Here is a 57,671-nt window from a genome sequence, read left to right on the forward strand (position 1 = left end):
GCCGGCATGTTCTTGTTTCTATGCGTCCATGGCCTGCGTCCACTTCTTCGAAGTAATTTTGTGACCAGATTTCTCGATGGTCTCTTTCCATGATATGAAAATAATCCTTAATTTCATTCAATAGTTTTTTATGGTTGTTTTTAACACAAAGCACATAGTCTCCGCCTTTATCATGTATTTTTTTAGCTATCTTCTTTTCTGTATTCATAGCATCGGCAGTAACAATTGCTCCCTTAAGCTCCAAGAGGTCTAGCATTTCTAACACACTGGCTTTTTCGTTTGCTTTTCCATTAGAGCGCATTTGAGCTAATATCAACCCATTTCGTTTACTCCATGCAGTAATGCTATGTAAGGCTGTGGTGCGGTCACCTGTATATGAGCGGCGTAGAGTTTTTCCATCTATTGCTATTTGTTCTCGACCATCTTTCGAACGAAGTTCATTCACCCAATTTACAAAACACAACGTGAACTGCTCTGAATCAAGAGCACTAATTACACGAGCTATGGTATCATCGGCTGGTATCCCATGCTTAAAATCCCGATATTGTCTTAGCCAATCAAGCTTTTCTTCTCCAAAATCCTTTATGTCTTTCCATCCCTCAGCTCCAGACATCACCGCAGTACCTGCTAAAAATAAGATATCTAGCAGATTATGGCGCTGATTTATTTCGCTACGAGGATCTTTAAGTATGGAAAAATTTTCTACAAAACTCATTTCTTGTCATCCAAAAAATGAGTATTTGATCACAAATCACTGAAAAATCATACTAAATGATAATTACTGGTCAAAAAGGTATGATCTTGCCCTGAAGGAATTGCTTGCTTGCAGCATAAAAATCCCCATCAATGTTAATGTAAGTGCTTATCAACTGCAACATCCCAATTTTGTCAAAAAACTGTTTGACACATTGGCACTATACCCAAGCGTTCCTAATCACCTGCTCGTGCTTGAAATCCTTGAAACGGAAGCCATTGAAGACTTGACGCTAGTATCCCAGATAATAGCCGAATGCAAGGCTAAAGGAGTCAATTTTTCTTTGGATGACTTTGGAACAGGTTACGCCTCTTTAACCTTTCTTAAAGAATTGAATACCTTTGAAGTCAAAATTGATCAAAGTTTCATCATTAATATTTTTGATAATCCTAAAGATTTAGCCATCCTGAAAATAATGATAGAGTTTTGCCGAGTCATTGGTCGTACCCTGGTTGCAGAAGGGGTTGAAACAGTAGCCCATGGGAAATTATTAAGCTTGCTTGGTTGCAATCTAATTCAGGGATACGCTATTGCCAAACCCATGCCAGCCAAAAAATTAATTCCATGGATAAAAAATTGGAAGCTTGCTCCAGAATGGGGAGAAAACCGATTTTCGCATGCCGCTTTAAATAAACTAGCCAAAATCTCCATAAAACACTATCTTACCTTTCAATCAATCAGGCTTTATTTGGAGAATAATCAAACCCAAAAACCTGAATTATCACTTCAAGTATGCCCAATAGAACGGTGGCTTCTTGAGAACCAACAAACAATTAAAGAAGGCAAGACAATTAAAAAAGTGTGTGATTTACATCGCAAGGAACATAAATTGGGCAATATAATAATTCAGTTAATTCAAACAGGGCAAAAAGAACAAGCGGCCAAACAACTGGCATACCTTGATGGTTTAAGAGATAACTTCCTGAAAGAGTTAATCAATTTCATTTTTAATTCAAATACCATTTGAATTTTTACATAATGGACTTCGATCAAAAAGCCTGATTACATCCTAAAGAAAGCTCAAAATTTTCTTAATCGCAACTTTAGCCACTTTTTCGTGAACCACTCACCCTGAGGAGCGCGCACAGCACATGTTTCGAAAGGCTAGTTAGGAGGCCTAAAAGAGACAATAAATCAAGATATTAATTATTTCTCTAGGATGGACAACTCACGAAAAAGTGGCTAAAGTCGAGTTGATGATCTCTCACTTCCAACTCCCAAAAAGCCATTAAACTTTATTGAACTACCGTCTATTTGAACATTTCCCAATTTTTTAGATAGAATAGTCTTTGCAAGTTAAAGTGCAAATAGATATAAAAATGACAAGGAGACCGTCGTGCGTAATTTAAAACTTTTTCATCCTTATTGCATAGGAAGCTCTTTATTCTTATTTATTTTACTCTTTGTTCCCTTGTTATCCTATGGCGCTGAAACATCCAACATGCGTGGCAAACGATATTGTGAGATAATCCTGGCAAAAACCATATCCAGTTATGCCGTTTATAACACTTGGGGATTAAATGATTGCCCGGAGCAATTGTGGAGTAAAGTTTCTATTTCTGCAGTAAAAAAAGAGACGGGCTCTTCTTTTGTTCATCTCAATGGCCCTCGATATTGGGTAATTGACGGGTTCAAAAACACATCTTTGATAAATCCAGCCATCAAAACAATTAGTGGAATTCCAATGCGGGAAGCAGGCATTTTGCACCTTAGTGTAATGGATTTATTTAAAAATAAGCCCTATCAATCGCATGTCGTGGACCGTAAAACAACATGGGTCTATCAAACAGGTAAACCTGTCTTTGAATTGATTGATCCCAACGGACAAGTTTTTGTAATGCAATCCTATAGTGTTCAAAAATACCCACAAACAATGAATACCCTCACACAACTAGGCACCAAACTTCAGCTTCCCAAAGGTTGGGAATTTAAAACTGGTGTGCTTAACAAGCCAGAAACAATTCAAGCTGTTAATAATAAAGCCGTAGTTGTCCAGGATAGTTTTTTGAATACCTATCAAAAAGCCAAGCATGATTTTCTGAAATAAATTTAGCATGCGGAAAAAGCGTCACAGGGCAAAAGATTAAATCTTGCCCTTTGCCTAAATTGAGAACTGACAAGTAACAGTCATTGTATTTAATCCAAACTGTTTGCTAACCAAATCATATTGCTTGATTAAATAATGAATCAAAAGTATTGCAAAAGCCAATTTGATCCTATAAGTTACTATTGAGTTTAAATAACAGCTAAAGGACTATTATTATGCCAACTTATTTTGATCCTATTATGCAAGAAGATACTGTGCTGGATGAAAACACGATCGTTTACCTGGTTAAGATTGGTGATAATAAATTCAGCATTAAAGCAATTTCATCAGGGTTGGAGCATCTCCCCAGTGATCCAACTACTCACGCGGAGAAATATTGGCCTATTCCTGCCAAATCATTGATTGCTCATTCAAGTAACAAACTCCTTTTTGAAGAGGATAAGTTAACCAATCAACCCATAAGCAAAGATCAGGTAATAGAATTTTTTGCAGTTGATCCCGATAAGACTGAACCCAAGCAATTTAGTGACTCTGTTAAGAGAGAGTTAACTGAAAACTGGGCACGAGAGGTACTACAAGATCAATTTGCTCATGTAGGGCAAAACCCTCATTTCTTTTTTTATCAACCCCTATTCATCCATGGGCATCATGGAGATAACCCTGCTCAACAACAGGATAATGCAATACCAATTCCTCTCCCACTCCTGATGTTTTCCTTGATACCACCCATTAATAATAACCAACAACAAGTGGCATTATTATTTTTTAACATACTCCCTGTGCCACAGGATCAAGACCATGAACCTGAGCAGGAAAATCAAGGCGAGCATGCCCCTTCTACTTCTAATGGACACTGAAATTAAACCTAACTTGCATTTCCAACAAGATTAAGTCGGGCACCGCGCCCGACATTTCTATTTTGACAGGTGCGCTCAGGCAGCAATGCTTTTTTAATAAGGTAATTCGCAAGACATTTGATGATCCATACCCTCTTTATTATCTAAAATATTAAGTTCGATTCGATATTGGTCTTCTTGTTGTACAAAATATTCGCTTAATGTTTGGAGAGTAAGTTCATCAGGGTAGCTGAATTTTTTATTACTTAATAATCGATTTAGCCACGAGGCTTTCATATTTAGTAACGACCCGAAAAATTTGCCGAGATCAGTTTTGACAATTGCAAAAATCTCACCTATCCATGGATCAAGGAGATAATTTTGAGTGATAACTACAGTATGGCCAATGTCTTTAATATCATAAATAAGCGCAGGGATATTTTGTTGTCTCAGCAAGGCAGCAAGATAAAAAGCTTGGTGTTCGCAATTTCCTGCCATTCCCTTTGACATTATGTTTTTTATTGCCGCCCTCCCATCCAGAAAATCAATCTTGTTGTCCTCAAGATGTTTATATACCCTGAGTAGAAAAACTCTTATCTCACCGATACCATGAATAGCAACAGAGCTATTTTCCTCATATTGAGTCATTCTATCTTTATTGATTTTTGCAGTGAGTCCATTAATAACTAATGCAGAAGTGCTGGCAATGCACACTGACATGGTTATATTTAGAGCATTACACAGTTTTTTGTAATACTCAACTGCTGAATCTTTGATTTCAATTTCCCTGTCTTTGAAAAATCTGGCCATGTCTAATCCCTTATATCCAATAAGGGTTTTAGTTTACATACAAGTATAAGAGGAGCAAGTAGAACAGCCTCTTTTTCACCAAAACTCCTCTTGCGAACTGAATTTGCTATACTTCCATTGGAACGGATAAAGATGGAGTTTAAAATGACAAAATATAGAGATGCAGGAACCGGGTGATACGTCACCAAAGAGTTTGCAAAGAAACATCCCGGAACAACCGTTGGTGAAAATAGCAAACAAAAATCACAAAGAAAACATAAAAAATAATCGCTATGAAGTAATTAGCCTTTGGTTGTGTTTGACGCAAGACACTAATCATGTTGTCCTAAAAATAGGCCAGAGAGAGTTTCTTGATATTTTAAATCATAAAAGGTGAAGAGTTTTCATAAAACTACTACTACCTTAAGAACTCTCTGATTTTGACTGGTAAGGCACCAATTACAAAAAACCAATAGAGACGTTAACTAAATCACAATTCATTCATAATTCATTGACAATAACTGACCCCGATAACTCTTTAAAGCACAGTTTATAATTGACTTATATTAAGCTATATTATTGAGAAATTATTGACAATATCCGACTTTCGGAACCCGACGCTCCACAATAAAAAAGGAATTTAACTATGTTGAAGCGCGTTCTCAATACTGCAAAAGCCAAACAACCCATTTCCACCACGGGTATATTTGCTCATACTTATTATTGGTTAACTTCTCCTGCTGGCGATCAATCCTATCAAAATCCTAATTACAAAAACGAAGAAGACAACAACGCAGGGACGGCAATCTATTTTATCCATGGTACAGCTGATCAACCAGCAGCATTTAAGCGTGTTGCTGAACGTTTGATCGATGCCGGTCTTCCTGATGAAATTTGCTCTCTGAATTTACTAGCCTTTGATCAACGTTACCAGGGAAAAAGTATCAAATTTTTTGCTGAACAACTCAAAAATAAAATAAAAGCTAATCAGCATCAGCGAGTCATTTTAATGGCGCACTCCAGAGGAGGTCTGGTTGCTTCTTATTTTGCAGAGTTTTTAGCGAAAGAGGCCTCAATTGAGGTACCGCTAGTTATTACAGTGGGCACCCCGTTTAATGGTTCTTACCTTGCTGTAAAACCATTGTCATGGTTTTCTGATTCTATTAGAGAAATGGAGATTGATAGTGAGTTTCTTGCACAACTTAAACAAGAGATAGTAGAACACTCCGTTAGTGCGTACCATTTTTTTATTGCAAAAGAAGATGCGATTGTACCTGGAGAATCAGGGTATATAAAAGAATACGTTGATAAATACTCAGATTCGCTGCATATTTTAGATCGTCACGGCCATCTTTCCATAATGTCCTCTCATCGTTTGGTATCCCATATTGCCGGTTTACTCCACGATTATATGGAGCACTGTGAAACTGATGCAGAAAAAGTAAAAATTTCTAAATTAGGGGAGCTCACACTAATTGAAGACTATTATTCTGTAAAATCTGAACCAGCCCCCTCTTTCAATCCATGAAACGTCCATTCATGGATTTTTGGTTATTATTTATTCAAAAAATAAACTACATTGGTAATTAGCGTTTTTATAAACCAGAGCTCATCATGATAATAAGTAAAATTTAGTAATAAACAGTATTATTTTCACTAATGAACAGTTATCCTGAGCAAACCTCAAACAAATTGCTTGATAAGATAAAATTATGAATTTTAGCGCTTGGTACTTCCCTTCTTTGGCTGCATTAATTCTTTATGGAGCTTGGGGGTATTGGGGAACAAGAGCCTCTGATTTTATTAATCCCTTATCCATTACCTTTTATTCAAGTATAGGGGTTTTAATCTCAGGAATTATTGCTTTGATTTTATTGGGTTTCAAACCCGAACTTTCTGTTAAAGGGAGTACTTATGGCTTGCTCAATGGGCTGGCTAATGGAATTGCCTGTATTTTTTTTATTTTGGCATTACGTAATGGCCCCACCATGCCAGTAGTTTTGGTCACCTCTATGTATCCCATGATTACTTTAATATTCTGTATGATTTTTCTCAAACAAGAATTAAGTTTAAAACAAGGATTGGGGATGGTTTTCGCCTTGATTGCCCTAGTTTTATTTTCAACGGAATAAGAAACTCTTGCTTGCAAGTATTTCAGAGGGTTGACGAATCAATTTAGGGATTGGAAGACCCCAATTTTTAATCAGATAGCATGAAAATATTCTTGACTTATATAAACAATCTAATCAAGATGAAATCATCATGGCTAAAATAGGAGTAAGAAGGATCTATTGATTATTACAAACAAAACATGGGTTCGAGGCTTTTGTTGCATCAGCTATCGCTTTTAAACTTTTTGAAATAGGTTCTTAACTATGCGAAATAATAAAATGGGAGAAAAGATTCCAAGTTTTTTTCATCATGATAATAAAGCCAACTCACCTCAAATATTGGTAGATGCTCCATTAATCATTAAAGATAGTGAATTGTTAGACCTGTTAAACTCGTCAATTGACAAAGACGAGAAATATTACCACCTAATATCCATCATTCGCAGTCAAAGTCCTAAATATTTAAATCAAAGAATTATGGTTAAAAGCCATATAACGATTGAAGGTGATGAGCGAATTCCTCCCCACTGGACATCTTTGGCAACAAAAAGAGAATACGCTTATCCAACCGATGGAAATCCCAGTAACGAGTTGACAACAACCCTGGCAAATATCATTGCTACCAATGAATTAAACTTTTCTTCTGCTCAAATGGTTGCTTTGTTTAGAGAGTTAATGATAAAGGAAGTCGATTTTACTGCCATAGATCAATCCCCTTACCTTAATTTAATCCATCCCAAATCTGGCAATAACCCTCTCAAAAGTTTGATAGCTGCCAGTTTAGGTAACCCTGAGATTATCCACTTAATGTATGATTTCATTAGTCATATTGAAAATAAAATTCCTGGCGATCAACAACTATTGATTATCAACAATCAGGATAATTTTGAATTCGAGGCGATGCAACCGGCTGAATTTTTATTACGGCTAGGTCATGAAGATTTTGCTTTACGCTTATACAGGATGGGAGCTCAACCGACTGTACAAGCATTCCGACTGACTTGCTCCAGTTATGGCACCACCCCTCACTACGAAGAAGCGATGGAATGCATTCAATTCTTGATGAATTCTGTTCATCTGGATGAAATGGATTTATTAGAAGGAAAAAATTCCTTGAAAAAAGCAAGCCCGGCACAATACACCGAGATGTTGACAAGAGTATTACGCGCCCTACAGGAAGATTCGAAACTTGACACTGGACACTCTTCTCTCTTTGAAATAATACAGAAAGACTACATAGAAAATTATCAGGGTAAAATGTTTATTTCTTTTCGTGATTTTTGTCAGAAAGAAGCAAAAACTGATCATCCACTGATTCAAAAATATGCCCTTTTGCGCATCAGGCAAGAAAACGTAGGTAATGGCCTGTTCTCAGATTATTACCGCACTGAATCCAGACATTTGGCCGAGAAGAAATGGACTTTACTCAATAAAAATCAAAGAGCCAATCAATTAACACATGATCTCATTGATTTAATTGACACTAAACTTGGATCATTAAGCACGTTCCCTTCAGCCAGGCTATAATTTGAAGAACATACGGCAAGTTCAGCCAATTTAAGCTCTAACATTGATTTGAGCTCAATGAGTTGCATAGGCTAACTTGCTGAAAAAACAAAGGCTGTTTATTTTTTATTGAACAGATAAAGATACTCCCCGTACCCAGCTTTTTCCATTTCATTTTTTGGAATAAATTTCAAGGCAGCTGAATTCATGCAATATCGCAAACCGGTTGGTTCTGGGCCGTCTTTAAAGACATGGCCTAAATGAGAGTTAGCGTATTTAGAGCGAACTTCAGTACGCACAATAAAAAAATAGCTTCTGTCAGTATGGAAAACCAAATAGGATGTATCGATTGGCTTTGTAAAACTGGGCCAACCCGTTCCTGAATCGTATTTATCATTAGAACTAAACAAAGGTTCTCCTGATACTATATCAACATAAATACCTTCCTCTTTATTGTTCCAGTAAGCATTATCAAATGATTTTTCCGTTGCCCCATTTTGGGTTACCTGATATTGCAATGGAGTCAGCTTCTTAAGCTGCTCTGATTTGTTAAATTGAGGGGTATAGGCCATCACGTTTGGAATTATAAACAGGTAAAATACAACGCTGATTAATTTTGTCATGTCATAACTCCATATGCACTTTCATGCCCACATTGATGACGCTTACTTATAGTGTAGCAAGCGTACCCCATATTAGCGAAGAGAGTAATAAATCTGCGTTTCCATCAAGGATCAAAACAGAAGATAAGCATGATGTTTGGACTTAAACTATTTTATACATTAAATTCATATTAAAGATGATTAGTTATGAGCAGACTGTGAATCAAAAGCAAATAAAAAATCAGCTCGCCTTAAAATGGGCTCTTGAGGATCTGGCATTAAACGATGAATTTAAAATCATTGATCAACAGAAAATTATTGAAACCGCTTATTCAACAGTACATAGAATTGCCTCTTCCGAAAGCAATGTTTATTATCTGAAACAAACACCGGAAATGTTGTACCTGGAGCCCCAAACAATAACCTATCTTCAGGAACAGCGATGTGGCAATATTCCCCAAATCATTGCAGAAAATAAACACTTAAATTGCTTTTTGATGCTGTCTTGTGGCGATCAAACTTTACGGAATCTGTTTAAAGAAAATATTGATTTGGAAATGCTTAAAACAGGTATTCTTAATTACACTAAAATTCAACGGTTAGTAGAGAATCAACTCCCACAACTCATAAAATTGGGTATCCCCGATTGGCGGCTTGAAAAATTTTCATCATTATATGACCAACTGATACAACAAGAAGAGCTTTTATTAAGTGATGGACTATCAAAAAATGAGATTACCCTCCTGAACAAAGCACACGAAATTTGCTTTAATTTATGTGAATCACTCTCCAAATACCAAATTCCAGAAACAATTAATCATTGTGATTTTCATGAAAATAACATGATTCTCAATCAAAAGACGGGAAATGTAAGCATCATTGACTGGGGAGAAACCGTTATCACTCATCCATTTTTTTCTCTGAATGGCAGCTTGTGGAACATAACCTTCTTTTACCCAATAAAACAGTCCGACACAATATATGAAGCATTACAACGACAATGTATTACTCCTTGGTTAGGTCTGCATGACGAAACTGATTTATTAAATGCGCTAAAAATTGCCAACCAACTCAATGGGGTTTTTGCTGCATTAAGTTATAAGCGAATTTATGACGCAACTATGGATCAATCTCAAACAGTTCAACAAGAACACCCTGGCTCCATAGCTGGCTGCCTAAGATCATTTTTAAACTATTTTCATTTAGCTTGACTGCTACATCAAAACTGTGATTGCTGAGTTTCATAAAATGATATTACTTATTCATCGCTTCTTGCCGCTCAAATTGTTTAAAAAAATCCACCTGTTCTTTGAGTACAAAGGGATGAGCTTGCACATGATCCAAGGTGTCACTGACAGATTTTATCCACACAAAATCACTATATTTCCTAAAGGAATGATATGCCATTTCAGCTCCTGCGTAAGGTACATCACGATCACCTTTAGTGCCAACCAATAACAAAGGAGCTGTAGGTTTAAAATCATAGTGGTTAAAATTAATTTTTAAAATCTCGGTGTTTCTATCTGTCTTACTAATAATCCCATTAGAGAATTTTGGCTGAAAAATAAATTGAATGTGATCAGGCAGTCATAACCTAAATTGCAACTGCCCGATCAAATTTGAGCTACTTCATTGCAAGCTTGGGTGATTGTAAATCTTTGAGTGCCTTACTAAAAATCTCTTCTACGGCCCGTTGCGAATCAGTTTTTATGCCGGTAACTTTAGTAAATAACCCTTGGGCTTTGCTAAGTGTCATATATTCGGAGCTTTGTTTAAATTTCTTTATAAAGTCTTTTAAATCATCTAAATTATCTATTTTTTCTATATCATTTTTTAAATTATTGATTATTGCGCGTTTTAATATATCTCCTTTTACTTGACTGTATCTATCTTTAAAAGCTTGGTCACCTGTTTTTTCATCTACCTTTGCTGTAAAAAGATGGAAGCGTGAACCTATTTTTCCGTTCAGGTATTCTTTTATAGCAATATCGCAATTAGTTAATATTTCCTTAAAATATTCACCCCATTTAAATTGGCCTGGCTTTTCATTATGGTATTTTACAAGTTGGGAGCGTCCAGTATGTTTAAGCCCATTATACATCTCCTCCCCATCTATCTCATCATCATCACAAATCAAACGAAATCCTGGTAAACATTCAGGTTTTTTTTCGTGTGATACCACTGCCTTGTACTTGTCTTCTCCTGGCCCTATTTTATTTCCTACGCCGCGAGGATAGATAGTAATATTTCGATGATCAATATTTTCGAATTCTAAAAGAGCTTTAATATAATTTTCATGATTACGGCTGATTATTACAATTTTTACCTGTGGATGTAATTTATTGACATCTTGTAGAAATTTCTTGGCATTTTCTGTTATTTTAACCTTATTGTCAGATGCATCATACTCATTTTTATAGCACATCCTTTCATCAAAAGTCGCTTTATTGCTCAAAGCTTCACACAGAGGGGAGCTAATCACTTCTCTGCCATGTGCACCAGTTATTGTTCCATCGAAATCCAGATAAACGATGTTCTTTACCCTGCTTTCATTTCTTTTTGAAGTTTCACCAAAAGACACGGACGTAGTCATGATTATTTCCTCGTAAAACACCCAATGCATACATTTAATCATTATGATTATTCCATGTACAATCAATTGTTTTCATAAGTCATATTGTTTTTAATAATATCTATTGTTTTTCAATAGCTTAATGATTATTTGTGCGCTTGCGTTCAGCTAAATATGGGTTGCATTGAAAGAAAAAAGAACTAACAACGAAAACATAAGCTTCCTCAACTATTTTATGGGGTTTACTATTTCGATTTGCTGCAAAAAACAAAGACCATCTAACCATATCATCTTATTCCGTGTGTATCATGCTTAATACTTGATGTTAGCCAGGCATTCCATTATATGCTGAGACTCCAGGATAGCAAGGCACCTTAATTCGGTTATGTGAGAACCTGAAAAATTACTGCATCAAAGTTATTCCGAGTGATTAAAGTGGAATTTTTTATTTATTTACATATGGTTAATTCAACTATAATGAAAAAAGTGAACTCTAATGGTTAGTAACACAAGCTTTCAATCAACCAAACAAATGCTTCACCGCCGTCAAGACAAACAGATAGACAAAGTTTGCATAAATCACAACCCCTAGGTACCCTATAATGAGAAATAATCCATCTTTTTCTATTAATCCCAAGCTAAAAATAATTAACAACGTAGCAAAAATAAAATTACTAAATGGAATTGGTAACATCAATAATAGGGCAAGGAAGAAAATAACAATCCCATGGATTATTTCCATAAAGCGGGAAGTCATAAACAACCATCTGGGTTTTAAAAAATATTCAATTTTAATTAAGTAAGGAACGGTATTATGTATAAACTTGGCCATTGTTTCCTGGTGAATAGTTCGTTCCGCAATAATTTTTGGTAGCCACATTGTTTTTCTGGCAAAAACCATTTGAAATGCAAATAATAATATTGGAACACTAAAAATCAGGGAGATACCAGGAATAAATGAGAAAGGCAGCGCACTAGGCAACGCAAAAAATAAAAGCACAATTCCAAAGGCACGCTCTCCAAGCACTTGCAAAATACGTTGATATGTAACTTCCCCCTTTAACTTCTGATGACTTGCGATCTCTAAAAGGGTATCAGAAGAGCGTTCCATGCTTTTTTTCATAAAAAATCCAAGTCAAAATATATAACATCAATTTACCAACTGTTTGAGGAAAATTTTTACCTTAAGAATTTTTAAAGCTCACACTTTCTCTAACTCTGCAGAAAACACAGAGGTACTTCAAGTTATGATGTGAATTTAACGAATTCTTGTAATAAGAAAATGATTAAAATAATAGCCGCCATTAGAATAAGAATTTTAAATCCTAAACTTGCTGATTCCTTAATCTGTTCATTAGTTACCGAAGAAATTTCTTTTGATTGTTCTTCATCAATGTTTGCGTCCTTCAGCAAATTTTTCTTATCAATAGAGCGAGAAATGTAATAAGAAAAATACCCGGTAATCAAGCAAGGTATAAAAAAAGTCAACCAGACAAGAATCTTACTTACAGGCGAAGAATAATAATAATAGCTATCTTCAAGGTATGCTATCATATTGCTAACAAAGTCAGGAACATTATAATGTAATTCCCAGATTAAAAAAGGCATTATAAACAGACTAAAGAAAAAGAGGACTAAAAAAATAATCAAACAAATTATTCCCATTACAGATAATTTGCTGTTGTTATCATACCAACTATGCTCCATAGGCTCCTTCCATAAAATGACGAGCTAACTAAAATTATTCTTTTTTAAATTTTAAGACATCAGCAGCATCCATCATATAACCGAATATATTTTAAGCTAGATATTAAAAAATAGCTTAACGACAAATAAACTTATTTCCGGCCGCTTCTAACGTCCTCCAACACCACCACCCCCACGACCACCTCCATATCCCCCATGCCCTTTATGCTTTTGGTGTTCACCTGTAGCCAATTGCTCATCAGCCTGTAAAACATTATCCGCACTTGATGATATAGTACAAGAAGCCAAAATAAATATTGGGCCCACTGATAATATTAAAGCAATAATTTTCTTCAATCTTCCATAACCAAGCATCATAAAAATCCTTTTGGATTTTGATTAAAATTTATAAGCGTTTTTACAAAAAAATTATCTTGCTCTTCTTATCTTCAGAATTTTGTAGTTCATTATTTTTCTAATAAAATTAAGTATAGTCTTTATAAGACTTCTTGCATAACCTGTCTCTTTTTAGTGGGAGTTCAACAAATGAGCCAGCTCTTTAAAATCATGCACAATCATATCCGCATTGGCCAGCTGATCCCTGCTCAGTGTTGTGAGTAAACCCGCAACCAGCATTCCTCCCGCTTTCGCAGCTGCTACCCCATGCTCCGAGTCCTCTATAACCAAACAGTTTTCAGGATTGGATTGCAAATGATGCGCTGCGAGCAAATAACCTTCTGGAGACGGTTTACCCAAGCTTACATCTTCACAACTTACAATGGTTTTAAAATAGCAAGCCAAGCGACCGCAATGAATTTTTTCAAGAATTTTTATTATTGAATGGCGATTGGATCCGCTGCAGATACCGATTTTTCCATATTGTTTCACCGCTCGAACTAAAAACCAATCCAGATCAGGAGTCATAGGCAATTGCTCACTGTTCTCGATTAACTCATTATAAACTGTGACCTTGCGCTCTATAAGTTGACGTATTTCAGTGGATGAGAACACAAGACCCTTATCATTCAGTATTTTGGGAAACACACTAATATCGCTTAATCCCAAGTAATGGGTCATATATTCTTCATAAGCTAGATTAATCCCAGATTGATTCAGTACCTGGACTAACGCTTCAAAATGCATGGGTTCACTGTTAAGTATTACACCGTCAAAATCAAAGATTATTGTATCTATCATGTATTGCCTCAGTAGATTGACATTGTTAAACATATATATTGTCAATTACACAAGAGAAATTACTTTTATGCTGAATGCTAGATAAAAGGGATATTTCATTTTATTTTAGACAACTATTCTTAAAATTGCTTGTATTGGTCTGCTTAATCAAAAGAGGTATAGGAATTTTTAAACTACTTATTTCCTGTTTTTCAAAAGTAAAAAGCTTAAAATAGTAACAAGAAACTATTATTTTTTATTAACACCCATACCATTTCCATGAACCAATCCCTATGCCGACCTGACACCACTTCATTTTCATGTACTATTTGTGACCATTTATAAATCCGGGTCGACAATAAGCCTCATAATAATTTCATGGCCTTTTACTCTTTGCTTCATGATCTAAGAAAAGCATAGAAAACTTACAAAAGAAAGCTTCAATCGAGGCAAGAAATTTAGTCTGAAATTGGAATAACCATCCAAAACATTATACAAATGAATTTACAAACAATTAAATCTCTTGATGGTAAAGTTGAATAGGTTTTTATAAGGGACAGTAAGATTACTTTGGCTGTCACCTACTTTATTTATAAAATGAGCCTAATTGATTAATAACTGCAGCTTTCTTGGAAACATCCAAAACCTCCATCCAAGGCATATAGTTGTTACTAGTATCTATATAAGTGACTGTTCTTTGTCCCATAAAAGCTTTTAATTCTTTCAATAAATTTGAGCCGATCCCTTTAAAACGATGTATAGGACTTACACAGAGGTGATTAATGAACACTTCCGATTCAAAATCTGTGAATAAGACAATGCCCACAATGTTATTCTTTATTCTAGCAATAATGGCATATTTATAATTTTCTGGTTTTAGCATATAAGCGCCTAACTCGGTGCTAGTCATTAAAATTCGATTAGCCTTGATAAAAGCAGCTGTTTCATTAAAATCTTTAGCGCAAAACAAAGAGTAACTAACTCTTGCTTTATAATTCAAATAAGTGTCATCAAAAAACATAAATTGCAACATTAACGATCTAGATGGCATGCATTTAAATACAAAACTCGCCAAATGTACAGTACACACTGCGTACCAAATCTCACAAACTCCATTTAAGCCTTATCAAGATTTAAAAAATAACGCGTCGCTTTAAGCTCACCAGTTCGTTTGAGAATATTTTTTTTAACCAAGTCATTTAAATCTCTGGTTGTTGTAGCGATCGTTGCACCAGTAATGCTCATATAATTTTTAGCACTTAAACCACCGACAAATCCCTCAGGCCCAGCATGAAATAATCTTAATAAAACCTTTCCTTGCCTTGGATTAATTTTCCCTTCAGCTTCCTTTAAAATAACAGATTTCTTAATAATAAAATCAATATACATATAAGTGCTTTGTTGAGCCTCCAGAACAATGTTAGCAAACCATAAAAGCCAGGATGTCAGGTCTAAGGTTTTACTTGCTAAACCTAATTGCTGATAATATTCCTTTCTCTTTTTTAATAATATTTTTGCCAATACCGTCATTACCGGTTTTGAAAATCCTTGAGACAAGGCTTTTTCTGCTATAGCCCGCCCTATTCTTCCATTCCTATCTTGAAAAGGATGGATACTCTCAAACCATAAATGGGCTATTCCTGCTCGCGTTAATGTTGGTACAGGAGCTGAGCTAGCTGGAGAACTCCTTTCAAACCAATTAATAAATTGCTCCATTTCAGCTGGAACACATTTTGAAGGAGGCGCTTCAAAATGGATTTTTCGATCATAATCAGGTCCAGAAACAATTTGCATTGCTTCTTCATGACTACGATATTGACCAACATTTTCCAAATGATGGCTATTACCCATTAAAAATTGATGCCATTCAAATAAAACCTGATGTGTTAGTGGGCTAGAAATCGTTTGATATAAATTAACCATCATTTTAGCAATCCCACGCTCCGCCAAGCTGGCTCTGGGGGCTTCTGCAGACAAGCCCAACTCTTTTTTTATAGAAGATTGAACACTGTCTCTGTTTAAATGTTCTCCTTCTATTTCAGAGCTATCCAAAGCATCAGTACACATTAAATCGATAAATAAATTTTGCTTGTCTTCTTGAGAAATATGTTGCGAAGAACCAATAATAATGCCGGCACCCTCAGTAAAAGACTGTTCAAACGCAACTAATTTATCGGAGTCCCAAGTAAAATTTGGCCAACTCTCAAGCTGCCAATTCCATTTCATGATTAATAACCTCGCGTTTTATTAATCAAAATATAGCATATTAATGATTAATAAATCATGGTTTTATTAATCAGCATTAATTTATTTATATGTTTAGAGAATTAATTAAAAAGGCTTTTTGTGCTAGTTTGTAATGTGGAGACTACCATTTTAAGCATTAATTTGATTCAGGATTCATCAGGATCTGACCCTTTAGCGCTGATACTCGTATTCTGCTAACTCTTTAATAAATTACAAAATTAAAGGAACATCAGACAGTATTGCAAATCTTATTTTAAAATTAGGGTTCATAGGTAATTCCACTGATAATTTTGGTTTATAACGAAGGATTTTAAATCTTTTGCGCTACCCAAACTGTAGCCTGGCCACACTCAGGATCACAGACTTTATGTACCAGCACTTTAAATGATGAATTTTTGAGAAGGCTTTCATATTCTTTTGTCGACAAAGATGCATGATAAAGTTGTTGGCCTCCATTATCACTCCAGACTTCGCCTTCTTCTTCTCCAGAAGTAAATGCTAGTACTCCTCCAGGTTTGGTATGGGATTCAAATATTTTGAACATATTACGTTGGCTGTCATGATCCAGATGAAAAAAGCTATGCCATGCAAGTATTGCATCGAATTGTTGTTGTAAATTTATATCGCGCATATCTGAGACTATCCAGCGTTCATCTGGAAAACGCTTTCTACAAAGCTCAATCATTTTTTGACTGCCATCAACACCAGTAAGTTTAAAGCCTTTTTCAATAAAAAATTGCGCGATAGGCTCTCCAGTTCCACAGCCCAAGTCCAAAATTGAGCTCTTCGGAGGAATTGCATTCACAATTAAATTAAGATATTCCGATTCCATGAGGTTTTTAGTGCGAGCATCATCAAACCAATTAATGATTTCATCATATACTTCATAGACTCTAGTTTTATTTAACTTACTCATGCTCAATTGCTCCTAAAATAACAATAGCTGGATTTATTGATGGTTGAGATTTTATCAGGCTACTACAATAGATTTTCAGTCTTCATTTATTCTGAAAAGTAATGTGATCTGCTCATTGATACTCGCGACTTTTATTCAGCACATACCTGACAAAATTCTGCGTTTCCTTTAATCTATTTATTTTCTGGCTTGGCCCCCAAGCGGCAGCTAATTCAATCAACTTTTTCCATTTAGTATCAAGCTGCTGCATTGCCCATTGTGCTGCTTCTATTTTAGAAGTTATTTTGCCTGTTTCTAAAGAATAAAGGGTGCGGCACATGGTTAAAATTGTAAACACCTGATAGTCACTGCGTTTAAATTTTGAAAAATCAATTAAGTTAGACTCCCAATATTCGTGCAAATTTTTCTGTATAGCAACCTTCAAACTTTGATTGGATATTTCTTGGATTAAACATTTTATATCGGGCCCTGCAATTGAAATTCCTTTTTCTCTTAATACAAATAGTTCGATTAAATAATTATTGCCATAATGCCCCAGGTAATAGCGACCTTCATTAAAATAAGGGCGCATGCCTTGGGGATCAAAATCTAAGAGATCTTTTTGAGGAACATAGGAAGCTTCAATTTTTTTCGCATATTTTAATTTACTTGAATAAAATTGATTGTGCATTTCCTCAATCTTTCCGATCATATTCTCAGAAAGCATCTTGCTTGTAATAATGTAGCAATCAATATCACTTGTTTCGCTATTGAATGAATCACTTGCGAGAGAACCTCCAATGTACATACCTACAAATTCGTTTGCTAGAATAGATTGTATTTGTAAGAAGAGCTGGTGTAGTAGTTCATTTATTCCTTTATATTTTGTCAGGTTCTGAATTTGATCAGTTACTAGAGCTTTGCCTAATACACTAGCAATGAATTGTGTTTTAGCATCAGTATACTGCTCCCGATCATAAGTATATTTATGTGCCAATTCTATTTTTAATTGTTCATACTCACGCGCTACCTCAGGATGAGCAATCAAATAATCCCTAAAAATGATTCTATCGTGCCCACGCTTTGATTTAGGCTCAATAATATGCACATGGTGTGTTCGTTTTTCACCAAATGGTGGCATCCCTTTTACAAAAAACATTTTTTCAGGATCAGGATCTTCGGCCCAATATACGAAGTCATAGGCTTTTAATACGTCTATCGCTGTCTGTTTTATAGCAGTTAGAGAATCAACAGTAACTTGAATATCAATAATAGGCTTAGCCAGCATTCCTGGAATAGCTGTGCTACCAAAATGTTGGATATCAATAATATGATTAGTTGGCAGGATTTTTCGTAGCTTTTTAATTTCCACTTCAGCCATCTTTGGCCATTGAGAATCATAAGGCACTAATTCAACGGAATCATTCTTGTAAATTTCATACCAAAACAATTCCTCGCCATCAGGCAATTGTTTTTTACTCATGCAATCAAAACCCGCTTTGTTTAAGACTTTTTGAGAAGCGATATTATCTGGATAGGTGGTAGAAATGAGCTTGCTGACAGATAAGTGCTGAAACCCCCACTGAATTAGTGCCTTTGCTAATTCAGTGCCATAGCCTTTCCCCCAAAACTTTTTATGCAAGTGGTAGCCAAGTTCAATTTCGGATTGCTTATCATCAAATAACAAATGGAATAAACCCGCTTCGCCAACAAAGTTTCCGCTTTCTTTTTCAAATACCAGACAAAATCCCATTCCATGCTTTTCTTGATAAGGAATAGCAAAATCTAAGTACTCTCTTATCTCTTCTATTGTCTGAGTGCCCCCATAACCAGTATTTTCCATTACTTCTAAATCAGATCTCAATGCTACTAGCAGATCAAGATCGGATAATTCAACTCTTTTAAGTATTAGTCTTTTAGTTTCTAGAAAAATGCCCATTGGGTGTCTATCTATATTTTAAACTGGAAGGAATTATACTTTTTATTTGATGCTTCTACGATAACAGTTGCTACGAAAGGTAGTACCGAGGTAGCACGAAAATATTGTATTTAATTTTAAATCAGGGATAACTTCTGTATCTTTATGATAATTATTGGTTTTTTATGCCGCTGCGCAGAATCGAACCGCGGACCTATTGATTACGAATTAGTTAATTATTGGTTTTAGCCAATTAGACACTTTTTGAAATTCTTTTAATACCCCTTTATTTACTTGATGTTACAGCATTATTACGTTATAAGTTCTATTAATGAATTTTAAACAATTGTGCGACACAGTTGCGACACATAAAAAACCAAACATAAAAATCGACTATGAAAATAAACAAAACAAACGTAGAAAACCTCCCTCTTCCGCCAATCACCGAAGAAGGAAAAACAGCACAAAAAAGATATTACGATGACAACTTGAAAGGTTTCGGGATACGTGTGACTTCTGGAGGAGCAAAAGCCTTTTTTGTTGAAAAATTCATAAATAAAAAACGCTGTCGCATTACTTTAGGACATTACCCAGAATTAACCGCTGAAATGGCAAAAAACAAAGCCCTGCATCTTTTAGGGCAAATCGCCATGGGCATTGACCCAGTTGCTGAGAAGAAGGCAACTAAGGTTCGAGATATTACTTTGAATCAAGTCTTTAAAGACTACCTAAAAACCAGAAAAAACTTAAAGCCTAGAACTATAGATAATTACAAACACATATTAGATAAGGCCTTCACAAGCTGGAAGAGTAAACCAATGTTGTCTATCACCAGAGATCGCATAGCCAAATACCACGAAAAACTAGGCAATGAACATGGAGAAGCCTATGCTAATTTAGCCATGCGCATCCTGAGAGCTTTGTTCAATTTTGCTGCTGGCCAGTATGAAGACAATAGTGGCCACTCTCTTTTCATCGATAATCCAGTAAAACGCTTGTCTCAAACACGTGCTTGGTATCGCATTGAAAGGCGAAAGACTTATATAAAATCTCACGAGCTAGCCGCATGGTATGCTGGGTTACAACAAATCCAAAATGATACATTACGCGACTATCTGCTGTTAATTTTATTAACAGGTCTACGCCGACAAGAAGCAGCGACTTTGAAATGGTCTGATCTCGACTTAAAAGCAAAATCATTCACTATCAATAAAACCAAAAACAATGAATCCCACACCCTCCCCCTTTCTGATTTTCTTTATGATTTGCTGATTGCCAGAAAAGAAAAAGCAATTAATGACTATATTTTCCCGGGACCGGGTGCAGCAGGTCATATTATTGAACCACGTAAGACAATGGCGCATGTGATAAAAAACTCCGGCGTTCATTTCACAGTCCATGATTTGAGACGTACTTTTATCACTATTGCAGAGAGCCTCGATATCCCTGCTTATGCATTGAAGCGTTTAATGAATCATAAAATGAGTAATGATGTGACTGCTGGGTATATTATTGTTGATGTTGAACGGTTACGAAAGCCTATGCAGCTTATTACAGACTATATTTTGAAATGTATGGGCATAGTAAAATCTGCGGAAATACTATCATTAGAACAAATAAAAAAAGAGCCTCATGGATTTGAATAAATGTACGAAGCTTGACAAGGCAATGCATATGCATTACCATATAATATATACATTTTTATCGAGAAAATCATGGCTAGATTACTACAAACCGAATCCACCCTCACAGATCGTTATCAAACAACTGTACCAGATGCTGTGAGAAAAGCCCTGCATCTAGGAAAAAGAGATAAAATTCGATACACCGTTCAATCTGACGGTCATGTTCTTATGACTCGAGCAGAGGAAGAGGAAGATCCAGTAATTGCTGAATTTTTGAATTTCATTGCTAAAGACATTCAAAATAACCCCAAAAATCTGACAACTATAAATCAGGATTTAGTAACTCGCATCAACTCTTTAGTTGCAAATGTTGAAGTCAATTTAGATGAACCTTTAACCGAGGATGAACAATTAACTGAAAACCGAGTAACTCGCTAATGGTTGATAATTCAATAATAACAATAAATGGCTGGGTTATTTTATGCCATCCTCTTTTTTTGCAACAGGTAGAGGCATTGGCTAATGAGGTAGAAAATGCAAAAGAAAAGGACCCTTCAAATTTTTATACACGAAACTCGACAAAAAAATTAGCAGCCATTGCTAAATTAGCTTTTGAAAAAATTCCAAACGATCCTGCAGCTACAGAATTTCGACAAGGATCAACATTAGGAAATAACCACAAACATTGGTTTCGAGCTAAATTTTTTCAGCAATATCGATTATTTTTTAGATACCATCAAGAAAGTAAAATAATTATTTATGCTTGGGTTAATGATGACAGTTCTAAAAGAGCATATGAGAGTAAAGCAGATGCTTATCATATTTTTCGAAAGATGCTGGAAAATGGACATCCTCCAGATAATTGGGATGAATTACTTAAAGAAGCAAATAACACTTCGTTAATGAAAAAATTGACTACCAGTTTGGATGCTTTGAAAAGTTAATATATACAATCTGATAAATACGCACCTTCCGTTTAATGAAATTTCTCCCAAATTTGAGGCCGTTCATCAATTAATCATAGGCTAATGGTGAAGCCAAACGTATCCAATTTGGATCGCAATGAGATCCAAATTATAAGTAAATTTATAACATAGATTCGGAACGCACTGCGTTCCATATATCATCATCTCTAATTTGGAACACACCGTGTACCAAATTAGAGAAAACAAAAAAATGATAGACGGTGTCTGCCAAATTCAAAAATCTAAGCATCAGTATGTTCCATTTTGGAACCCACTGCTTAGATTCTCAAAATGAACTATCCGGGATTTCCGGATAGTTCAAAATTAAAGAATATAATAAGCAGCACTATATTGAATATTAAAATCTAAAGCCTTAGCAATTGGTTTAGAATTTTTCCCAGTTTTCTGTATTTCAATAATTCCATAACGAGCCATTGTATTTAGTGTCCGACTCAAATTACTCGGCTCACGCTTACTTAGGACAGCAAGCGCTTTAATTGATTCAGGCTTTTTCTCAGCAATTATTTTCAATAACCTCATGTTATTTTCATTTAATACTTCACATAGTGATTTGATTGAGCCAAACCAAATCTTAGGCTCATTTTTCTTAGGTTTATAACGGCCAGAAGCAATTTCATTAGTACGACTCTGAAATTTATCCCGTGGCATAATACCAATTTGCAATGTTTTCATTTTTTCCCCGTATTATTTAATACAAATAAGCCATCTGGTTTTTACCCTTTATTAAAAATACAAGATATCACCAGGTGATATTCATAGTATAATGAATACTCAGCATAATAAAAAAATTATTTGTTCTAATTAAGGAAATATTCAAATAGATGGATATTGCGCTTAAAATTCATTTTTCGGGAAAATTGCAAATTGCCAAAAACTCACTAGTAATAAAACCGACATCCACTAGTCAAGTAAACCTTGACAGCTGAATGTCTTTTCAATAACTCCAATATACAATTTAAATATTGAATAAATCTGAATGTGAACCTGTGCGAGCCACTTTTAATATTTTGAGTTGGTCATCACTTGAGATCTTTTTTAAATTGGGTTGAACGAACTATCTCAAGCATCCGCATCATCAATCATTGATTTAAAAGATGAAAAAGATTTACCACCACCTTTCTCTAACTCTTCAATGGCATCACGAGATAGTTTGTTTGGCAGTTTCAATTCAAAAGGCAAACCTCTGCACAAAACGATTTGTGCATAGAGGGCATTAATAGCTTGAGAAGGAGTTATACCTAACATTTTTAAGATCCCTTCCCCAGCATCTTTCAGGTTGCTATCAACCCGAGCCTGGACAGTTTTTGTAGTCATAATAAATATATTTGTAATTTTATTTAATATAATTGTAGTCAAATACGACTACGATTGCAATTTTTCATTCTATCTCTTACTTATTAATGTCTGGAAGTTTTATTAGTAATTTTGATTCTATTAATGGGTTTAGGATGGTTTGTGGCCAGTCTCCTTGGCCTCTAGTAAAAAAAAGCCGCTCTTTAGCGCGAGACAGACCAACAAAAAAAGCATTTTTCTCTTCTCGCTGCTTTTTTGCATTATTATCCTTAACAGCATTTTCTAATCCCCACCAAGAGCTAGTATGAAAATCTACAAAAAAAACAGTATCAAATTCCAAGCTCTTACTTTTATGAATAGTCATCAGTTTAATTTGGTTATGTCCCTCATAACTTTCAATCGCTAATCTTATGTCTTGTAAATTTCGATCTAGTGCTTCTTGAAAGAATGCACAAAATGAATTCTCTGTTTTTTTTAAATATTTGGATCTATATTGCGGAAACACATTTTTAAGTTTTGTTAGCCCGATGTTTTCTATCACTCTGGAAACAATAGTTTTTAGAGGGGTAGAAAAATTTATAATAGATATTAGATCGGACAAATGTTTATGGAGTCTTTTATACTCTCTGTCTTGATCCATATGATAGCCAACGACGGAGGCAATCAGTCTTTCCAGCTCTTTTTCTTGCTCATAGTTTATAGCGCCTATTCTTTTTCTTATTAATAAAATTAAAAAACTAGATAAGGGTTCTTCCATCAACTCCTGGATTTTTATTCCATTTTTTATCACCTCCATATCTTCATTTCGGAGATGAAGTCCATTCATCGTAAAAATGTCATTTACTTGGACAAAATATTCCTGTGCTTTTTGTCTTAAAACAAGGATAAAATCACAAGGTTTTAATCCCGGATTTTGTTGCATAAGTTGTTTTATATAATGAGCAATATACTCGCCTTCATCATTAATACAATTAAACGATCTTGCTCCTAAACACCTTGAGGGTGGAGGATCTTTTCGAGTACCCTCATACACTACAGCCACCTCCCCTTGAGGAGTTAAATCATGAATAATAAAATTTATTAGATTGATAATCTTTGAATTAGAACGATGATTAATCGCTAAAGGAATAATTTCGGAATCAAAATCACTTTGTAGTTTTTTAAAATTGAGAGGATTGGCACCAGCCCAGCCCATTATCATTTGATTAGTATCACCAACAGCTGTAATAACAACGTTACTATTATCAAAAACAGTCTTTATAAAATTGTATTGGAAGTCTGTTATATCCTGAAACTCATCAAGAAAAAGATATTGATATGTTGATAAAATTAAGTTTCTTACTTGGCTATGATTTTTGATAATGGTGTAAGCCATAGATCGACACATAGCGTAATCAACAACACTTTTAGTCGAACAATAATCCCAAATTTTTACTATTTCATCTTCTGGTTTTTGACTTAGATCTGAAGGTGAATGGCGATCCGATTGACTATAAGTACTCCTATACAAACAAGGGCTCCCGTTAAGAACAAACTGCTCATACTCATTCCACCAATTACTATCGAAACTATAAACATCAAAATCTGCATGTATGTTAATCCAATCAGGTAACAGCGTTATAAATCTTCGAACAAGAGAAATAAAAAAAGAATCAAATGTGGAGGAATCAAACCTGCGAGACAGTTCTTGTCCACATCGCAGAACTACTCGTTTTTGAATATTAGCCGCTGCGTCATTTTTGAAGCTTAATGCCAAGATTTTTTGAGGCGATCTGCAAGTCGCCGTTTGAAGTAAAAAACTAGCTCGTTGAGCCAAAATTTCCGTTTTCCCTGCACCCGGACCCGCAAGAATTGCTAAATTATTTTGATTTTCTCTGATAATTCTTTCTAAGACATTCGATGTTAAAAATTCTTTGCTCGGTTTCCATTGTTCGAGAGATAGATATTTACTCATTATCTAGCACTCTTGTTACTAATTTTGAACATAACTTAATTAATTGTCTTATTGAATCTGGACAATGCTCATCAAGCTCACTCACTGGGAGTTCCCTAATTTCTGCCATTGCTTGATAGTGTGATGCCACCTTACTTTTTGTACAGAATAAATATCTATATTTTTTTAAATCATCGTCTGAAAGAGAAAATCCAGATTCACTATATGCATCAGGTATACAAGCATCGCCTAAAACAGCTTTTTCGAGAATCTTTCGCGTGGAGACCCTTGCATTTGCACAATAATAGCTTGGAAATGATTGAATCATTACCATATCGAGATCTAATGGGGCAGAAAAAAAGATATTACATTTCTCTAGTTGAATAAGTAATTCATTCAATTGATCTCGCTTTATCGAAGTTGCACTTAAATCCTTTTTATCCATGCCTTTAGGTAGCTCTATATATTTATCTTGCTTTTCTAACTCATCAATTATATTTTTAATTCTTATGGGCCCACCAGTTTGTCTGCCCAAGTCAAGATCAAGCAAAGTAACATATGGTATTGCTAAATCATTTAGAAGCCGCCACATGTGAATCACATGACGCCCACCAAGTTTTACAAAAGCAACAAAAGAGGGATCTAAATCTAAACCTAGCTTATTGGCTAGTTGTGGAATGACAATTTCCTCAGAATCACCTTCTCCAAGTATTACAAGTTTAGAAAAATATAATTCTGGGTGAGCAGTAACGGCCTGATTAATATACTTATAATCATCGTCTGATCTTGTAGGAGGAAGGAGAATTTTTTTAACTACTGAATAGCGTATATCAGTATTTATTTCTTGCCGAAAATACCTAATTTGCTCAACTCTATTCATTCTCCGTACAACACTTGATGAATGAGAGGTGATGATGCCAATAGCCTTTGCTGTTTGAGTTTTTAGATGCAAAAGCTTTATGACTTTGCCCAAGTAATATGGAGATAAATGGTTTTCCGGCTCCTCAAAGGCGAATATAGTAAATACTGCAATATCTTTATCAAGTTCTTTAAAGCCTTTTATTTCCCTAGCATAATGCTTTTGTTCAAGTTCATATAATGCAATAGAAAGAGTAACATAAAGAAGGGATACTTGACCGTCACTTAACCCTTTCAGATCACAACTTTCGCCATTTTCAGTTGGAGCAAGTTTTATTGATATTGATCGTAAAAGCTCATCTACTTCAGTTGGTGTCGCTTCGATTTTTGGCTCTTGGTAATGCTTAAGGGTGTTATCATGAACTTCTTGCCAAATCGATTTAAGGATTCCTGTTGTTGTTTTTATAGCATCCAGTCCTTGAACTTCCGAGCTTAATTTTTCACTGGTTTTTCTAATTGTTTCTTGAGTTGTATGATTTATATCACTGTAGTCTGCAAGAAGCTTTGCAAGTAACTTAACTTCGTCCCTAAGTATGGCCGTTGAATCTCTAAATGCAGGAATGTATCTTAATTTAATATGTTTTCTATCCAGGGGAGAAACAGGATATTTTAAATCAGTTTCGTCCCCAAACTCGATCTTTTCTGAAGTGGTGATCCAGTATAGTCGTGATTGTACTTCATCTTCGTATTCTTGTTCAGACCATACAGCTTCTAATCGCATTCTTGCCTTTAATTTTTTATCATTTTCATCCGCAAAAATCACCGAACTAAATGCTGGGCATGTTTTTCTAGCGTTTTGTATATCGTCATTAAGTTCTGGGAATATAAAGACAACCTCTATATATAATTCACGTCCAACAATATCCTTATAAGTTTCATTCATAGCAAGATAAAAATCTTCTCTCGTAATAACTCGATCTTGCCTATTTGCTCCAAATAGTCTTTTGAGAGCTAAAATCATAGTAGTTTTACCAGAGCCATTATTGCCCACAAAGCAGGTAAGATCTTGTTCCATGAAAATTGATGTTTCGCTTTCAGGAAAACATCTAAAATTTGATACACAAATTTTTTCTAAATGCATACATGTAAATCCTTATATTTCATTTCATTCATAAAAATATGATTAAGTATAGCAGCCAACTCTTGTACCTGCGTCACTGCAATTTTCCAGCAGTGACGCAGGAATATTCGCCAGCACTAGCCATCCAACACCAAGCCTTAAAACACCATTTGTCCTGACGCACCAGATAAGATAGGACAAAATATTCCCTGAAATGGTATTGCTCCCAGATCTGCACTTTGATATTTTTTAAATGAAGCATGACTGATGAATCGATGGAAATCCGATGAAACGCTTAGGCGTCTTATGCTAAGCCACTCTCATTCCCTAACCTTGTGGCTGGACGTATAGTCGGGAAACCCTTCAGGAACCTTTACCATTCGGTAAGGGGAGTTCTTCGGAACTCTAAGTCATTTCATTTGACCATGGATTAGAGATAAAGCCCTGCTTTATCGCTTGCATTTACTTTATTTTATTGAGGAGAAAACACCACCAGAAAAACTGTAGCAGTACAGGCGGGATCGTTTGCCTTATAACGATTGATTTGCCCCCTACTTCGAGCTTTACGGCTTTAGCCGGGTTTCAACAGAGAGTGAACCGCTCGACCAACACTAAACAATACACAGGGCAAATTTTTTTTAACTAATTTCTGCGGATAGGAAGATGCGTACACAATCCTTAAGACAATTCGCTAATCGACAAATCAAACAGGATAAGCAAGGTAAATACCTGTATCGTAAACACCGTGCCTATATCATTCATAAGATGATTGATGACTTGTTTGTTATTCGGCAAATACCACCTTCATGGCAGGCTTTGCAATCTGAGCAGGTTCATAAGCTGGTGCGTTATTGGAAAAAACAGAATATTAATCCAGTCACTATCATGCGATACATGACCATCATTCGTCGTTTTTTGCAGATGAATAATTGCTCCATTGCTAATATTGATAATCAATCACTCGAACTCTCAAGACCTAAAGCAAGAAAAAAGAGGAAGAAAACAATCTCTCCAGATATTTGGAAGTCGCTTCAAGATCCTATAGCCAGAGTAATCATGGGATTTCAAACAGATTTTGGGATCACATTCAAAGAAGCAATTCTGGTTAAGCCACATATCCAAGTTAGAGAAGACTCACTTTGGATAACCCGAGATATTGCTTTTAATTCCACTGACCGTACCATACCTGTACGAACTGAAAACCAGAAAGCGGTACTCAATCTTTTTAACTGGCTCACTCAACAAAATGGTAACTTACTTCAATTAAAATCTTACGAAGAAATCCGCATTATCTGGCGCAGTGCATTGGCAAAGCACCGTTTATCCAGTACCAAAAGCTGGCGATATTTGTATGCCAAACAAATGTATTTTCACCTACTGCCTGAACATGAAAATTATAGGACTTGCTTGCTGATACGTGATGAGATGGGAATAAAATCTCGGAATACACTTTGGTTATATCTCAAAGATTAAATATTTAACTGGGACAATTGGGACATGCGGGAAAGCCCGTAAATACTGGCTTGTAGCCGTCCCAAGATGTCCCAGCATTTCAAAATAATGGGACAAATAGTTCTGATTTATCGAAATAGGATTACTCTCCACCCCAGATTTTATCTGTAAACATGTATAGTCTGGGTGTTCCAACTCCCTTAATCCTTGGTTTATGAGAGGGCGATCCATCTGCTGCGGGCTTTAGCCAACCTTCATTTATCAATACACGGACTACCATTCTAGGCTCAAACCCCATGCATAGCTCTTTTTTAAAGACTTCCGTTAATACCATATAAACGCGAAAACCTGCATCATCGGTAAGATAAAATCCAGCACGATTTTGAATCCTCTCATTGTTTGGCGTTCTGATATTATCAAACCGACTGGCACCATGAGATTCAAAAAAGGCTCTGACTTGAGCTAATATCGCTCTATCCTCCTTGTTACCCTCTATGCCAAAATGATCCAGCCATGCTCTATAACACTTGTAAGCTGCATAGATAGCCTCGCCTTCTTGCCAGCCGGTCAATCCATATTGGCTAGCCAATTCACCAGCCACTGCAACTAAGGCAAACCGCCGGGCTACGCGGATAATTTGTCCTGTTGAATCCGGTAAGACAGCACTATTCACAAATTCTTGCATCGCATCAGCAATATCAGTTGCAATACTTGGTTGATTTGCCACCACCTTTTGCAACCATGCCATGCCCACAGCACCATAATACTTACTGGAGTATTCCTTTAAGGATAAAGCCATGGTAGCGGGGCTGAGTTGATTATGGATTTTTTCAAAAATCCCCTTTTGCAACCCAACATCAGCTTCAATATCTGCCAACCGTATCTCTTGACCCGCATTGGTTTTCTGTCCTGCTCTAGCCATCAAAGACATCAAGGATTCCTCTCCAGCAGATAGAAAGAACAATGACCATCTAGACGAGGGCTTCACTGTTCCATGGCGTGAAGCTCGCGTTTTACCTTGACCATTGGCTAGCAAGTAAGCCGCCTCCCCTGCTTCTTTAGGATCCATCTGACTTAATTCATCCAGAATTAATAAGCCATCGTTATGCAAAGCAGCTAATCCTTCAAGTCCATTCGTAGTACTCCGCCATAATCGGCAATATGCTTGAGGATTACCCCACACCGAAGCAGCTACTTTCAATGCGGTGCTTTTGCCACTAGAAGAAGCACCCCTGAAATGAAATCCACCTGAATCTTCACCAGCAATCTTTGCTAAAGCAGGAGCAAAAGCAGCGGCTATGGCGAAAACTAACCGAGAATTCCCAGAGGCGAGATGGCCTATTGATTCTCGCCAATCATTTACAGTACCGGAAACAGACATAGCAGATTCAATCGCATAGCTATTTTGAAAAACAATTTTTTCAGAGGAGTATCCGAAGATTTGTGAAGGAGTGATAAAAAGGTTTTCATGCCACCCCAATTTCTCGACACAACGTGCACGCTCTTCAACAGGAAACACCTGTAAATAGGTAGCCAGTAAATCCCGAGCAACTCTATGAGGTGAAATGGTTAAACCAAGGCTAGCCAATTCCCGTCTAACTTCGGAAGCATCTCCTTGTAGCAAGGCTAAAGGCATTGCCCATTGATGAATGACTCCATCATCATCCTGCCACTCAAGTAATCGACCCCACTCCCCACTTTTAGCATCACGGGTTTTAGCCACCACATATAAAGGAGAACAAATCCACTTGGGCGCCATTGGATTACCGTCTTTATCTTTTCCAAGAAAAGACACGCCCTGCTCATTTAATTTAAAACAACCTCCAGCGTATTCACAGGTTATAGGACTATGACCGTTTTTGTTTTTTAAGGTAATAATTTGATTTTGCAACATCACTGTTTCTCCAACAACGTTCATGGATGATAGAAACCCTATCCATCCTTGAACAATCTAGTTCTTCTATGGGATTTATTCGTTGACCAGTGAGAGGAATTCACCTACGTCACCAGTAGAGCGATAGATTTTCTGTTGCTGGAGAAAAGACAACACGTCACTTTTGCGATACAAAACCTTACGACCAATTTTAAGATAGGGAACGCCCTTTCCTTCCCAACGATTGCGTTCCAAAAGTTGGGTGGAACAATCTAAAACAGCGGCCAAAGTGTGTTGATTAAACAACGCAGAAGTTGGTGCAGATTCAAATTCGTTTAACAGTTGTAAACGAGATAATTTTTTATTCATATGGAACCTCATCAAATGATTATTCATTCAGCTTAATGCCGACGGTATGCGTCCTGCTCGATGAATATCAGTTGACTGTCCGGCCGGATAATAGTCGTGATATTTCATTTTCCGTTACTTTTACAGAACCGTGGATCCGCAAAAGTTTACTGCTCGCGATAAGTATTGCTTGGAATTTAAAAGGCCGTCAAGCCTTTTAAAGCCTGGTGATCTGATTGTTATTAAATGATATTGTTTGTTATTAAAAAAATTTTGCTTGCGGAATTTGTCCCATTTGTCCCAAGTGAACTTTTCACATTGGGACACATAAAATCTAATGTTTATAAGGTTGTCCCAATTGCCCCAATTTTTAGTTTACATTTAAAATTAATAACGATAACTTAAAACCGAAGTCTCGTTTATTCAGACAAAACATTCATTAATGATTTGCTATAATGTATTTAAGATACATGGATGTCAGCAAAATGAAAGTTTCACACGACAATATAGAAACATTTATTTATACCCCTGGTAAATACTTAATAATTCCTGATTTCCAGAGACCATATTCTTGGGACAAAGCTAATATCGCTTCTTTTATAGAGGATCTTAAATATGTAATGGAGAAAGACATAAATCACTTCTTCGGCAGCATAGTTTATATAAATGATGGCCATAATAAGACAATTATTGATGGACAGCAAAGAGCTACAACTGTACTTCTTATGCTTACAGCCTTATATCACATAATAGAAAGTAACTCTTCTTTGTCCAATATACCTGCGGAAGCTATCAGAGAACAATATCTTTATAACAGCCAACCTTACAGTGAGGAACAAAACAGAATTAAACTGCGGACTGTCACAACAGATAATGAAATTTTTGAACTAATATTTGAGAAAAAAAAATTAGTGAATAATCAAAAGGGAAGTAAATTGTATCAGGCATATGAACATTTTTATGCATATTTTAAGGAAAAAGATACCTTACATAAATATATAAATGCTTTATCTAAATTTGAAATTGTTACAATTGCTCTTGATTCCTCAGACGATAATCCACAAAAAATTTTTGAGAGTATTAATTCAACAGGAAAACCATTAACTGATGGAGATAAAATCAGAAATTTTGCCTTGATGCTTAACAATGAAAAATCTCGTAATTTTGTTTTAAAAGATTATTGGAAAAAAATAGAGCAAGAATTAACAATAGCAAATAAAGATTATATATCTGACTTTTTCAAATATTTCCTTATAAGTAAACTATGCAAGGATATAAAAATTGAAGAGGTTTATCCTGAGTTTAAAAATTTATTTCTATCGAGTAAGGCGGGTAAAAAAGATGAGATCGATTACCTTAGAACATTTTACGATGAGGTTGTTTCTTTTTTAGAACATTATATTTTTCTTAAATTTAATAAAGATGTTGATAATTATTCCAATACTATTAAGGAATGCGGATTTAGATTAAATTATTTAACCATTGAAACACCATTTCCTTATCTAATGCAGGTACTAGAGCAATATAAGCAAAGTGCTATTGATGAGAACGAAATTATCAAAATATTCAGAATAATTGAAAGTTATTTAGCTCGCAGAATTATCTGTAACATACCGACAACTGGATTAAATAAGCTTTTCTCTGGGCTACACAAGGAAATAAAAAATTTATTACAACAATATCCCGATCAAAAATATTACGACATATTAGCATACGTAATAACTAATAAGTGGGGTGGCCTTAGAATGCCTAAAACGGCAGAGATAAAATATGCTGTTGAAAATAATCCTATTTACACTCAACGCAATAACTATATTTATTTTATATTGAGTTCAATTGATGATAGATCCAAAGAATCAAACTTATTACGGCAAATTTCAAGTGGTGAGATCGAGTTAACAATAGAACATATTATGCCAAAATCACTTAATAACTCTTGGAAAGAATCCTTAGGTGAAGAATATGAAGATGTTCATAAAAAATACTTACACACTTTACCTAATCTAACTCTTACTGGATATAATTCAAAATACTCAAACTCGGATTTTCAAGCAAAAAAATCTATGGCAAATGGATTTAGTGAAAGTCCTCTAGTAATAAATAAATTTATAAAAAATATGGAGAGTTGGAAGAGAGAATCCCTAGAAATAAGAAGCGAATGGTGGGTAAATCAAATCGATGAATTATGGCCAATTCCAGAATCATTATTCAAACCTGATACTAAAGAAAAAGAATTATATTTGATGGAAGATAACGATTTTAGTAACTCAAAAATAAAAGATATTATTATTTTGGGCGACTCTTATAATTGCAATAAATGGACTTTAGCTATGGAAATTATTTTAAGTAAATTTTTTCTACTTGAAGATCAACTCTACGATTTTATAGTATCAGACTCATACTTGTCCAAATATATCAAAGCCGAAGATAATGGCTTTAGGCGCTCATCTACAATAGAAGGAACACGATATTTCTATGAAACAAATTTAAATGTTAATAAAAAAAGGGACATAATTGTGCGTTTGGCCGATTATCTAGGATTAGAAAAAACAGATATCAAAGTAATTTTAGCTGATTGAATATAAATATGGTTTGTATGGAGTAACTTTTCGCCCTTCAAATTTATATATCCGTATTTACGTTTAAGAACCTGAACTAAATGACCAATCTATTCAGTGCATACAAATTTTAGGTATTAATCTCAAAACAACTAATTATTACAGCAAAAGCAATACGTAACTTTAAAATTATTAGCTATTTTAAGCTTGCTACTTATATGGTCAGTATATGTAGGCGAAAAGCAAAAAAATGTAAGCATAACAGTTACTCCTTATGTTATGAATTACACCCTCCGACTATAACAAAAAAACTTGATGGTGCAAATAATTTTTTTATTGGATTAAACCTGAAACCAAGGGAGCAATTTTCACTATAGCATCATGAAACCCTGAGATTTCAGCAACTTTTTCAATTTTAGACCAAATGTATCCTACAATAGTTTTATCAGGGCTATTTTTTGCTAATTGATCTTTTAACGTTTCTATATCAACTGAAACTTCAAGCTTTTGGTTATCATCCAAATTACTTTTAGCGATAGTTTGCTTTAATGTTTCTAACTCATCGTGAAGAGGCTTATAATTTACATTTACAATATTACCATTACCAATGTTGATAATACTGCCTTCACCACCAATATTTATTCCCGGATATCTGATATTTTCACGATAATCAGAAGGAGCTTCTAATTTATCTATTCCAGCCGAAGAGATCACATACCAAGTTAAACTTGAAGGAATAGTATTTCCTTCTTTTGTTTTAACCGTTTTGGTTATTTCTGACTCATTAATCCATCCTTTATCTATTAAATAGGTCAGATTTGCAATAACCTCTTTTGGAGAAAGACCAAAGCAATCCTTTAATCCTTTTTTAATTTCACTAATTTTAGCTTCAGAACCATTTTTACCACGTCGACTTTTAGCAGAAGCATTTCTATCATAAAACCACTGCAAAATTTGGTCTCGAATTTTATCATTCGGATTCATGAGCTGTCCTTAATAACATCTTAAATTATTCCTTATTACTGCGACACAGCTGCGACACAAAAACAATTTGCTTTATAAAAATTTCATAACTTATTGATTCTACAATGCCGTTGCGCGGAATCGAACCGCGGACCTATTGATTACGAATCAATTGCTCTACCAACTGAGCTACAACGGCTTAAAGAAAAGTATACTTAAGATTGCTTATGTTGCAATACCACTCCCAAGGTCCAATCGATATTCTTGCTATTGGGCATGAAATTCACTTTCTGGTAACTCTTAAGTCCATAGCCGTGCACTAACAAGGCATAAAGGTAAGAAGGTAGCATGCAGTACTTGAAAACCATGAGATTATCTGGAAAGAGCACTTCAAGAGTTGACCATTTTTGATGGCAAATATTTTGATCTGCAAAGGAAATAAGATCACGATTGGTAAAATATTGATTGTCCAGAGAAAACAGTTTGTCATTCAGCATAAAGGTAATGCCGCCCAAAATATACCATTTTTCAATAGGGTTAGCGGCTAAAACCGATTTAATCTTTCGGCTCACTGAATGAACGCTATTGACTAAAATGGCAATTTCATCTTTGCAAGCATAGGCATCGCCTCGAGCTTGGCGCCCGCTTGGCAGTTCGTATTCCTCTGGAAAGCAGAATTTTAAATCAAAAAACTGATGGCCCATTTCATTCTGACCAAGACCAAGAAAACTATGAGAGAAAACCGTAAATTCCTTGCCGTAGAGGCGAATTGTGGTTGTATGCTCATGATCCACAAAAGAGGGATTTACAACAGGAATAACAATCTGAACAGATGCTCCGCCAATATCCATCACACCAGCTAAAGTTTGGGACTCTTGTTGAAACAGGTTTAGTTGATAATTGGTTGCGAGCCAGGCAAAAATACCTTCCTCTGTACCAGAAATCGTTCTTGCAGTTACAAGTCGCCAGTAATATTGCCTGTCAAACCACTCAGCTACCAATTGATTGACGTTTCTGTGGTGAGTTTTAGGTAACAATCTCATGCCTGCTGTGGAGTAAAAATAAACTGGCATTAAAACAGCTGGAGCATCTGAAAATAGCTTCTCCATGTAGGCTGAAACCGATTTGTTTTCATACTCAATTGTAGATAATCCGGGAACGGCTTTTCGGTTCCAAATCTCTCTAATTGCAATGGGTGTGTTTGTTTCATCCAAATCATAGGCATAAATACGTAATCGTGAACTGGAACTTCCAGCATCAATTACTGCAATGCAATGATGATTGATACAATCAGATTTGTCCGCGTAAGCAGATAAAGGCAGAAACAAAGAGATACAAATTAACACGATCCATCGCAACATAGTCTTTCCTTAATTCACCTCAAATAACGCATTTATCCTACATTAATTGTTTTTTTTGGTCAAAACAGGAACTTAATTTGCGAATAAAAGCGAGACATCTGGAAATCCATATCAATGTGAAACTCATTTTTCCATCAAAATGAAGAAAGATAAAAAAATAAAAATTAATGAAATTGTTTCTTTTAAAAGTTCAAAATTTATGCTATAAACGCGAAATTTTTCATTTTGGGGCGTCATTATTAGCTACTTCCATATAGCAAAAATGAGAGTTATCAATAAGATGAAAAATATTTTTTAATCTGGAGCAGTTTTAAATTTATATGGATAAATATAACATTAGCTCTATTATTTTTTACTAACATAGTGAGAAAAAACAGCCCGTGAAGACTAATATTCCAACCCTATCAAAACCCATTAAAGACAGTGGTTACAGACGAGGTTTAAAAGATCGTCATGTCCAACTGATTGCACTAGGTGGAATTATCGGCTCAGGATATTTTTTAGGAACCGGTGAAGTAATTAATCTTGTTGGCCCCTCTGTGTTTATTGCCTATTTACTAGGTGGGTTAATTATTTACCTAACCATGTTATGTATGGGTGAATTAGCAGTCGCCATTCCAATTTCCGGCTCTTTTGTTACTTACACTTCTGATTTTATATCCCCAACTGTCGCTTGCGGTGTCGGGTGGTCATATTGGATTACCTGGGTCGCCTATATCCCCGCAGAATGTGTTGCGGGAGGGATCATAATGGAATTGTTTACTGGGGTGAGCGGTTACATATGGGTGGTGTGCTTCGGGTTAATTATTACCTATATTAACCTTGCTAAAGTAGATACGTTTGGTGAAATTGAATTCTGGCTCGCCTTAATTAAAATTATCTCGTTACTCGCCTTTGTTTTCTTGGCAATACTAATTTTCTTTGGCCTCATTCATGGATCAGAACCACCCGGTATAATAGGATTTAAGTACCTGTTAGGCGATGGAGGTCTTTTACCCAATGGGGCAATGTCGTTGTTGACAGCCATGGTTCTTTTGCTGGTTAATTATCAAGGATCTGAAATCATAGGACTTGCAGCGGGAGAATCTGAAAACCCTGCCCGAATGATCCCTCACGCCATCCGTAACGTTACTTTCAGAATCCTGTTTCTCTACATCATTCCAGTATTTTGCCTGGTTTTAATTTTTCCCTGGCAAAAGGCGGGGTTATCCAACTCAGTCTTCGCTGATGCGCTTAATTTCTACGGCTTGAAATGGGCAGGAGCAGTAACGAGCTTTGTCACTCTGTCTGCAACATTATCCTGCGCTAACTCCGGGTTTTATGGTGCTGTGCGTTCTTTAAATGCTTTGGCACGTGATGGTATGGCTCCACATGTTTTAGCCAAATTTAATCAAAACTCTGTTCCTCAGAATGCCGTTATTGCGACACTGATTGGAGTTTGGATTCTTTTGGGTGTGGGTTACTTTTTTGGCCAAACGAAACTCTATATCGCTTTATTATTAGTATCCGGTTTTACCGGAACCCTGGCTTGGCTTTCTTTATGCGTTGCTCAAATTAGCTTTAGAAACCGTTTGTATAAAGCCGGTTACTCCATTAAAGATCTCCGTTATGTAACACCTTATTCACCCTATACTGGAATTCTTGCTGTTATTTTGATGGTTGGCTCCTTATTTTTCTTACTGCTAAATAAAGATCCCATCTATAAATTATCATTTATTATTGGTGTGGTGAGTTTCATAATACCTGTCATCATCTATAAGGTCTTTGATTTATCCAAGGTTAGGAAAAAAGCTTTGCATGTGAAAAGTCGGGTGAAATTTCAGGATTTGTTTCCGCCACAGTAAATTAAACTTTACTTTTTGAAGTGTTTTGGGCGTGCCAGAATTTATTTTGCACGCCTCACTCATAAAGTCACAGTAATTACCTGCATCAATCAAAAATATTGTTATATACCAAACTTTACCTCTGTTTCAGGAGAATAAAAACGCTCTTTAATCAATTGATAAAACAGGATTTTAACCTCTGGAGTGATAGTCACAGGAGAAGTCAATAATTTATCCATGTCGGGGGCAACCTGTTTCTTTGCAAATAAGCCTGGCCATTTGTTTGAAATAGACAAAAGCGGGATTTGATTTTCTTTCTCTGAAATTGATACCTCATCCAGTTTAAATTGATGAGTTATTAATTGGACCATTTCAGCTAAACATCGGCAGTCTTTCACACATTTGTTGTAATCAGTTAACCGTGATTTAAAATAAGATTGCATATCCTGTTCCGTACACCCTAGCAGCAAGGGGCTTTTAACTTGAAACAACCTCATTAACACTTCAATTTCAAAAATACAGGCATTTGCTTCAGTATTGGGAATTTTGGCAGCCACATTAAAAGCATGACCAGTTTCATGAACAATAGCACCAATAATTTTGATCGCCGGCTGGGAAAGTAAATAACTTTTAAAAACTATTGTTTTATTTTCAACCCATTTTTCATGAGTTGTACGCATTAACTTGTATGTTTTAGAATTTACAAAAATTGCCGGATTATTACCTACCCCTAAAAACGCACTGGGAGGGACAACATCGATTTCCAATTCAGGGATTAACCCATTAGTACCATTATCAAGTCCATCTTTACCCAACTTCCTACATTCCGAAATAAGTTTTTGTATATGCTCCAAACTTACCATAATACCCCTCCTTATTGTAAGAAATCCCTGCGATCATAAAGAAATCAAAGATAGCAAACTGATCAAAATATGCTTCACATCAGACCATTATTTGGTATTGAAATTATTCAGTCAATATTTTTTATGAATTATTTGAATATACTTTCTTCTTTAAGGTGAATTTGAGATATTTCTGATGCTTTCATTTGCTTAATGAAAGTAAATTCTTGAGTTAATAAAAACTTTATCCATGTAGTTAATTATATTAACTATAAAAATTGTCCTATTAAATTGAAAATCTATATGAAAAGACTGAAAAAATAGGCTTCATCATTTGAATTAAATATTTGAAAACAGTAATTTTTCTTAACAAAATCCATACATAATTTACTAAATAGAAACTTTTACATGGCAATACCTTGATTTCTTTACCCATTATTGATACTATTTGGTCAATTAATTATCTTTTATCAAGGTGGGTATAAAAATGGGTGGCTTAACTAGCGAGCAATATCATAGTCAAGTAGTCGGTAAAATCGGATATATCGGCAGATGCATGCAAACTATTGATCCTGAAAATAATTTGAAACAATTAAGAGAAGATTACCAAGATGTATTGATATGGGCAGAGAAAAATTATCGTTTTGAGGAAATATTGGAAGCCAGCAAATCTGGAAAATGCCCTAATGATCTGGATGCATTAAGTCGACGATCGCTAATACTCCAAGAATTGCTGCGGCTTGTTTCATCAATTAGTCCCTTTAAAATGAAATTAGACCTGATTGAGTCTCAATATGAGAAAATGAAGCAGCATGTGAATTTATGGAAAAGTGATTACCATGTAAAACTAAATCAACTGAATCAATTAACTGATTACCTCAAAAATGCAGCACCAACTCCTAAAAATAATTTTCTAAGAGCAATGAGCTCTGTATTACAAATGCAGATGGCCCAATATGGGATTACAGAAGATAATGAAGGCATCAACCAGTTGTTTAAACTGGGATTGCATTTGCTCGCAATGGCTAACGAAAAAATAGATGAACAATATCACCTGTTTAAAGGATATGTAAAAGATCAGCCTGAAGAATCTCCTTTTGCAGGCATTTTGCCTGCGGAAGACCAGAAAATTTTAGTCAAAGCTATGATAGATTATGCCATGCCGAAACTTTCAAGCAAGGTTTTACAATATAAATTATCGGCACTATCCAGTTCTGATGTATTAACAAAAACATTACTTGATAGCATCGACAGAATTGTTGAAGAAAACGAAAAATTAAATGCTTTAAGCAAAGTAAAATTAGGTGAATTTAGCCTTGATACCAGTGAAATTGAAGAGATTTACTCTCAAGCACCGGAAATATCACCCAAAAATGCTTTGCAATATACTGCTCAAAAATGCGATGCACGATTGTTAAGCATGACATTTCCTGATTCTGAACAGTACATTGCTGAATCTACCTCGAATAAAGAAGCCAATGCTATTGCTGAAATCATTCATAGCAAAGAACTGATTTATCAAATCATCAAGACAGAAGTTTTTAAACAAGTTGATCCTAATGAGAAAATTCGACTACAAGCTGCAACAGAATTGTATCAGCTTCTTGGGAGAACCATGGATAAACAGATCCATCTTTTTGCCAAGATGAGTCTGGAACAAATCAAGGAATATATTCAAATTAAAACCAAATCAATCCTGGACAAAATTCCTGAAAGAATCGAGTTATTAACTTTTATGGGCTTTGAAATTCCAACTTTCAAGGGAATTGAGACACTTATGACCGACATCTCCCATTCTCAGGATAATGAAACTCTGGCGATAGCCCAAGAATTTTATACAAATATAAAAAATGCCAAGAACCAATTGTTGGGTGATAAACTGATTGAAGACATTACGCCGCAGGATGTAGAGAAATTTTTTAATCAATGTAGTCAATACGGTTCAGAAGCAGCTGAGAAGCTAGCTGACAATCGCCCCGTACTGACAAAAATTGCGGATATTTTGACTGCCATTGCCCGTTGGGCGATTAGTTTAATAGGTTTCAATACGCCACCGCAGTTTTTAGCTCCAACCAGAACATGCGTGGATCAGGTATCTGATGAAATCACTAAAATTAAACTCAAACTTGAAGATACTTTGGTAAGCTTGCAAAAAATGCAGGAAGAGAGCCTAAGCCTTTAATAACGATTAAGTCCACATAAAAAAAATATTTGATATAAGAATTTACCTGTTATCAGATATGTTCTCCCGGATTACAGCTTTCCTGCAATCCGGCGCGCTCTTTATGATGATATTATGCATCATATACCTGCTGATGGGCCTGGTAGGATTAACACAGATTTTACCGCCTTCTCTCCCCAACAATCTTCCGCGAAAAGCATCACCACTACCTAAACTCATGGGGTGAGAGAGTAGATCGAAGTGAAATTAAAATCCCCGCTCAATTCAAGATTAAATGTTCACTAAACATTTAGGGATATTGACTTAGTATTCACCACAACCCAATTGGCATTTTCATTATCATTTTGAATAATTATAAATCAGATGCTATCTTTTAGATATAGGTCTATGAGTGGGGTAGATATCATGACAAGGTCAAATAGCGAACAACTTGAGGAAGAATACCTTAACGCAAGGAGGGAGTATTGTATGGCGATGATGGCTGTACACGACAAAGCAAGGGCATTGCTGAGTGAAACTCCAATAGATGGAAGTATGAAGCAAGCTATAATAAAATCAAGCGGGGTAAAGATCAGGCCTAACGAAACACAAGATGAATTCGATGAGCGCTTCGAAGACGAAATGGGTTTAACGATAAATGACTACGTTGATTTTGCGCTTGATGTATTGGAAAGAAAATTGGAACCCACAAAGCAGAGTATTGTAGCTGCTGCAAATAAAGAACTTGGTTCTCTTACTTCTGGACCATCCGGTTCGGCATGGGAAGATTTTCAACACACAATCCACGAGGGAGCAGAATATAAAACTATAGAAGTGTCTAAGTGTCTCCCTGAGTCTGAGCATTGTATACTAGCTTTTAATCAAGCTAAGCTGGCATTTCGTGATGCAGCCACAAATTTAATACATGCAGAACCAGAAGAGCCAGAAGAGCCAAATCACGGCCCCAGGTTCTAAAACAAAGGTCCAGGAAGATCTAAGAAGCTAAGAAGCTAAGAATTTTTTTTGCTGTTTTTCATTTTACCATCAAATGATGAGAAAATAGCGTTTCAAAATCAACATAAGTAATTGACATAACTCAATCTTGATTTACCAGATTAGGTCTATTGATTAAGCTTCAACCATAGGTTCCAATTGAAACTCAGGCACCAGACTTTTTAATAGAACAAGCAATTCTTCATCCTGATGCTCAATACAAGCTGCCTGCAACATTCGCATGGTTTGTGTCAAATCATTCCAATCTAATTCACGAAACCTTGCTTTGAATAGTTTTTCATGTTTTGTTGAAGTTAACTGTTCAGTCTCATGAAACAACTCTTCATACATTTTTTCGCCAGGACGCAACCCTGTGTATTCAATCATGATATCTCTTCCTGGTTCTTTGCCTGCCAAGCGAATCATTTGCTCTGCAAGATAGCTGATTTTAACCGGCTCCCCCATATCCAGGACAAAAATTTCACCGCCCTCCCCATTCACCATCGCTTGCAAAATCAACTGGCATGCTTCCGGTATAGTCATAAAGTATCTTTGCATATCGGGATGGGTCACAGTCAGCGGACCACCTTCCTGCAACTGTTTTTGGAACAAAGGCACCACACTACCAGCTGAACCCAAGACATTTCCAAAACGAACCGTAATAAACTGGGTTTTAACTCGTGTATTTAAATTCTGACAATAAATTTCAGCGACTCTCTTGGTAGTTCCCATTATATTCGTTGGATTCACTGCTTTATCAGTGGAAATTAAAATGAATTTCTCAGCTCCGAATGTCATACTAGCTTTGGCAACAACCTGAGTACCTATGACATTATTAAACACAGCAACCCGTACTTGATGCTGAAGCATGGGAACATGTTTGTATGCAGCGGCATGAAATACAATTTCAGGTTGAAACCGATGAAACAAGTGATTAATCGCAATTTCGTCTGTCACACTGATTAAACTCAATTCAACAGGGATACCTGGAAAACTCTTTAACAACTCCTGTTCAATGCGATACAGGTTAAATTCACTATTCTCAACAATGGCTATGCTCGCGGGCTCTAAAGCCATAACCTGACGGCACAATTCCGAACCGATTGAGCCACCACCGCCAGTAATCAATATGCGTCTTCCTGCGATTGAGCGAGCAATTTTTTCCCATTCGAGCGTCACTTGATCCCGACCCAATAAATCCTCAATATTGACAGGCCTCAGCGCATTCACTTCAACTCGGCCCGCAGCCAGGGCCGAAATACTGGGTAAAGTACTAAAAGGCACATGGCTTTGTTCACAAAGCGTTACAATTCTTCGCATGGTTGCCGATTTGGCAGAAGGTATGGCAATGAAAATCAAATCCACGTCATACTGATTGACTAATTCGGTAATTTGGTTGGTCGTTCCCAGAACCCGCACTCCATGAACTTCTAATCCTCTCTTGCTTTTATTGTCATCAACAAAGCCTATTGGCCGATAATAACTGCTTCTTTTCAAATCACGCACCAAGCCTTCGCCAGCCTGCCCGGCACCAATCACCAAAACTCTTTTCGTTTCCAATTCCTTGTTTCCTCTGCCAGGCTTATCCCAATGCAGACGGATCACTAACCTTCCCCCACAAAGGATGGTGGCCAGGATAATGCAATACAAAGGAAAAACTGATCTGGGCAGGTGCTGAAGAATTGAAGTCAAGTAAAAAACAGGTATTACTAAAACCATTGCTGTGATAGTAGCCCTCAGTATCCTGATGACATCATTCAGAGAAGAGAAACGCCATAATCCTCTGTAAATTTTAAAATAATAGTAACAACTAATCTGAACAATTGATAATAAAGCTAAAGCAATAAAAGAATGGTTGGATGTCAGACTGCTGGGATATGGCTGCATGTTATAGCGCAACCAGTAAGCGGCATACCAGGCAACTGGTATTGCAGCCACATCAAATAAAATTACTGGGAGTTTTGCAATGATTTTTTTTGTCAATATGATTATTTTTTGCATTATAAAAACCACAGTCTGTAATCCTTTATAAAGGAAAGATGGTACACTATGTTACAGTTTCCCGCATCAAAAATTAGCAAACAATTCATACCTATATTGAGACTCAGCACTGCCAAAAGAAAAAATACCACCCAATTTGTATTCTTTGTGAGTGTCAAGTATTGGTTTCAAACAAGAATCACCGGGAGTATAAATGATCTTTCCTTTATCAATAAGCGCAGTCAAAATAATTATCTGTGGTTTTTCTTCTAAAATCTGCTGGCAAAATAATTCATATCTCTTCACGGCAGGAAATTGTGCCATTTCTTTATTATTCAGGCAGTAAGAATCAATAAAAGTTAATCCGCTTAAAAACGGAATCAAACCAGAATCTGCCAACACCACTCTATCTTGATTCTTGGCATGAGTATTTAACCATTGGACAACACTTTTCCGTAATTGCTCTCCATATACCGGATTTTGACTAAAGTAGCGATAAGCACCAAGGGACATTTTGGGTATAAATAGTAGAGCCAGAAAAAATGAGCTCACATACAATGCCGCTCTAAAGTAATTATCTTGTTTTTTGAAATAGCTTAATAAAAGATAACTGATACCATTCAATGTCAGAGGTAACATAAGAGCAAACGCTGGCAAGAACAATCGATTATCAAAAGCGACAACTGGATCGGCATTCACAAGCATTAATAAATAAATAATACTGGTAGACCATAAAAAATAATGCCTTCTGTCCTGAGCATAAAAACAGGCTGGCAAAGCCAGAATAGCAAATGGCCAAATTAATTTGAGATAATTCAAATCCAATGAATAGGATATGCCATTAAAGCCTTTACAATATACAGAGTTAGGAAAGAATAACCCGTAATAACTCCAACGCCAAAGAAAATAAGGCAGAAACACCAAACCTATAGTCACTGCAAAAGATACCGCCCCTCTCCATGGCTTCTTGCCTGATAATTTATTCCAGTCCCAACCGATTAAAAGAAAAAAAAGAAGCATCAGGGCTGGTGTTTCAGGCCTGGTCATTCCTGCGAATGAAAGATACAACCCGGACAAAACAAAACCACTTATCTTGAATTCACCTCGAGGAGCGGGATAAAAATGATATCCTAACCCGCGAAAAGCAAAATAGACTGAACCGCTAATCAGTGCCTGGTAAACGGTCGTTTCAAGGCCGCTAACTGACCAAATAACTTGTCCTTTGTATAGTAAAAGCCAAATGCACGGGATAAAAGACTCTCGTTTGGTAAACCAAAAGCGGGTGATAAGAAAGATAAAAAGACACGTGGCAAGTAATCCAGCAAACCCGGCGATTTTTAGGGTAAGAACCGGATTAATGTGCAGAATAATTGATATTGCCCCCAAAGCAACAAAGCTGAAATTGGAATAGCCTTCGACCGGCTCAGCGTTTAAATTCCATAATAAGCCATTTCCTGCAGCCCAGTTTTTGGCATACCGCAAAGAAATATACATGTCATCTATAGTGAACGGCCATATGGCCTGGATTTGTAAAACCAGCAAATAAGCAAACAAAACGATAAACAGGCTGTCATACCAGCGCCACTTAGCACTCATCAATTCAATGCCATGAAGGTCAGGATAGCGAAGCACCATAAATTGATTCGAGATAATCGATCACTTAAAAAAATATTGACCGGATCATCATTCTCTACATCCTGAGTGGCAAGCCAGGCAAAACGCCATAGTGCAATAGCAGCAAAAGGTAAAGTTAAAATGAAAAAAAACGATTCTGCTCTGGCATAAACCGTGTAAAACAGATAAGTAATAAAGCAGGCTATTCCTGTAATGACGATAAGTCTTTGCAGAAAAACTGGATTATATCGGCGTAGAACTTTACGGGTTGAATTTTTCAATCCCAACTGCATTTCCAGTTGTCTTTTATTTAGGGCGATAAATAAACTAAGCAAAGTCGCTGCAACAGTTAACCAGGCCGATATAGCCAAATCAATTCCTATTGTTCCCGCCAAAACTCTGAGCATAAATCCCAGGGCAATACAAGCGACATCAAAAACCGGAATCAATTTTAAAACATGGTTATAAGCAAGATTGATTATCAAATAAATAATTAAAATGACCACCAGCTTTTTTGAAATAAGCCAACCCAGCGCAAGTCCAATAACCATCAATAAGAGCATTACAATGATCGCATCAAATAAAGTAACCTGCTCGCTGGCTATAGGCCTGTTGCATTTAAAAGGATGTAGACTATCTTCCGTTCTATCCTGAATATCATTGTAAATATAAACGGCGCTTGCAATAAGACAAAAACATAGTGAAGCCAATAATGCCGGGAGCAAATACCCCGGAACAGGAGTATAAATGAAACCGAGCATAACAAAAATTGCTTTACTCCAGTGCGATAGACGAAGAAGTAAAAGATATTGGTATAACTTATCCATGTAACTTACCCTGATGATTTTATTTGCTAATTCCATCATACAAATCTACCCTTTTCTCAAAAACAGCTAAAACAGTTCTGTCATTTCTAATCAATGTATTAATGACCACCTCAATCAGGCTACAGGACATGGATTTGTTTTAATTTTAAATTAATTACAGCTTATAAGAGTAACATATCTAACTCAAGGCTAAAAATAGTATAATCGCAAAAAAATCATCATTTCAAAAAGTTAAATCATAAATAAAATCTGTTGCTTACCTTATTGCAACAATTTAGTAAAAATTAACCAAATCAGATTGCATTTAACCAGCTAATCGGTAAGATAAAAAACACACAAATAAATTTTCAATGGATATGAGGTTATTATGCGCTATATACTGCCAGCAGGAGCTCTAACCAGCCTTAACTTTTTACGCGATGACTATCAATCAGAAAGAAAAGTGGATTTGGATCAGCCTCCATCTTTAATCGGAGTACCAACTCTTTTTGGAGGCACTGATGTCATATCCAGAGATAAACAAACCAAATTTATAAAAAAAATGATCGTTGTCCTTAGAGCAAATCTGGCAAAAGAGGAAGAAATCACAACCCCTGAACAATGGGAAGCGAATTTAACGGCTTCTAGAGTCGTCATCGCAGCCTGTCTATATGTTCAATCGCAAATTTCATCTCCCAAAAATAACTCCGCATTATATCGATTGATTAATAAGGATTTAGGCATCACTGATACAAATTATCTGGATGATGAAGACAAGGAAATCTGCTTTTTAGCTGCCAATAGAGTAGTCAACTCCTCTTTATCCGCATTTAGCGATGCCAACGCAGCCTTGCGCAAAGCCAATATGAAGCAATTTACCGAGCAGGAGTGGAGTGACTTTTCCAAGTTTGTCAGTAGTGTGAGTGTTAAAAAGGTATCTAGCAATCCTTACTCGAACTATCCTGTCACATCCATTACTCAACCGTTATTCGGAGCCGCTTTTTCTTACACAGGAGCAACGATTGGTTATCTTGGGGGGGATGTTATTAGCCAATCCTCCAAAGCGATGTCGACCAAACTACAAATTACTACCATGGTGGGAAGCAGCCTGCTAATGCTTGGTACAACAGGACCTATGGGCGTGGCGTTGTTCTCTCAGGTTATAGCGAGTAAATTAGTTACGGCATTTTTCAGTATTAGTTTGGCTCATGTTTTAGGAACAACCATGGGTATTCTCGGACAAGGGGTAGGAATGAGCATCGGGTTACCTTTGGATTATGCCTACAGATTAATATGGAAAGCCAGCGCCACTATTATGAATTACTACAGCAACTATCCTAATACCTCTCAAATGACGGGTATTCGTATTGCGGATGGCAAATCCATCATGAACGGCATAGTGATTGAATACACTCCAAGCTCTGATTTAAAAACTGAAGAAGGACAGCAAACAGTTGAAATTACTGAAGAAGGAAAACTTCTTATCAATGGAAAAGAAGTCACTATTCCTGACGGCGGAGTTCAACTTCCACTGGAGTTAATTAATGAATTAAAAGCTCAATTGAAGCTGCAGGAAGAAAAAGTCAGCGAAGAAGATTCTTCCTCTTCCACATTGCTAGCAACTATTTGATGTAGATGAGACAACTATCATTCTGCAATGCAAGTTGAGTAGTGCTATCTGCTCAACTCCACAGGCGCTATCATTAGCAGTATGTCTAATAACGCATTATTACTTGCTCTTCCCCTAAAAGATTGCTCAATAGTCCAATTAACTCATCGCTAGGGGTCACACACCATTGTTGGCCAAGATTTAAATTAGCTTTAGCAACACCATTAGCATAAGCCAATTGAACAGCACACCGTCCTGAATAAGTCTTCAGTAAGGATTGGATAGAAGGTAATACAGCAGCATTGTTTTGATTTAAACCCAACTCCAGACAACGAGCGAATTTTGTTCGAGCTGAAGCGATACTTAAAAGCTGATTTGCGGTCATTTTAACACCACCGTTGTAATCATCCATTGCAACCTCGCCCTCAATTACAAGCATGTTACCCGTCGCCAATGAATCAGAATATTGTTCAAAAATCTCACCAAAAACTACGGCATCAATCCTGGCAGTTGCATCATCCATTCCAATAATCACTAATTTCTTGCCACGTTTGGTGATAATTTTTCTAATTGCTACAACCTGAGCGCAAATAATCGCTTTTTTATGTAAAGACGGATTTAATTGGCTGACAGGAACAATAAAATCTCCCAATTCACGTCTGTATCGGTCAGCAGGATGGCCAGTGAGGTAAAAACCTAATACCTCTCTTTCGCCTTCTAATCGTTGAGCTTCAGACCAGGATTTACTTTCCACATAATTTTGTTCATCCGCTTTGTCCTCTAAAAGGGAGAATAAATCAAATTGTCCACTTGATTGATTTTGATGTTCCTTTTCGGCAACTTTCAGTGCTTTTTCCAAGGACGCTGTTAACACAGCCCTTTCCACTTTCCAAATATCAAAAGCACCACTCTTGATTAAAGCTTCAATCACTCTTCTGTTGACTTTGCGTAAATCCAATCTTTGACAAAAACCAAATAAATCCAAAAAAGGTCCATTCTGGTTTCTCTCCTGAACAATACAATCAATCGCAGATTCGCCAACTCCCTTTATTGCCCCAAGGCCATAAATAATCGTCTTTTCATCGGACACGGTAAAATGATACATGGAGTTATTGATAGAAGGAGGCAACACTTGTAATTTCATGTGCGCGCATTCATCAATAAAAGTTACAACCTTATCCGTGTTATCCATATCAGAAGACATCACCGCAGCCATAAAAGCTGCAGGATAATGTGCTTTTAGCCAGGCGGTTTGATAAGCGACTAAAGCGTACGCGGCAGAATGTGATTTATTGAATCCATATCCGGCGAACTTTTCCATTAAATCAAAAATATGGGTTGCTACCTGCTCATCTACTCCTCTCGCAACAGCTCCCTGGGTAAAAATTTCCCTTTGCTTTGCCATTTCTTCCGGTTTTTTCTTCCCCATGGCTCGTCTTAACAAGTCAGCAGAGCCAAGCGTGTAATTGGCCAGAACCTGAGCGATTTGCATTACTTGTTCTTGATAGAGGATAACCCCATAAGTAGGTTTAAGAATTGGTTCCAAGTCTGGATGGGGGTAATCAACTCGAGCCCTGCCATGCTTCCTGTCGATAAAGTCATCCACCATCCCTGACTGTAGAGGACCTGGTCTAAATAAAGCAACCAAAGCAATGATGTCTTCAAAACAATCTGGTTGAAGCCGACTAATCAGCTCCTTCATGCCTCGAGATTCCAGCTGAAATACAGCAGTAGTTTTACATGCTTTTAATAACTCAAAAGTAGATTCATCACTCGTTGGGATTTGACTGATATCAATTGGTGACAACCCGGCATTTTCACATTGCTTATTCACTGTGGCCAGAGCCCAATCGATTATGGTTAGTGTTCTTAATCCTAAAAAATCAAACTTGACTAACCCAACCGCCTCAACATCGTCTTTATCAAATTGGCTAACTATTTGTGTTGATCCTTCTTCACAATATATCGCCGTGAAATCAGTCAGCTGAGAAGGTGCAATAACTACTCCCCCAGCATGCTTGCCTGCATTACGAGTAATTCCCTCCAGTTTCAGGGCAAGATCAAATAGCTCTTTTACCTCCTCCTCCTCTTCATATCGTCGGCGAAGCTCTTCTTCCTGCTCCATCGCTTTACTTAAAGTTATTCCTAACTCAAAGGGAATTAATTTCGCAAGCTTATCCACAAAACCATAAGGATGACCTAAAACACGCCCAACATCTCTCACCACAGCCTTTGCGGCCATAGTGCCAAAAGTAATAATTTGGGAAACGCTCTGCCGACCATATTTCTCTGCTACATATTCAATGACCCGATCACGGCCTTCCATGCAAAAATCAATATCAAAGTCAGGCATAGAAACACGTTCGGGGTTTAAGAATCGTTCAAAAAGCAGCTCATACTCTAAAGGGTCCAGATCTGTTATTTTTAGGGCATAAGCAACCAGAGAACCAGCACCAGAACCGCGACCTGGTCCTACTGGAACCCCATTTTTTTTAGCCCATTGAATAAAATCAGCAACAATCAGGAAGTAACCAGCAAAGCCCATGTTATTAATAACATCCAGTTCAATTTTAAGACGTTTGTCATACTCCCCTCTGGCAGCAAGCAGCTCCCCCTCAGACTTGTCTCTGAATAATTGCTTTAAACGTTCCTCCAAGCCAATTTCAGAAAGATGTGATAAATACGCCTCTACTGTTGTTCCATCCGGTATAGGGAAATTAGGTAGATAGTTATGGCCAAGGTCGAGTTTCACATTACAGCGTTTACTAATTTCGACAGTGTTTTGTAATGCACTTGGAAGATCCGAAAATAATAGCTCCATTTCATCTACTGAGCGCAGGTACTGTTGGGAGCTGTATTGTTCAGCTCTCCTGGGATCAGCCAACGTGTACCCTTCGTGAATGCATACACGAGCTTCATGAGCGTCAAAATCATCCTCATTGATGAACCTTACATCGTTGGTTGCGACTAGGGGTAATTGCAACTCATCTGCTAACGCGACCAGCTTCTCATTATAGTGCAGCTCATCAGCTCTTCCGGTTCGCTGAATTTCCAGATAAAACCGATTCGGAAATAAATTCATCCAATGCAAAGCGCGTTTTCTTGCCAAGGTGTCATCATTTGCCAGCAATGCTTGCCCAATGTCACCGAACTTTCCTCCGGATAATGCGATTAATCCCTGTGAAAATTCTCGAATCCATTGTAATTGCACCCTGGGTTGGCCATGATATTGCCCTTCCTGATATGCTTTGGATACCAGACAGGTTAAATTTTTATAACCTGCTGTGTCTTGACATAATAAAACCAAAGAAAAAATGTTATCCGGGGTTTCCAAATCATGGCATGGCAAGTCACTACCAATAATGGGTTTGATTCCCGCCTCTGTCGCACTTTTAAATACTTTGACAGCAGCGAATAAATTACAAAAATCCGTTACAGCAACTGTGCTCATACCTCTGGCTGGCAAAGCTTTCATTAATGGTTTAATCTGTACCAAACCATCAACTAATGAAAATTCCGTATGTACTCTTAAATGAACAAATCGTTGTCGCATAGAGGATTAACCCATTCACGATAATTGGGAAACTTTACCCTAAATTCCGGAAATAGGAAACTAACACATATTGTCTATAAATGGGATTGATGCGGGTCAAAAGCATCCCGTACTGCGTCTGCAAACAAGTTCATTGCCAAAACCAATAAAAACATTAACAGAAAGGCTGCAAACATAGGCCACCATACAACAGGGTCACGTGCTAATTCAAGGCGCGCCCCATTAATCATATTTCCCCAACTAATAGTCATGGGCGAAACCCCTACCCCTACATAGGTCAATACAGCTTCTGCCAAGACTAAAAAACTGAAATCCAATACCAGGGTGATGATAACAATATGCATGACATTGGGCACCAAATGTTTGCGTACGATGGTAAACCAACTACTGCCTAAGGCACGTGCGGCCAGAACATAATCTATTTCCCGCAATTTTAAAGTTTCTGCTCGCAAAAGTCGACACAGGCTTGTCCAACTGGTCACACCCAGTATCAAGCAGAGAGCTAATAAACGTGCATCGGCGCTCTTGGCCAAAGTAGTAAATTGCTCCGGGTGGTTTGCAATATAAGTTTGCAATGACAATACGGAAGCGGTAATTAGCAAAACACCCGGAATGGAGCTTAAAGTAGTATAAACATACTGGATAATATCATCCACAAGCCCACCAAAATACCCTGCTGCAATACCCAGAAATAGAGCCAGTGGCAACATGAAGAGGGTTGTTAAAAAACCAATGATTAGACCCGTTCGCACACTTTTCAAACTGAAATAAAAAATATCTTGTCCGATTTGCCCTGTGCCCAAGACATGAAAGGATCTTGATAATCCGTAACCAATGACGACCGCAAAAGTAAGCACAGCTACAGTCGCAATAACGCTGATTTGAGTAGAATTTAAAATGAAAATATTTTTATATCTAAGACTAAACTTTATTAAAGCGAGTAATAAGCACCCACCCAAAATGACTAAAGCACTATATGTTATACCTTTCATAAGCACAGACTTGATGATAAGGGATTTGTCCTTTTCATTCTTAATAGAGGCTGGTGGATATTTTAAGCGAGGATAAACCTGAGTTGTAACTCCATTAACCAACTTCGTTTCACTCATAAATTGATATAAAGCCAAAGGAGCTGAATAAGTTTTCTCATAGGTATTCCCTATAGGTGCAAGGACTCTGTCCAATAGAGACTGCGTTTTTTCTGTTTTATCATTGATGAATTTAATATGAATGGAGTCCAAAACACCTATGGCTAAAAACAGCAACAACACAATTCCAGCACTGATTGCTAAGGGTCTTTGTAAAATGATTGCAAATGACAATTTGATGTGTTGTTTTCTAAGGCTCAGCAGAACGGTAAATAAAACCACCGCCAGTAAAGTAAGAAAACATTTGTCAGTCCAAAGCAATTCAAATGTCATTTTTGCCACACACTCCTTGGTTATCAGGATAATCGCACTCGGGGATCAACTAGGATGTAAGAAAAATCAGTCAGAACCAAGCCTATTATGTAAAGAACTGACCCCAGAAATACCATAGCTCGTACAATAGCGAAATCTTGCTGTTGTATCGCATCGATAATATAGCTACCCAAGCCTGGCACACCAAAAAAAGACTCTAAAACCAAACTCCCCATAAACAAAGTAGGAATGATTACAACAATTCCGGTCAAAATGGGTAACATGGCATTTTTTAATACATGCTTATATAAAATCCTTTGCTCAGAGAGACCCTTTGCTCTTGCAGTTTTTACATAATCTTTATTAATTTCTTCCAAAACCAAGGTTCGATACCAACGCGCTCCCGCACCCAATTGTCCTAGAACAGCTACCAGGACTGGTAAAATAGTAAATTTTAAAGCATCGAGGCCATCGTCGTAGCCGGAAATAGGGAACCATTTTAATATTTTTCCAAACAGATACTGCCCGCCAATGATGTAAAACAAACTGGAAATGGACATTAGGATAATACAAATAACTACCCCGGATAAATCAAGATAAGTCGAACGGAAAAATGCCATAGCCATAGCAAAAATGATATTCACCAAAACAGCAAATAATAATGTTGGCAGAGCAATGGCGAGGCTTGGCCACATTCTGTAGGATATATCGTGGCTAATATCTCTACCTGCATCCGAGACACCAAAATTAAATGTAAACAGCATCAGCGATTTTTGATAAAACAAAGTCCGTCTAAATTGATTAAATCCAGTCTGCTTTTCATTATAAAATAACGGTAAATCATACCCATGAACCGCTTTCCAATCTTCAATGGCTTTTTGCTCTACATGTTTATTACCCAAGTGCATACGTGCCATATCATCGGGAGAATTAACCATGAAAAACAATGCAAAAGTAATAAGATTAATACCAAACAAAATTGGAATCGCATATAAAATTCTGCGGAGTATGTATTTAATCATTTTAATTTTACTCTTTCTGCTGGCTGTTTTTCTTTCTTTAAATAAGTAATCAATAAAGGGATTACCAAAGCAATCAATAGGCCAAACAGCACACCTAAAGGCCAAAATACCGGTTGATTCCAGGATCTTCGCAGTTGGTTACGTTCAGGTACATTAACAGAAACATATTTTAGAGTATTGAGAGAAATCGTATTAGACTTTATATTAGATACCCAATCTTGCGATAAAATAAAGTCTTCAGAATGCATGCCCCATACCCATGGAGCATCATACCGGACAATCGCTAACATCTTATCAATCATTTTTTGTCTTTGTAGATCGTTAGGGCGATTTTTCATCAAATTAAACAATCTATCAAATTCAGGATTTTCATAATTTGATGCATTTTCACCACCATACTTCACTTTTCCATTTTTCCCATAAAGCAAAAATAAAAAATTTTCGGGATCAGGATAATCGGCATTCCAGCCCCAACTAAATATTTGAGCATGACCTATCCGCATCTTTTCCTGGAAACGATTGTAAAGAGTCGCCCTAATATTCAAATCTATTCCTATATTTGCAAATTGCTTTCGCATCCAGTCAAGCCTTGCTTTATCATCAGGTCCACCTGTCGTCATGACATCATAATGAAGAATCAGGTGTGTCCCAGTTTTCGGGTCTATCCCTCCCGGATATCCTGCCTCAACCATTAACTTCTGCGCATCCTTTAAGGATTTTCGTTTCCTGGCATTATTCACCCATTGATAAACATAGGGATTAATACCCTCTTTTCCTTCCTTGTACCCAAAGATACCAGGTGGAACAGGGCCTTGCGCCGGAATACCTCGGCCATTAAAAAATATGGCAATATTTTCATCAAAATTCACCGCAATAGAAATTGCCTGGCGTAATTTTCGTGCTCTTTTGCTATTACCCCCAACAACGCTGTCAAGCATATTAAAGCCAGTATAATAGATAGACGGTTCCAGGGTTTGTCTTAAATATATTTTTTTATCTTTCATTTCCTGGCTAAGGATAGGTTCTCCAAAGCGATTAATATGAATAGCCTGATCAAAACTGTCAGCACTTATCCCCGACATATCATAGTAGCCTTGCAAGAATTTATTCCATCGAGGTATGGATTCCTTTTCAAGGATATAAACGGCTTTATCAATTAAGGGCAAGCGCCTTCCCTGATTGGTTAAATAACCTGCCCGTCTATCGGCATCTGAAGCATTGACAGGAAAATACACTTTTCTGAAATTAGGATTTTTCTCCAATATCATGCTTCTATTGGGATTATTTTCAGTCAGCATAAAAGGCCCTGTGCCTATAGGATACCAGCCAAAAGATAAGTTCTTATCATCCATATCTTTTTGGGAATAAAATAAATCCGCTTCCCAAGGAACCGGAGCAAAAAAGGGCATGGCTAACCAAAACAAAAATTGTGTATATTGTCCCTTTAATGTAATCTCAAAGGTGTAATCATCTAGTTTTTTAACCCCCTTCAAAGGATACTTACGTAAATCAATAAAAGAATTTTTATTGGCCAATCCTTTAGGAAGACTATCTCCATACTCCTTGAAGCCCAGAATATAATAGCTCATCAATCCATATATCGGAGAACTCACAGCAGGGTTTGCCAATCTTTTAATTTGATAAATGTAATCATCAATGATCAGCTCCCTTGTGCCGGTGTATTTAAAATCTGACAACTTGCTAATGTCATGCTCTTCCAAATAATCTTCTGGTAAGTGATGATATCGATAAGAGCCATCTTTCTTCTGAGCCAAAGCAGGATGAGGTTGATATAAAATTCCTTTTTTTATCTGAATGGTATAGACACTGTATGCTGGTTTTGTGTTATCTCCTGCCGGAACAGGATTTCCCTGAGCATCCAAATATCGAATCTGTGGTAAACGGGTAGCTGTTAATGGGATTAATTCATAGGGTCTTTTATAATAATCATATTCCAGCAGTGGCTCATAGATCTGGGCGATGAAAAGATATTCATTGGAAGAATAGGAACGTGCCGGATCCAGAGTTTTTGGCTGTTCATTAAAAGAAGAATAATAAATATTTTCATTGGCCTCGCTCTCAGGGTAAGGATTATTGAATACCCAAGGACTGCCATAAGCCAAATTGACACAGCAAGGCATTAAAAATAACATGAATTGCATTAACAAATATCGCCGCACTTACTTCCCTCGTGCCAATCAGTCATTATTACAGGTTTAAATACCTACTTCACCCGATTCATTGATACCCATCATAAACCAAATAACAAAGATCTAGCTACTCATGAATTAACCCATTTTAAAAACTCGTCTTCCTCTATAATCGCTACTCCCAGTTCTGTCGCTTTAATCAGCTTTGAACCGGCTTCACTTCCTGCTATTACATAATCTGTTTTGGAAGACACACTTCCACTCACTTTTGCACCTAAGGCTAATAATTTTGCCTTTGCCTCTTCCCTCCCCATGGCACTCAGAGTTCCAGTTAAAACTACTGTTTTACCAAAAAATGGATTTTGCTGATTAACCTGTATTTTTTCGGGCTTAGGCCAATGAATACCCAACTCGAGAAGACGGTCAATCACTTCAAGATTATGCGCTTGAGCAAAGAAATGGACTACATGAGAAGCCGCTACTGGACCTATGTCATTCAGAGTCATTAATTCCTCAATCGTTGCTGATTTCAAGCTCTCTACATCACAGTAGTGCTCCGCTAAAACCCTTGCGCCGGCTTCACCGATTTCTCTGATCCCCAAAGCATAAAGAAAGCGATTGAAAGTCGTTTTTTTACTTTTTTCCAAAGCGGATAATAAGTTTTTTGCAGATTTCTCCCCCATCCTTGGCAGGTTAGCTAAAGTCTGCAAATCGAGTTCATAAAGATCCGCCAAATGATGGACAATACCCTCATCAACTAACTGATCAATTAAAACACTGCCAAGTCCTTCAATATACATCGCTTTTCGAGAAGCAAAATGCCACATCATCCTTTTTAATTGTGCTTTACAATATAAACCGCCGATACACCGAGCAATTGCTTCATCCGCTTCCCTTACGACTTCAGAACCACAAACAGGGCAATTTTTAGGAAGCTCAATCTTTCTGGCATTAATGGGACGCTTTTCCAAAATCACAGAAACTACTTCAGGGATCACGTCACCAGCACGACGAATAATAACCGTATCACCAATACGAATGTCTTTTCGTGTAATTTCATCAAAATTATGCAAAGTCGCGTTACTTACTGTAACACCACCAACACTAACTGGCTCCAAACGTGCAACCGGCGTCACAGCGCCCGTTCTACCTACCTGGAAATCCACGGCTATCAGACGAGTCATTTCTTCTGTAGCGGGAAATTTATGGGCACAAGCAAATCTTGGGGCACGAGAAACATAACCTAATTGCTGTTGCAAGGAGATACTGTCAATCTTATAAACAACCCCATCGATTTCAAATGGCAATTGATTCCGTTTCGCTAACATATACTGGTAATAATCTAAACAGCCTTCTACTCCAATTGCCCTCCTCGTTTCTGGAGACACTCTAAATCCAAACTCTTTTAATAAATTCAATTGCTCCAAATGACTGTTAGGTAACTTATAATCCTCGCAAGCCCCTATACCATAACAATAAATAGCAAGTGGACGACTGGCAGAAATTTCAGGATTTAATTGTCTTAAACTGCCTGCAGCAGCATTTCGCGGATTAGCAAAAGTTTTTTCACCGAGTTCTCTAGCCCTTGCGTTGTAATCTTCAAAATCGGCTTTGGGGATATAGACTTCACCCCGCACTTCGATCAATTTTGGAGGGTTACTAACCCTTAGCCTTAATGGAACTGAAGCAATAGTCTTAATATTTGCCGTGATGTTTTCTCCTACAGCACCATCGCCACGAGTTGCGGCATGAGTCAAGATCCCGCCCTCATAAGTCATGTTAACAGCCAACCCATCAAGCTTTGGTTCGCAAGCAAATACCAGTTGTTGATTTGGTTCATCCAGTTTCTCAATTGCTCGTTTAATGAATGCTTTTAATTCATTGGTAGTAAACACATTGGATAAAGACAACATGGGTTGGTTATGGGCTACCGGCATAAAAGCATCTGAAGGAGTACCGCTCACTCTCTGTGTAGGAGAATCTGGCGATAAAAATTGCGGATATTGCTCTTCATACTGTTGCAATGCCTTGAAACATCGATCATATTCCGCGTCAGGAACCAAAGGTTCATCTAAAACATAATAGTGATAATCGTATTTTCTTATTTGCTCTTTAAGCGTTTCTATCGATTCCTTAATTCCTTGATCATTCATTAATGAAGATTCCCAAAATAAAAACAACAGTTTATCATTTTTTTACTTCTTTCAAA

45 protein-coding genes, 1 tRNA gene and 2 pseudogenes (1 of these 48 only partly in view) are annotated in these 57,671 nt (G+C 36.7%); 17 read left to right on the forward strand and 31 right to left on the reverse strand.

The window, feature by feature from the left end:
- On the reverse strand, window positions 1–715 hold the 5' portion of the coding sequence (locus tag OQI99_RS06790) for an ISAs1 family transposase (RefSeq protein ID WP_061514717.1). The gene continues 407 nt to the left of window position 1, outside the view; 715 of the gene's 1,122 nt are visible here — the first part of the coding sequence; the start codon lies at window positions 713–715; its stop codon lies beyond the left edge, outside the window.
- A gap of 91 nt (window positions 716–806) precedes the next feature.
- On the opposite strand from OQI99_RS06790, the pseudogene OQI99_RS06795 reads away from it, so the two are divergent.
- The 3 genes and pseudogenes from OQI99_RS06795 to OQI99_RS06805 form a co-directional block, all read left to right on the forward strand.
- Window positions 807–1,721: pseudogene (locus tag OQI99_RS06795) on the forward strand (EAL domain-containing protein); the annotation flags it as partial.
- Between the two features lie 369 nt (window positions 1,722–2,090).
- Window positions 2,091–2,801 (forward strand): hypothetical protein, encoded by a 711-nt coding sequence (locus OQI99_RS06800; RefSeq protein WP_265731552.1) that lies wholly within the window; start codon window positions 2,091–2,093, stop codon window positions 2,799–2,801.
- A gap of 215 nt (window positions 2,802–3,016) precedes the next feature.
- A complete protein-coding gene (locus OQI99_RS06805) occupies window positions 3,017–3,658 on the forward strand; it encodes a hypothetical protein (RefSeq protein WP_265731553.1) in 642 nt (213 codons plus the stop codon).
- A 93-nt stretch (window positions 3,659–3,751) separates the two neighbouring features.
- Here OQI99_RS06805 and OQI99_RS06810 read toward each other — a convergent pair whose 3' ends face one another.
- Complete coding sequence (locus tag OQI99_RS06810; protein ID WP_265731554.1) at window positions 3,752–4,447, reverse strand: hypothetical protein; 696 nt, start codon at window positions 4,445–4,447, stop codon at window positions 3,752–3,754.
- Between the two features lie 160 nt (window positions 4,448–4,607).
- On the opposite strand from OQI99_RS06810, the gene OQI99_RS06815 reads away from it, so the two are divergent.
- From OQI99_RS06815 to OQI99_RS06830, 4 genes are all read left to right on the forward strand, one after another.
- Entirely contained in the window at window positions 4,608–4,823 is a 216-nt protein-coding gene (locus OQI99_RS06815) for a hypothetical protein (RefSeq protein WP_265731555.1), read from the forward strand.
- A 249-nt stretch (window positions 4,824–5,072) separates the two neighbouring features.
- Window positions 5,073–5,954: an alpha/beta hydrolase gene (locus tag OQI99_RS06820; RefSeq protein WP_265731556.1), complete on the forward strand. Its 882-nt coding sequence runs from the start codon at window positions 5,073–5,075 to the stop codon at window positions 5,952–5,954.
- 184 nt (window positions 5,955–6,138) lie between these two features.
- Window positions 6,139–6,558 carry an EamA family transporter gene (locus tag OQI99_RS06825; protein ID WP_011946216.1) on the forward strand — a complete coding sequence of 140 codons (420 nt, stop codon included), beginning with the start codon at window positions 6,139–6,141 and terminating at the stop codon, window positions 6,556–6,558.
- A 243-nt stretch (window positions 6,559–6,801) separates the two neighbouring features.
- Entirely contained in the window at window positions 6,802–8,064 is a 1,263-nt protein-coding gene (locus OQI99_RS06830) for a hypothetical protein (RefSeq protein ID WP_265731557.1), read from the forward strand.
- Window positions 8,065–8,162: 98 nt separating this feature from the next.
- On the opposite strand, the gene msrB is transcribed toward OQI99_RS06830, so the two are convergent.
- Entirely contained in the window at window positions 8,163–8,666 is a 504-nt protein-coding gene (gene msrB, locus OQI99_RS06835; RefSeq protein ID WP_011213460.1) for a peptide-methionine (R)-S-oxide reductase MsrB, read from the reverse strand.
- A gap of 197 nt (window positions 8,667–8,863) precedes the next feature.
- Here msrB and OQI99_RS06840 point away from each other — a divergent pair, with 197 nt between their 5' ends.
- Complete coding sequence (locus tag OQI99_RS06840; protein WP_265731558.1) at window positions 8,864–9,856, forward strand: phosphotransferase; 993 nt, start codon at window positions 8,864–8,866, stop codon at window positions 9,854–9,856.
- A 43-nt stretch (window positions 9,857–9,899) separates the two neighbouring features.
- On the opposite strand, the pseudogene OQI99_RS06845 reads toward OQI99_RS06840, so the two are convergent.
- The 10 genes and pseudogenes from OQI99_RS06845 to OQI99_RS06890 all read right to left on the reverse strand — a co-directional run.
- A pseudogene (locus OQI99_RS06845) lies at window positions 9,900–10,214 on the reverse strand (alpha/beta hydrolase); the annotation flags it as partial.
- A 55-nt stretch (window positions 10,215–10,269) separates the two neighbouring features.
- Window positions 10,270–11,238, reverse strand: a complete 969-nt coding sequence (lem4, locus tag OQI99_RS06850; protein ID WP_265731559.1) for a Dot/Icm T4SS effector Lem4/SmdA — start codon at window positions 11,236–11,238, stop codon at window positions 10,270–10,272.
- 499 nt (window positions 11,239–11,737) lie between these two features.
- Window positions 11,738–12,340: an exopolysaccharide biosynthesis protein gene (locus OQI99_RS06855; protein WP_061513514.1), complete on the reverse strand. Its 603-nt coding sequence runs from the start codon at window positions 12,338–12,340 to the stop codon at window positions 11,738–11,740.
- Between the two features lie 122 nt (window positions 12,341–12,462).
- Window positions 12,463–12,924 carry a hypothetical protein gene (locus tag OQI99_RS06860; RefSeq protein WP_265731560.1) on the reverse strand — a complete coding sequence of 154 codons (462 nt, stop codon included), beginning with the start codon at window positions 12,922–12,924 and terminating at the stop codon, window positions 12,463–12,465.
- 147 nt (window positions 12,925–13,071) lie between these two features.
- Window positions 13,072–13,281 carry a hypothetical protein gene (locus OQI99_RS06865; protein WP_236709815.1) on the reverse strand — a complete coding sequence of 70 codons (210 nt, stop codon included), beginning with the start codon at window positions 13,279–13,281 and terminating at the stop codon, window positions 13,072–13,074.
- 150 nt (window positions 13,282–13,431) lie between these two features.
- Window positions 13,432–14,100: an HAD family hydrolase gene (locus OQI99_RS06870; protein WP_265731561.1), complete on the reverse strand. Its 669-nt coding sequence runs from the start codon at window positions 14,098–14,100 to the stop codon at window positions 13,432–13,434.
- 565 nt (window positions 14,101–14,665) lie between these two features.
- Window positions 14,666–15,112, reverse strand: coding sequence for a GNAT family N-acetyltransferase (locus OQI99_RS06875; RefSeq protein WP_195911916.1), 447 nt, complete (start codon window positions 15,110–15,112; stop codon window positions 14,666–14,668).
- An 83-nt stretch (window positions 15,113–15,195) separates the two neighbouring features.
- Window positions 15,196–16,305 carry a Fic family protein gene (locus OQI99_RS06880; protein WP_265731562.1) on the reverse strand — a complete coding sequence of 370 codons (1,110 nt, stop codon included), beginning with the start codon at window positions 16,303–16,305 and terminating at the stop codon, window positions 15,196–15,198.
- Between the two features lie 331 nt (window positions 16,306–16,636).
- Window positions 16,637–17,242, reverse strand: coding sequence for a class I SAM-dependent methyltransferase (locus OQI99_RS06885; RefSeq protein WP_061513509.1), 606 nt, complete (start codon window positions 17,240–17,242; stop codon window positions 16,637–16,639).
- Between the two features lie 112 nt (window positions 17,243–17,354).
- Entirely contained in the window at window positions 17,355–19,160 is a 1,806-nt protein-coding gene (locus OQI99_RS06890; protein ID WP_265731563.1) for a GNAT family N-acetyltransferase, read from the reverse strand.
- Between the two features lie 374 nt (window positions 19,161–19,534).
- On the opposite strand from OQI99_RS06890, the gene OQI99_RS06895 reads away from it, so the two are divergent.
- From OQI99_RS06895 to OQI99_RS06905, 3 genes are all read left to right on the forward strand, one after another.
- Window positions 19,535–20,785 (forward strand): tyrosine-type recombinase/integrase, encoded by a 1,251-nt coding sequence (locus tag OQI99_RS06895; protein ID WP_265731564.1) that lies wholly within the window; start codon window positions 19,535–19,537, stop codon window positions 20,783–20,785.
- Window positions 20,786–20,854: 69 nt separating this feature from the next.
- A complete protein-coding gene (locus tag OQI99_RS06900) occupies window positions 20,855–21,202 on the forward strand; it encodes a type II toxin-antitoxin system PrlF family antitoxin (RefSeq protein WP_061514653.1) in 348 nt (115 codons plus the stop codon).
- Window positions 21,202–21,708 (forward strand): type II toxin-antitoxin system YhaV family toxin, encoded by a 507-nt coding sequence (locus OQI99_RS06905; RefSeq protein WP_265731565.1) that lies wholly within the window; start codon window positions 21,202–21,204, stop codon window positions 21,706–21,708. The genes OQI99_RS06900 and OQI99_RS06905 overlap by 1 nt, the downstream gene beginning before the upstream one ends.
- 345 nt (window positions 21,709–22,053) lie before the next feature.
- On the opposite strand, the gene OQI99_RS06910 is transcribed toward OQI99_RS06905, so the two are convergent.
- The 4 genes from OQI99_RS06910 to OQI99_RS06925 all read right to left on the reverse strand — a co-directional run bounded on the left by OQI99_RS06910 (window position 22,054) and on the right by OQI99_RS06925 (window position 26,975).
- Window positions 22,054–22,422: a transcriptional regulator gene (locus OQI99_RS06910; protein WP_265731566.1), complete on the reverse strand. Its 369-nt coding sequence runs from the start codon at window positions 22,420–22,422 to the stop codon at window positions 22,054–22,056.
- 387 nt (window positions 22,423–22,809) lie between these two features.
- Window positions 22,810–23,064 (reverse strand): type II toxin-antitoxin system RelB/DinJ family antitoxin, encoded by a 255-nt coding sequence (locus tag OQI99_RS06915; RefSeq protein ID WP_265731567.1) that lies wholly within the window; start codon window positions 23,062–23,064, stop codon window positions 22,810–22,812.
- Between the two features lie 76 nt (window positions 23,065–23,140).
- A complete protein-coding gene (locus OQI99_RS06920; RefSeq protein WP_265731568.1) occupies window positions 23,141–24,997 on the reverse strand; it encodes a UvrD-helicase domain-containing protein in 1,857 nt (618 codons plus the stop codon).
- A complete protein-coding gene (locus OQI99_RS06925; RefSeq protein WP_265731569.1) occupies window positions 24,990–26,975 on the reverse strand; it encodes an AAA family ATPase in 1,986 nt (661 codons plus the stop codon). The genes OQI99_RS06920 and OQI99_RS06925 overlap by 8 nt, the downstream gene beginning before the upstream one ends.
- Before the next feature lie 642 nt (window positions 26,976–27,617).
- Between OQI99_RS06925 and OQI99_RS06930 the strand changes: the two genes are divergently transcribed.
- Complete coding sequence (locus OQI99_RS06930; RefSeq protein WP_265731570.1) at window positions 27,618–28,427, forward strand: integrase; 810 nt, start codon at window positions 27,618–27,620, stop codon at window positions 28,425–28,427.
- Window positions 28,428–28,548: 121 nt separating this feature from the next.
- Here the strand turns inward: OQI99_RS06930 and OQI99_RS06935 are convergent, their stop codons facing one another.
- Both OQI99_RS06935 and OQI99_RS06940 read right to left on the reverse strand, forming a co-directional pair.
- A complete protein-coding gene (locus OQI99_RS06935; protein WP_265732356.1) occupies window positions 28,549–30,300 on the reverse strand; it encodes a DUF927 domain-containing protein in 1,752 nt (583 codons plus the stop codon).
- A gap of 75 nt (window positions 30,301–30,375) precedes the next feature.
- Window positions 30,376–30,648: a helix-turn-helix domain-containing protein gene (locus tag OQI99_RS06940; RefSeq protein ID WP_035893820.1), complete on the reverse strand. Its 273-nt coding sequence runs from the start codon at window positions 30,646–30,648 to the stop codon at window positions 30,376–30,378.
- 464 nt (window positions 30,649–31,112) lie between these two features.
- Here OQI99_RS06940 and OQI99_RS06945 point away from each other — a divergent pair, with 464 nt between their 5' ends.
- Window positions 31,113–33,206 (forward strand): DUF262 domain-containing protein, encoded by a 2,094-nt coding sequence (locus OQI99_RS06945; protein WP_195911478.1) that lies wholly within the window; start codon window positions 31,113–31,115, stop codon window positions 33,204–33,206.
- A gap of 312 nt (window positions 33,207–33,518) precedes the next feature.
- Here the strand turns inward: OQI99_RS06945 and OQI99_RS06950 are convergent, their stop codons facing one another.
- From OQI99_RS06950 to OQI99_RS06960, 3 genes are all read right to left on the reverse strand, one after another.
- A complete protein-coding gene (locus OQI99_RS06950; protein ID WP_040146636.1) occupies window positions 33,519–34,169 on the reverse strand; it encodes a hypothetical protein in 651 nt (216 codons plus the stop codon).
- Window positions 34,170–34,274: 105 nt separating this feature from the next.
- Window positions 34,275–34,347 (reverse strand) — tRNA-Thr (locus tag OQI99_RS06955).
- Between the two features lie 16 nt (window positions 34,348–34,363).
- Window positions 34,364–35,509, reverse strand: coding sequence for a multidrug DMT transporter permease (locus tag OQI99_RS06960; protein WP_265731571.1), 1,146 nt, complete (start codon window positions 35,507–35,509; stop codon window positions 34,364–34,366).
- A gap of 380 nt (window positions 35,510–35,889) precedes the next feature.
- Between OQI99_RS06960 and OQI99_RS06965 the strand changes: the two genes are divergently transcribed.
- Window positions 35,890–37,353 carry an amino acid permease gene (locus OQI99_RS06965; protein WP_011946060.1) on the forward strand — a complete coding sequence of 488 codons (1,464 nt, stop codon included), beginning with the start codon at window positions 35,890–35,892 and terminating at the stop codon, window positions 37,351–37,353.
- Window positions 37,354–37,454: 101 nt separating this feature from the next.
- Here OQI99_RS06965 and ravK read toward each other — a convergent pair whose 3' ends face one another.
- Window positions 37,455–38,195 carry a Dot/Icm T4SS effector RavK gene (ravK, locus tag OQI99_RS06970; RefSeq protein WP_265731572.1) on the reverse strand — a complete coding sequence of 247 codons (741 nt, stop codon included), beginning with the start codon at window positions 38,193–38,195 and terminating at the stop codon, window positions 37,455–37,457.
- Window positions 38,196–38,661: 466 nt separating this feature from the next.
- On the opposite strand from ravK, the gene OQI99_RS06975 reads away from it, so the two are divergent.
- Window positions 38,662–40,356: a hypothetical protein gene (locus tag OQI99_RS06975; RefSeq protein ID WP_265731573.1), complete on the forward strand. Its 1,695-nt coding sequence runs from the start codon at window positions 38,662–38,664 to the stop codon at window positions 40,354–40,356.
- A 363-nt stretch (window positions 40,357–40,719) separates the two neighbouring features.
- The gene (locus tag OQI99_RS06980) at window positions 40,720–41,310 is read left to right on the forward strand and encodes a lpg0967 family Dot/Icm T4SS effector (protein ID WP_265731574.1); all 591 of its coding nucleotides are present in this window, start codon (window positions 40,720–40,722) and stop codon (window positions 41,308–41,310) included.
- Between the two features lie 153 nt (window positions 41,311–41,463).
- Here the strand turns inward: OQI99_RS06980 and OQI99_RS06985 are convergent, their stop codons facing one another.
- From OQI99_RS06985 to OQI99_RS06995, 3 genes are all read right to left on the reverse strand, one after another.
- Complete coding sequence (locus OQI99_RS06985) at window positions 41,464–43,329, reverse strand: polysaccharide biosynthesis protein (RefSeq protein WP_416209979.1); 1,866 nt, start codon at window positions 43,327–43,329, stop codon at window positions 41,464–41,466.
- 66 nt (window positions 43,330–43,395) lie between these two features.
- Window positions 43,396–44,943, reverse strand: a complete 1,548-nt coding sequence (locus OQI99_RS06990; protein WP_322783695.1) for a protein LphB — start codon at window positions 44,941–44,943, stop codon at window positions 43,396–43,398.
- The gene (locus OQI99_RS06995; protein WP_265731576.1) at window positions 44,904–45,788 is read right to left on the reverse strand and encodes a decaprenyl-phosphate phosphoribosyltransferase; all 885 of its coding nucleotides are present in this window, start codon (window positions 45,786–45,788) and stop codon (window positions 44,904–44,906) included. Before OQI99_RS06995 ends, OQI99_RS06990 begins: the two co-directional genes overlap by 40 nt.
- A gap of 328 nt (window positions 45,789–46,116) precedes the next feature.
- Here OQI99_RS06995 and OQI99_RS07000 point away from each other — a divergent pair, with 328 nt between their 5' ends.
- A complete protein-coding gene (locus tag OQI99_RS07000) occupies window positions 46,117–47,358 on the forward strand; it encodes a lpg0963 family Dot/Icm T4SS effector (protein ID WP_265731577.1) in 1,242 nt (413 codons plus the stop codon).
- A gap of 85 nt (window positions 47,359–47,443) precedes the next feature.
- Here the strand turns inward: OQI99_RS07000 and dnaE are convergent, their stop codons facing one another.
- From dnaE to ligA, 5 genes are all read right to left on the reverse strand, one after another.
- Window positions 47,444–50,890, reverse strand: a complete 3,447-nt coding sequence (gene dnaE / locus OQI99_RS07005) for a DNA polymerase III subunit alpha (RefSeq protein WP_265731578.1) — start codon at window positions 50,888–50,890, stop codon at window positions 47,444–47,446.
- Window positions 50,891–50,964: 74 nt separating this feature from the next.
- Entirely contained in the window at window positions 50,965–52,311 is a 1,347-nt protein-coding gene (locus OQI99_RS07010; RefSeq protein WP_265731579.1) for an ABC transporter permease, read from the reverse strand.
- 23 nt (window positions 52,312–52,334) lie between these two features.
- Window positions 52,335–53,312: an ABC transporter permease gene (locus OQI99_RS07015; RefSeq protein WP_061512995.1), complete on the reverse strand. Its 978-nt coding sequence runs from the start codon at window positions 53,310–53,312 to the stop codon at window positions 52,335–52,337.
- Window positions 53,309–55,474 (reverse strand): ABC transporter substrate-binding protein, encoded by a 2,166-nt coding sequence (locus OQI99_RS07020; protein WP_265732357.1) that lies wholly within the window; start codon window positions 55,472–55,474, stop codon window positions 53,309–53,311. The genes OQI99_RS07015 and OQI99_RS07020 overlap by 4 nt, the downstream gene beginning before the upstream one ends.
- A 119-nt stretch (window positions 55,475–55,593) precedes the next feature.
- The gene (ligA, locus tag OQI99_RS07025; RefSeq protein WP_061512993.1) at window positions 55,594–57,615 is read right to left on the reverse strand and encodes an NAD-dependent DNA ligase LigA; all 2,022 of its coding nucleotides are present in this window, start codon (window positions 57,613–57,615) and stop codon (window positions 55,594–55,596) included.
- Window positions 57,616–57,671 lie beyond the last annotated feature (56 nt).

This window comes from Legionella sp. PATHC039 (genome assembly GCF_026191275.1).
GTDB classification, from domain to species: domain Bacteria; phylum Pseudomonadota; class Gammaproteobacteria; order Legionellales; family Legionellaceae; genus Legionella; species Legionella pneumophila.

Bases quoted from the DNA above. Each gene is read 5' to 3' on its own strand.
- OQI99_RS06805 (WP_265731553.1), top strand. From the start codon at position 3,017: ATGCCAACTTATTTTGATCCTATTATGCAAGAAGATACTGTGCTGGAT.
- OQI99_RS06810 (WP_265731554.1), bottom strand. From the start codon at position 4,447: ATGGCCAGATTTTTCAAAGACAGGGAAATTGAAATCAAAGATTCAGCA.
- OQI99_RS06815 (WP_265731555.1), top strand. From the start codon at position 4,608: ATGCAGGAACCGGGTGATACGTCACCAAAGAGTTTGCAAAGAAACATC.
- OQI99_RS06820 (WP_265731556.1), top strand. From the start codon at position 5,073: ATGTTGAAGCGCGTTCTCAATACTGCAAAAGCCAAACAACCCATTTCC.
- OQI99_RS06825 (WP_011946216.1), top strand. From the start codon at position 6,139: ATGAATTTTAGCGCTTGGTACTTCCCTTCTTTGGCTGCATTAATTCTT.
- OQI99_RS06830 (WP_265731557.1), top strand. From the start codon at position 6,802: ATGCGAAATAATAAAATGGGAGAAAAGATTCCAAGTTTTTTTCATCAT.
- msrB (WP_011213460.1), bottom strand. From the start codon at position 8,666: ATGACAAAATTAATCAGCGTTGTATTTTACCTGTTTATAATTCCAAAC.
- lem4 (WP_265731559.1), bottom strand. From the start codon at position 11,238: ATGACTACGTCCGTGTCTTTTGGTGAAACTTCAAAAAGAAATGAAAGC.
- OQI99_RS06855 (WP_061513514.1), bottom strand. From the start codon at position 12,340: ATGAAAAAAAGCATGGAACGCTCTTCTGATACCCTTTTAGAGATCGCA.
- OQI99_RS06860 (WP_265731560.1), bottom strand. From the start codon at position 12,924: ATGGAGCATAGTTGGTATGATAACAACAGCAAATTATCTGTAATGGGA.
- OQI99_RS06865 (WP_236709815.1), bottom strand. From the start codon at position 13,281: ATGATGCTTGGTTATGGAAGATTGAAGAAAATTATTGCTTTAATATTA.
- OQI99_RS06870 (WP_265731561.1), bottom strand. From the start codon at position 14,100: ATGATAGATACAATAATCTTTGATTTTGACGGTGTAATACTTAACAGT.
- OQI99_RS06875 (WP_195911916.1), bottom strand. From the start codon at position 15,112: ATGTTGCAATTTATGTTTTTTGATGACACTTATTTGAATTATAAAGCA.
- OQI99_RS06880 (WP_265731562.1), bottom strand. From the start codon at position 16,305: ATGAAATGGAATTGGCAGCTTGAGAGTTGGCCAAATTTTACTTGGGAC.
- OQI99_RS06885 (WP_061513509.1), bottom strand. From the start codon at position 17,242: ATGAGTAAGTTAAATAAAACTAGAGTCTATGAAGTATATGATGAAATC.
- OQI99_RS06890 (WP_265731563.1), bottom strand. From the start codon at position 19,160: ATGGGCATTTTTCTAGAAACTAAAAGACTAATACTTAAAAGAGTTGAA.
- OQI99_RS06895 (WP_265731564.1), top strand. From the start codon at position 19,535: ATGAAAATAAACAAAACAAACGTAGAAAACCTCCCTCTTCCGCCAATC.
- OQI99_RS06900 (WP_061514653.1), top strand. From the start codon at position 20,855: ATGGCTAGATTACTACAAACCGAATCCACCCTCACAGATCGTTATCAA.
- OQI99_RS06905 (WP_265731565.1), top strand. From the start codon at position 21,202: ATGGTTGATAATTCAATAATAACAATAAATGGCTGGGTTATTTTATGC.
- OQI99_RS06910 (WP_265731566.1), bottom strand. From the start codon at position 22,422: ATGAAAACATTGCAAATTGGTATTATGCCACGGGATAAATTTCAGAGT.
- OQI99_RS06915 (WP_265731567.1), bottom strand. From the start codon at position 23,064: ATGACTACAAAAACTGTCCAGGCTCGGGTTGATAGCAACCTGAAAGAT.
- OQI99_RS06920 (WP_265731568.1), bottom strand. From the start codon at position 24,997: ATGAGTAAATATCTATCTCTCGAACAATGGAAACCGAGCAAAGAATTT.
- OQI99_RS06925 (WP_265731569.1), bottom strand. From the start codon at position 26,975: ATGCATTTAGAAAAAATTTGTGTATCAAATTTTAGATGTTTTCCTGAA.
- OQI99_RS06930 (WP_265731570.1), top strand. From the start codon at position 27,618: ATGCGTACACAATCCTTAAGACAATTCGCTAATCGACAAATCAAACAG.
- OQI99_RS06935 (WP_265732356.1), bottom strand. From the start codon at position 30,300: ATGTTGCAAAATCAAATTATTACCTTAAAAAACAAAAACGGTCATAGT.
- OQI99_RS06940 (WP_035893820.1), bottom strand. From the start codon at position 30,648: ATGAATAAAAAATTATCTCGTTTACAACTGTTAAACGAATTTGAATCT.
- OQI99_RS06945 (WP_195911478.1), top strand. From the start codon at position 31,113: ATGAAAGTTTCACACGACAATATAGAAACATTTATTTATACCCCTGGT.
- OQI99_RS06950 (WP_040146636.1), bottom strand. From the start codon at position 34,169: ATGAATCCGAATGATAAAATTCGAGACCAAATTTTGCAGTGGTTTTAT.
- OQI99_RS06960 (WP_265731571.1), bottom strand. From the start codon at position 35,509: ATGTTGCGATGGATCGTGTTAATTTGTATCTCTTTGTTTCTGCCTTTA.
- ravK (WP_265731572.1), bottom strand. From the start codon at position 38,195: ATGGTAAGTTTGGAGCATATACAAAAACTTATTTCGGAATGTAGGAAG.
- OQI99_RS06975 (WP_265731573.1), top strand. From the start codon at position 38,662: ATGGGTGGCTTAACTAGCGAGCAATATCATAGTCAAGTAGTCGGTAAA.
- OQI99_RS06980 (WP_265731574.1), top strand. From the start codon at position 40,720: ATGCTATCTTTTAGATATAGGTCTATGAGTGGGGTAGATATCATGACA.
- OQI99_RS06985 (WP_416209979.1), bottom strand. From the start codon at position 43,329: ATGCAAAAAATAATCATATTGACAAAAAAAATCATTGCAAAACTCCCA.
- OQI99_RS06990 (WP_322783695.1), bottom strand. From the start codon at position 44,943: ATGGTGCTTCGCTATCCTGACCTTCATGGCATTGAATTGATGAGTGCT.
- OQI99_RS06995 (WP_265731576.1), bottom strand. From the start codon at position 45,788: ATGATGGAATTAGCAAATAAAATCATCAGGGTAAGTTACATGGATAAG.
- OQI99_RS07000 (WP_265731577.1), top strand. From the start codon at position 46,117: ATGCGCTATATACTGCCAGCAGGAGCTCTAACCAGCCTTAACTTTTTA.
- dnaE (WP_265731578.1), bottom strand. From the start codon at position 50,890: ATGCGACAACGATTTGTTCATTTAAGAGTACATACGGAATTTTCATTA.
- OQI99_RS07010 (WP_265731579.1), bottom strand. From the start codon at position 52,311: ATGACATTTGAATTGCTTTGGACTGACAAATGTTTTCTTACTTTACTG.
- OQI99_RS07015 (WP_061512995.1), bottom strand. From the start codon at position 53,312: ATGATTAAATACATACTCCGCAGAATTTTATATGCGATTCCAATTTTG.
- OQI99_RS07020 (WP_265732357.1), bottom strand. From the start codon at position 55,474: ATGCAATTCATGTTATTTTTAATGCCTTGCTGTGTCAATTTGGCTTAT.
- ligA (WP_061512993.1), bottom strand. From the start codon at position 57,615: ATGAATGATCAAGGAATTAAGGAATCGATAGAAACGCTTAAAGAGCAA.